Genomic DNA, 41,890 nt, shown 5'->3' with positions numbered 1-41,890 from the left:
CCGCCCCGGAACCGCCCGACTCAGGAGCCGGTCCGGAAGCAGCTTGGGGATCGGCGGAAACCGGCTCTGCCGCCCCGGAACCGCCCGACTCAGGAGCCGGTCCGGAAGCAGCTTCGGGATCAGTCGCGACCGGCTCCGCTGTATTGGAGGCAGAATGGGGAGGTTCGTCCGCGACCTGTGGGCCCGGGGTTTCGGTTTGTTCGCGGGGCGGAAAGGGAACGGGGAGTGCCGAGGAGTCAGCTCCCTTGAGAGCCTGAGGCGCAGCAGGGCCGGCATCCTCAGGCTCAGCCTGCGCCTTCTCCGGTGCGGGAGCAGCAGGAGTCTTCGGATCCGCGGGAGCGGGGGCAGAGGCGCTTGCGGCATCCTCGCCAGTGGCCGGTGCGGAAAACAGGAGCTCTGGAGTCACGACAACAGCGTCTACGGGAGGCGGTGCAAAGTGCACGAGACCAAGGCCTCTGCGTGCACGCTGACCGCGAAGACCCGGAGCCGGACCGGACCGTCCGTCCTCGCGCATCAGCCGGCCGTACTCCTCAGCGATCGCCTGATAGAGGCGATACTCAAGCAGGGACAGGCCAGCGTCGGACGGGAACGAAACGTCCCGCCACTCCGCTGAGCCTTCCTCCTTGAACTCCATGACCCCACGCTACAAGCCGCCACCGACAGTATTCGCAGCGCCCTTCGGGAAGCCGATAGCCGGCCGCCGTCCCGCACAAGGGCACCCCTAGACGGTTGATCGAGACAGGTTGGAAGGCAGGACAACGCACGACGGCGGTCGGCCGCCGTCGCGAACCCGCTTAGAGGTTGAAGTCGCCGAACCCGCCTTAGAGCTCGAAGTCGCCGAACCCGCCGTCCCGAACCCGCCTTAGAGCTCGAAGTCGCCGAACCCGCCGTCGGCGTCGCCGAAGAAACCTCCGAAGCCGCCCTGGTCGCCGAAGCCTTCGCCCGCAGATGCGATCCCATCGCCGACTCCCTCGGCGGCGCCGGCAATTCCCTCACCGATTCCGCTGAATCCCTCGAGCAGCGGTCCCGCGATGGCCGAGCCTACGAAACCGGCCGCGACACCGGCCAGGAGGCCCGCTCCCAGTCCGCCGGCCGCGCCGGCAGCACCCGCGGCGAGCCGGCCGCCGCCTTGCCCGCCGCGTCCGAGGATGCGCTCCATGAAGCCGGGGCGGGAGACCTCGGCGCGGGTCGCGGTGCGGGCCAGGACCTCGGGGCGGTCCGAGTTGGCGTGCTCCGAGGGTGGCAGCTGGCTGTTGAGCTCGTCTCGGAGCATCGCGCGCTGCTGCGGGGTCAGCCTACTGAAGGCCTCGGCGTGCGCGCGTTCCATGTCCTGCGGTGGCGCGGTGTGCAGCATGTACTTGTACTTCGCGATCGCCGCCTGGTCGGCGTCCTGGCCCTGGCCCTGCGGCGGGCGGCCGCCAGGCTGGTTCGGAGCGGAGGGATATTGGCGGCCGCCGTAACCCTGGTCCTGGCCGGAGCTGGATTGGCCGTACCCTTGGTTCTGGCCGTAGCCGTGCTGGCCGTACCCTTGGTTCTGGCCGTAGCCCTGTGTTCCGCCGGACGGGTGCTGCTGCCCGGTGCGCCGGGACAGCTGTTCCTTCGCGTACTGCATGGCCATGGTCTTGCCCTTGCGGACCAGCTTGTCGAACATTCCCACGTGCGGCTCCTTTGGTTGGTGTGGTCGGACCGTTGTGCGATCAGGCCCCGTCTACTTAACCTCCCGCGTCCGGCATGAGTTCCGCGGCCCGCACCGGCCCCCTGGAATCGGACGCGCTCCCACCGCGGGACGGCGGGGGAGGCTAGCCTGAATGCATGGCTTTTTCTGCGACGCACTCCACGACCCGCATCGTGCTGGCGGAACGGCCCGAGGGCACTCCGACCGCATCGACGTTCCGCACCGAGACAGCCGAGCTCCCGGCCCCGGCCGACGGCCAGCTGCTGGTGCGCAACCGCTACATCTCGCTGGATCCGTACATGCGGGGGCGGATGAGCGCAGCCAAGTCCTACGCCAAACCGACGCCGCTCGGCGAAGTCCTCCCCGCCGAGACCGTGGCCGAGGTGGTGGAGAGCGGGCACCCGGACTTTGCCGCCGGCCAGCTGGTGGCGACCTACGGCGGCTGGCAAAGCGCCGCCGTCGTGCCCGGGAAGATGGCCCGCCGCATTGCGGATAACGGCCTGCCGGAGTCCACCGCGCTGGGCGTCCTTGGCATGCCGGGCTTCACCGCCTACGCGGGCATGGCGGAGATCGGCAGGATCCAGGCGGGCGAGACGCTCGTGGTCGCGGCGGCCGCGGGGCCGGTCGGTTCGGCCGTCGGCCAGCTGGCCAAGGCGGCCGGGGCCCGGGCCGTGGGCGTCGCCGGCGGCGCCGAGAAGTGTGCCTACCTGGTGGATGAACTCGGTTTCGACGCGGCCGTGGACCACCGGTCCGCCGACTTCGCCGACCGGCTGAAGTCCGCCTGCCGTGACGGTATCGACGTGTACTGGGAGAACGTCGGCGGCAAGGTCCTCGAGGCGGTGCTGCCGCTGCTGAACCTGTACGGGCGGATGCCGGTCTGCGGGATGGTTGCGCAGTACAACGCCACCGGTGTCCCGGAGGTGCCGGACCGGCTGCCCGGTTTCATGCGCGCCGTCCTGAACCAGAGCCTGACCGTGCGCGGCTTCATCCAGACCGAGTTCCGCGCCAAGCACTGGGACGGTTTCCAGCAGGACATGGCCCGGCTGGTCGCCGAGGGGCGGATGAAGTACCGCGAGGATGTCGTCGAGGGCCTCGAGAATGCCCCGGAGGCGTTCATCGGGCTGCTCGAGGGGCGCAACTTCGGCAAGCTGCTGATCAAGGTCTGACGGGCGCGCCGCTCGTCAGTCCGGCGAGCTTGTCCGGGTTCCGCACGATGTAGACGCCGGTGACCAGCCCGTCGCGGACCTCGACGAGCGCGGCCAGGTCCAGCCGCGCTCCGCTGAAGACCAGCAGGCCGGGCAGGTTGTTGAGAGTGGAGAATTCCACCCGCATGTCCGGCAGGCTCTTTGATGCCACGCCGGCAAGGAACCGCGCCACCCGGTCCGCCCCGTACACGGGCCTGCGCGCCGTGGTGACTTTGCCGCCGCCGTCGGCCAGCAGCACCGCGCCCGGGGCGAGCAGGTCCATCAGGGACTGCAGGTCGCCGCCCAGCGTTGCCGCCATGAACCGGTCCGCGACCTGGCGCTGGCGGGCGGCATCGACGTCGAACCGCGGCTGCCGCTCCCGGACGTGCTCCTTGGCCCGGTGCGCCAACTGGCGGACCGCGGCCACGGACTTGCCGGTGGCGTCGGCGATGTCGGTGTAGGGGAAGTCGAAGACCTCGCGCAGCACGAAGACGGCGCGCTCATCCGGCGTGAGCGACTCGAGCACCACCAGCATCGCTACCGAGAGCGCCTCGCCCAGCACGGCGTCCTCGGCCACATCGGGCCCCGTGAGGATCGGCTCGGGCAGCCAGGGACCGATGTAGTCCTCGCGCCGCCGGCGGGCGGAACGGAGCGAGTTCAGCGCGGTCCGGGTCGCGACCTTGGCGAGGTATGCGCGCGGGTTGTGCACGCCGTCGTCCGCTACTTCCGCCCACTTCAGGTAGCTGTCCTGGACCACGTCCTCGGCATCCGTTGCCGTGCCGGTGATCTCGTAGGCGATGGCGAAGAGCAGCGGGCGGTGCTCTTCGAAGGCCTCGGCGGAGCCCATTCAGCGTGCCCCCGCCAGTTCCCGGTCCGCCGCCGGGCGGGGACCCTTGGGCCAGGCGTACGAGCCGCCGCGGGCCTCCTTGCGGATCCACGCCAGTGTCATCCGGCACACCTGTTCCTTCACCATGGCCCCCATTCTGCCGCGCAGCGCCAGCCGCCGCGGCCGGTCGTCCGCATGCACCAGCTGGATCAGCCCCGCCGAGCGGCCCAGGCTGATGCACCTCACGATAAACCCGCCGGAAAATGACCTGGGAGCGCGGTCCAGCATCCGGTCCGCGATGGCGTCCGCCGCGTGCGCACCGAGCGGCATGGCCGCGGCGCAGGACATGCGCAGGTGGGCGCCGGCCGAATCGGGAAGCCGGACCGCGTCCCCGGCACCGAAGATATCGGGATACCCGGGCACCGAGAGCGCCGCGTCCACCAGCAACCGGCCGTGTTCCTCGGTGGGCAGGCCGCTGTCCCGCGCCAGTTCCGGCACGGCGAAGCCGGCGGTCCATACGGTCAGGTCCGCGTGTGACGGGTTCGCCGGGGCGTTGTCCGCGGACGACGGCGGCAGGTGCGTTCCGTCGGGGCGTTCCGCCTCGGTGTGGTCCGCCAGCGCCACGCCTAGGTCCGCCAGTTTCCTCCTCAGCTCGCGCCGTCCGGCCGCGGACAGATCGGCCCCGATGGTGCCGCGCGATACCAGCCGGACCCGCAGCCGCGGATGCCGCTCCGCGATTTCCGCCGCGGCCTCGATACCGGTCAAGCCGCCGCCGACCACGTCCACTGCCGCGCCCGGCGCCAGGCCGGCCAGCCGGGTCCGCAGCAGCGCCGCCGATTCCTCGTCCGCCAGGCCGCCGGCACCCGCGGCAGAGGGGCTGGAACTGCCCGCCGCGTAAAGCAGCGAGTCGTACCCCAGGGGCTCCCGGCCATCCGTGAAGTGGACCAGCCGCGCCTGCGGATCGATCCGCGCGGCCCGCCCGACGACGACGGCGACGTCCGGGTGCAGCAGCGGCTCCAGCGGCACCGAGGCGGATTCCCTGGTCCCGGCGGCGACCTCGTGCAGCCGGATCCGTTCGACGAAGTCCGGCCGCGGATTGACCACCGTGACGCCGGCGCGCCCGGCCAGCTCCTTGTTTGCCGCGAGCCGGTTGGCCGCCAGCACTCCCGCATACCCGGCTCCGATGATGACTACCCGCTGTACAGCCACAGTAGACTCCCTTGTTCGCTTCACTTGTTCGCTTCACACCGACATACCCAAGACACCGGCCGCGCGGGTTTTGTGACATGATCGGCCGAATGGAGCCTTTGAGCAGCCGCGTCATCCTGCGTCCCACCGATCCAGGCAAGAGCCAGGTCTTCTACCGGGACACCCTCGGCCTGGCCGTCTACCGCGAGTTCGGCGACCCGAAGGACCCGGGACTGGTCTTCTTCCTGGGCAACGGGATGCTCGAAGTGTCCGGCCGGCGGGACGCCGAAGGACCGGGCCGGATGGAGCTGTGGATCCAGGTCCGGGACGTGCGCGCCGAGCACCGCCGGCTGGAGGAAGCGGGAGTGCAGATTCTCCGCGCGCCGCAGCAGGAGCCGTGGGGCCTGGTCGAAATGTGGATCGCCGATCCGGACGGCGTGCGCATCGTCCTCGTCGAGGTCCCCGCCGACCACCCGCTCCGCCGCGACCAGCGGGATCCCGCCGCGATGCAGGGCTAGATGCAGGGCTAGGGGGAATCGGGCCCCGGCCGGCGCGGGGGCAGGCGCCGTGGTGCCTGCCGCCTCGGCCTGCCCGCCGCGAAGAACGTCGTCTTGGCGATCAGCGCGAGCACGCCCAGGTCCAGCAACATCTGCACCGTCACGAAGGCCCGCGCCGTTTCGTTCACGGGGGTGATGTCGCCGAACCCCACCGTGGCGAAGGTGGAGGCCGTGAAGTAAAGCGCGTCCAGCCGTCCGAGCGGCTCGGTGAACGCGGCCGGATCGGTCGCGGCCAGCGAGAGGTAGAGCAGCGCGAACAGGCAGATAAAGAGCACCACGAGTTCGATGACGAATTCCGCCGCCCGCAGCCGCGGTGTGCCGGCCGAGAGGATCCTGAGCACGGCGAATGCCATCGCGGCGCCGAAAACCACGACGACGACGCCCAGCTGCAGCCACGGGCCGAGGTCGCCGCCCCTGCGGAAGTCGCCGATCGGCAGGATGAAGTATGCCGCCAGCACGATGACCAGGACGGCCATTGTGCGTCCCGCCGATGCGGCCGCGTGCCGGACCATCGATCGGTTCATGGCCGAATCATAGCCCTCCGGCTGCGCATGGGCATGATCAGCGGGGGATGATCCTGAACAGGAACCGCGTCCGCACCATGACCCACAGCAGCGCCAGGACGGCGGCGTAGGCCAGCGTGTTGAGCCAGATCCTGCCCTCGTTCAGCACCTGGATGTTGTCGATGACGAGCACCAGGAACACATGCATGATGAAGACGTAGAGCGTCGCCTGGCCGAGGGGAATGAGCAGCCAGCCCAGGGCCCGATTGAGCAGGGCCCAGTAGGCGCTGAGCAGGGCGTACCCGGCGATAACTACCACCAGGACGTTGAGCAGCCTGCCCGGGCCAAGGAAGGTCCGGTTGAAGAAGCGGTCATAGATGTCCTGGTAGAGCGCGTCCGGCAGTAGCGCGAGCCGGACGTCGAAGGCGTTGGCCAGGTAGGGGTTGCACCAGGAGAAGAGGGCGAACAGCGCGGCCAGCAGGACGCAGGCGCCGAGCACGATACGGTGCCGGGAGAACCAGGCGACGATCGCGCGGCGGTGGTAGCCGGTGACCATGCCGACGACGAACAGCAGTTGCCACACCAGCAAGGGGAAGGAGTCCTCGAACTGCGACGGCAACAGGCGGATCCTGGCGGTCGAGCCGAGCACGTAGAGTCCGGCGCTGAGCAGGAGTACCAGCCAGGCCTTCTTGCGGGCCAGGGCCGCGAGAATCAGCGGGCTGGCCAGCAGCAGGATCACGTACAGGCCCATGATGTTGAACTGCCACGGGCCGAACTGCAGGCTGAGGATCTGCGGGACCACGCTGCCGGGCACCGGATACTGGAGAATGCCGTCCATGCCGGCATAGAGGTCGTAGGTGCGCCCGGCGGCCGCGCGCCCCGCGGCACCGGTGCCCTGGTCCGAGAAGGTGGTGACGGCGTCGGACTCCACCGCCGGCAGCCAGCTCAGCGCGAAGACCGCGACCACCACGGCCAGCGCGGTCAGGTAAAGCTTTCCGGCGCGCCGCGCCGTGGCGTCCACGACGTCGCCCAGGCCCTCGGCGACGCGCGGGCCGTAGACCATACCGAGCACGGTGCCGGAGAGCAGCACGAACAGTTCGGCCCCGGATACCACGCCGATGGCTTCCTGGCTCAGCAGCTGGAAGAGGGAGACCAGGCCGAGGTGGTTGACGACGACGAAGACAATGGCCACCCCGCGCAGCAGGTCCACCCGCAGGTCGCGCCTCGTCTCCTCCGCGTAGGCCCAGGACCGTGCCGCGCCCCGGCGGGTCGGGAGGAACCACAGGATGGCCGCCGCGGCGAGCGTTGCGGCGACCGCGCCCCACGCCGGGATGCCGCTGAGGGCGGTTCCTTCGCCCGCGGTCCCGGTCGCGGCGGCCCGCTCGGTGACCGGTCCCGTGACCAAGGCCGAGTCGGCGAGGCCGGCCCGGAAGGCGGCCGCCTGCGTGCCGTCGAAGCTGACCCTCCAGTCGACGGTGGTCTCGCCCAGTGCCCGCTGCGTCGTCGTCTCCGTCCAGATGACGGCGCCGATCTCCCGGTGGTCCGTCGAAGCGGCTTGGAAAACCTGCTTCCACCAGGCGCTCTTGATCGCCGCAGCCCCCGCACCTCCGGCGCCCGGGCTGAAGAACGCGGCGGTGCGGACCATGACCGGCTTGCCGGCCTCTTCCGCATACCGTTCGTAGAAGTCCTCGGAATCCAGCAGTCCGGCGAAGGCGCCGGCCTGCGGAACGGTGTTGGCCGCCGGTCCGCCGCGCGTCTCGTCGTGGAAGGCCGAGAGCCCCACCCAGTCCACCGCGGCGTCGCCCGGATAATACGGGGCGTACGCGTCGTCCGCCTGGTTCCATTCGCCGTCGGAATTCGTATCCAGCAGGCTGAACTCGTCGCTGCCGGGCTGCGGTGCGTGCTTGCTCTTGCCGTACGGGTAGTCCTGCGCCGCGTAGGGGGACCAGACCATGACGGCACCCGGAAGACGCTCGTGGACGGCCTCGGACACCGCCCGGAACGCCGCCGTGTAGGCGGCAGGATGCTGGCCCCAGGCCATCCAGCTGGCGTTCATGTCCGGAGCGAACCGGACGAAGAGCTTCCCCTCGAACCCCTCGCTGAGCGATTGCAGGCCCTCCGCCAGCTTGGCAGCCTCGGCCGCGTCGATCTGCGCCAGGGGAACTGTGGGGTGGATCGAGAGCACGGCGTGCGATCCCTCCGCCGCGGCCTGGTGCAGGAAGCCCTCGAGGTAGCGCCGCTCCGCATCCTGGAGCGGCCACGGCATCTCGTGGTCGTAGACCGCCGCGGACGCTCCCAGCCGTTCGGCGTAGGCCTGCGCGCTGTCGGAACCCCAGTCCAGCTCGGCGCCGAAGAGCGGGGCGTCGCCGGGCTCGGCCGTCGTCCCGTCCTGTCCCGCCGTGGTGCCGGGGACGGCGGCTTTTGCCGCGGTGCTGACCGGCAGTATCGCGGCTCCGATTGCCGCAAGGGCGACGGCAAGCGCCGCAACGTAGAACCAGCGCCTGATCAGGACAAAAGGTGAAGTTCGAGGGGGATCCGCTGCCACGGCAATACCCTACAGCCGGGGATGGACTGCGGGAGGTGCCGGCCCTAAGAACCAGGACATAAACGAGAAGATAAGGCCCTGGTCCCGGAAGCGCGTTGGGGGGCCTTCCGGGGCCAGGGCCTTGAAAGTCCGGCCGGACACTTCGGCTGTTGGGGGGAACCGCAGTCAACGAACCGGACCAGGAAATTACTCTACATCATCAACGGTAAGCTTGCTTCCCGGAAGTGAAACTTTTCACTCTAGTTTTGCCCGTTCTTCACGTGGGGAACCGCGGTGACCCGGACGGCGGGGCGGCGTAGACTGCGCGCAGGGACCGGGGAATGACGACGCCGGGCGCCTCACTGCCGTCGGAGCGGCGGGGGTGGCTGCCCGGGGACAAGAGGCACGAGGTGATGTTCGAGGTTGCCGCCGAGGCGTACAACTCCTTCATGGGCAGGTATTCGGAGCCCTTGGCCGCGCGTTTCATTGATGCGGCCGGCGTGCGCCCGGGGCAGGAGGCCCTGGATGTCGGCTGCGGTCCCGGAGCCCTGACCGCGCTGTTGGCGGCCAGGCTGGGGCCCTCGGCGGTAAAGGCGCTCGACCCGTCGTCGTCCTTCGTCGACGCCCTCCGGGCGAGGCTGCCCGGCGTCGAGGTGACCGCCGGGGTCGCCGAGCAGCTGCCCTACCCGGACAATTCCTTCGACTGTGCCTTGGCCCAGCTGGTGGTGCATTTCATGAACGATCCGGTGGCCGGCCTCGCCGAGATGGCGCGGGTGACCCGGCCCGGGGGCGCCGTTGCCGCGTGCGTGTGGGACCACGCCGGAGGCAGCGGGCCGCTTTCCCTCTTCTGGCGGGTAGTCAGCGAGGTGGATCCGGCCGCTCCGGGCGAGGCAGGCCGGCCCGGTTCCCGTGAGGGCCACCTGGCCGAGCTGTTTGGCCAAGCGGGCCTGCAGGACATCGAGGAGAGCAAACTGACCGTCCGCGTCGGGTTCGCCGGCTTCTCCGAGTGGTGGGAGCCCTACACCCTCGGGGTTGGCCCCTCCGGCGCCTACTTGGGCGGGCTGGATGCGGCGAAGCGCGCGCAAATCCGGGACCGGTGCGCCCGGCTGATGCCGGAGGGTCCGTTCGAGGTCGACGCGTCGGCCTGGTGCGTCCGCGGGCGCGCTTGAAGAACGGCCAGGAAGGGCGGTCTCTTCCTGGCCTAACGCGGCCGCTCAGCGGGAGCCGCGCCCCGGAGGGCCTGCGGGAGCGAAGTACACCGACCCGAACATGAAGAGGCCGCGCTGGGGGAGCCGGAAGCCGCCGAGCCGTGCCTGCTCCTGGAGGGGCCCGAGGGGACCCAGGTCCACGCCCCGGAGCGTGGCAGAGCCGGCGTCGATGAACCAGACGCGGCGCGGGATCGCCTTGAAGCGCTGGCTGTTGGGTGAACTGCCGGTCAGCGCGATGCCGCCGGAGTCCAGGACGAGGCCGGCCACGGGGCCCATCCCCTTCAGCACGGCCGTGGTCCGCAGGAGCGGCGCGGGCATCAGGCCGGCGACGGCGGAGAGGATGCGGGTGGCGGGGGTAGCGGACAGGTGCAGGGTCCAGCTGAGGCCGACGGTGCCGCCGACCGCGAGCTTCAGCGACTGTTCGCCCGTCCACTGCAGTTCGATGTCCTCCATGGATGCCGCCGTGAGGGCGCTGCCGAAGTAGCGCGGGCAGGACATCCCCGGCGGCACCGTGGAGTACATGGTCCACGCGCCGGCCGGGGTGCGGACCCAGACGGAGGTGTAGCCGGGGCCGAGTGATGTGACGGGGAAACGCCGCATCGCCAGGAGGTAGCCGGAGGCAAAGGGCAGGCCCATGACGCCGTAGCCTCGGAATCGTTCCTGCCGCCCGGCAGGCACCGCGCCGTCGTGTTCGACGGCGGCGGCGAGCGTGCGCGGACTCTTCATGGGGCCATTGTCCGCCGTCCGGATCCAGGCGGCACCGGATCCGGACTGGAAAACCGGGCGGTTGGCGGAGCGCCGGCATGCGGTGCACGGGAAGTCAACGGCTGGGCACTCAGAGACAAGACGACGGCGGGGTTCGCGGGGGACAGTGGACATCGAACGCATCTAGCGCATCGACCGCCCGTAGCGGCCGACGACGAAGAAGACGAGGAAAGGGGACTCCATGCAGACCGAACAGGACACCCGGCTGGCCGCCTACGCCGAGCTGCTGGCGGCGATCGAACCGGCCGGGGGCGGCCGGGACATCAAGGACCCGGCGACGGGTGAGGTCGTCGGGCGCGCCCCCGAGCACTCAGCCCAGGACCTGGAAGCCGCGGTGGCGGCGGCCCGGGCAGCGCAGCCCGCGTGGGGCCGGCTGAGCCACGCCGAGCGCACCGAGTACCTCAACCGGGCGGCCGACGCCATCGAACATTCCGCCGAGGCGCTCGCCGAGCTGCTGTCCCGGGAACAGGGCAAGCCCCTGAACGGCCCGAACGCGCGCTTCGAGGTCGGGGCCTGCGCGGCCTGGCTGCGGGCCACCGCGTCCTTCGAGCTGGAGCCGGAGGTGCTGGTCGACGACGAGGGCGGCCGCGCCGAGCTGCACTACCGCCCGCTGGGCGTGGTCGGCGCAATCGGCCCGTGGAACTGGCCGATGATGATCTCCGTCTGGCAGCTCGCGCCGTCGCTGCGGATGGGCAACACCGTGGTGATGAAGCCCTCGGAGTACACGCCGCTGAGCGTGCTCGCGCTGGCGAAGGTGATCAACCAGGTGCTGCCGGCCGACGTACTGCACGTGGTTTCCGGCGGCCGCGACGTCGGCGAGGGGCTGGCCTCGCACCCGGACATCGACAAGGTCATGTTCACCGGCTCCACCGCGACGGGCAAGGCCATCATCCGCTCCTCGGCCGACACGGTGAAGCGGCTGACCCTCGAACTCGGCGGCAACGACGCCGGAATCGTGCTGCCGGACGCCGACCCGAAGGCGATTGCCGAGGGCCTGTTCTGGGGTGCGTTCATCAACACCGGCCAGACCTGCGCCGCGCTCAAGCGGCTCTACGTCCATGAGGACCTCTACGACCAGGTCTGCGAGGCGCTGGTGGACGTGGCCAAGCAGATGCCGATGGGCGTGGGCCTGGACGAGCAGAACGTGCTGGGCCCGCTGCAGAACAAGGCGCAGTACGACATCGTCGCGGACCTGGTCCAGGCCGCCAAGGACTCCGGCGCCCGCGTGCTGACCGGCGGCGATCCGGAGGCAGGCCAGCCGGGCTACTTCTACCCGACGACGCTGGTGGCGGACATCGACAATGACAACCCGCTGGTCGCCCGGGAGCAGTTCGGCCCGGCCCTGCCGATCGTCAAGTACTCCAGCCTGGATGAGGTCGTGGAGATGGCCAACGGCCTCGAGGTCGGCCTCGGCGCCTCGGTCTGGTCCTCCGATCCGGCCAAGGCCCGCGAAGTGGCGGCCCGCATCGAGGCCGGCACGGTGTGGATCAACAAGCACGGCGCCATCGACCCGCGGGTGCCGTTCGGCGGTGCCAAGGGCTCCGGCTACGGCCTGGAGTTCGGCGCCGAGGGCCTGAAGCACCTCGGCCAGCCGCAGGTCATCAGCTACTGACGCCCCTCCCCGGGAAAAGCGGGACAAACAGCAGGAAAAACAGGAAGGAGGACGACGGCGGGACGCGAGGTTCCGCCGTGGTCCTCCTTCCGCCTGTCAGCAGGGCAGCCGGGCGGGCAGCCTGGCCGGCGCGGTCGTGATCCGGCCCGTGGCTCCGCCATACGCCCGGCAGACTTTGATTCCCCTGGCCGCTAGCCCGTCCTTCATCCTGTCCAGGGCCTGAGGATTGAACCCGTTCCATTGCATGTGCATGATGATCGTGCTGCCCTTGCGGCCGTTGGCCACTACATAGTCCACTACCTCGGTCCGCGACTTGCCGAGGAAATCCCGTGGGTTGACGGTCCACAGCCAGGGCTGCATCTTCGCCCGCTGGTAGCCGCAGAGCACCGTCTTATTGATTCCCCCGAAGGGCGGCCGGCCGAAATTGGTTGCGACGCCCGGGGCGCGCAGTTCCGCGGCGACTCCGGCGCAGCTTAGCTTTCGCAGGTCGCGGTGGTGGATGCTGTGGTTGATGACGTACTGGCCATAGCTCCGAGCCAGCAGCACGATGTCCTCGTCCTCCTCTTCGCGGAAGCGCGTAATGCAGTCGCCGGTGGGTGCGAGGACCAGGCCCAGGTTTTCCTCCTCGGCATATTCCAGCACCGACTCGTAGGCGGACAGGCTACGCGGGCAGTCGTCGAAGGTCAGCACCGCGCGGTCCGTGTAGTTGGGCCCCCGATGGCTGTTGTATGCGGCGGCGGCGCTGGCCGGCGGCGATAGGGGATACCCGCCCATGAACAGGGCGAGGATGGCCAGCAGGGTCGCGGTGCGACGGCGGTTTTTCATGATGCGCCAGCTTCCACCGGCGGCGCCTGACGCCCCCTCGCGTCCCCCAGCGGCCCGCCGGATCAGCCAATTATGCGGCGGCTGCCTGCGCCGGTCAACGAATCCGGCGCGGAAATTCCGCGGCCGCCGGGCCGGAGGCTACGCGGAAGCGCGGCGCTTCGAGTAGAGCCGCTCGGGACGGCCGACCTCCCCGTACCGCAGCTGCACTTCGGCCCGGCCCTCCTCGCAGAGATACTCCAGGTAGCGCCGCGCGCTGACCCGGGAGATGCCCGCCCGCGCCGCCGCCTCCGTGGCGGAGAGCGCGGAGTCGGCCTCCTGCAGCCGCTGCTGGACGAGGCTGAGGGTTTCCGCGCTGAAGCCCTTGGGCAGCGGCCGTTCGCCGTGGCCCACGCCGAAGACCCGGTTGACGTCCTCCTGTTCGGCCGTGCCGGCGGAGGACAGCGGCCGGTACGCCTGCCGGTAGTGCTCCAGCCGCTCGCGCAGGTCCTGGCTGGAGAACGGTTTCATCAGGTAGTGCACGATGCCGCCGCGCAGGGCCCGGCGGACGGTGTCCATCTCGCGCGCGGCGCTGATGACCAGGACGTCAAGTTCCGGGTCGATCCGGCGCAGCTGCTGCAGCAGGTCCAGTCCGTTGATGTCCGGCAGATGGATGTCCAGCAGCACCAGGTCCGGCTGCAGCGCACGGACCGCCTCGAGGGCCTGGGCCCCTGTGTGGGCTACCCCGGCGACGCTGAAACCGGCGGCCTGCTTAACGAATCCAGCGTGGACTTTGGCGACCATGAAGTCGTCATCGACTATCAGGACTGTGATCATGCGGGCTGGCTCTGCTTTCCCAGAACGGCGGTGAATTCGGCGCCGGGGGCGTTGCGTACGCCCACGCCTCCGCCGCGCCTTGAACATACTAGCCGGGTGAGGGCCAGGCCAAAGCCGCGGCCGCCGCCGTCGTCGGAATCCTTGGTGCTGTAGCCCTGCCGGAAGATGTCCTCCACGCTGTCCGCCGCGACGCCCGGCCCGGAGTCCCGGACGGTGACCGTGACCCGGTGCGCTTCGTCCCGCAGGTGGACGTGGACCGAGGCGTCCGGCCGGCCGCTGACGGCGTCGATCGCGTTGTCCACCAGGTTGCCGACGACGGTGGTCAGGTCCCGCGAGAGGGTCTCGTCCACGCGGCCCAGGGCGGAGCCGTCGTCCAGTTCCAGGGCGACCACGCGCTCCGCCGCGGAGCTGGCCTTGGCGATCAGCAGGGCGGCGACCGCCGGGTCTTCGATGCGGGAGGTGACGTCGTCGTAGAGGCGCGTCCGGCTCAGGCTGACGCCGTCGACGAAGCGGGTGACCTCGTCATATTCGCCGAGCTGGATCAGCCCGGAGATGGTGTGCAGCTGGTTGGCGAACTCGTGGGTCTGGGCGCGCAGCGTGTCCGTGGTGGTGCGGGTGGCGCCCAGTTCCTTTTCCAGCGAGGACAGCTCGGTGCGGTCGCGCAGGGTGGTGACGGAGCCGATCAGCTTGCCGCGCGAGCGCAGCGGCATCCGGTTGCAGACGACCACGCGCTCGCCGACCAGCACCAGCCTGTCCGGGCCGGTCTGGTCCGCGGTGAGGACGTCGCGCAGGCGGGAGGGGACGGCCAGCTCGTCGAGGGTCTTCCCGGCGCAGTCGTGGGGCAGTTCGAGCAGCTGGCGGGCGCTGTCGTTGGCCAGCGTGATGCGGGCATGGCGGTCCAGGGCGAGGACGCCCTCCTTCACGTCGTGCAGGATGGCCTCGCGGTGCTCAACGAGGCCGGCAATCTCCTCGGGCTCGAGGCCGAGGGTCTGCCGCTTGACGCGGCGGGCGAGCAGCAGGGAGCCGGCGGCGCCAAGGGCGACGGAGACGCCGAGGTAGGTCAGCAGATTGGGCAGGGCGTCGCCGAGCCGTTCCCAGACCGAGGGGTAGTTCCGGCCGACGGCGGCGATCCCGACCATCCGTCCGCCGTCGTCGAGCACGGGGACGTGGGCCACCAGGGTCCGGTGACCGGAAAGCTCCACAGGCCCGGTCCAGGCGCGGCCGGAGAGGACGAGGCTTTCTCCCAGCGGCAGCCGGCTGCCGAGCTGGTCCGGATCGGAGGAAGTGATGACGGTGCGGTCCGGATGCGCCAGGAACACGCTGCTGGAGCCGGACATCGTGCGGACGGACTCGGCGACGGCCGGCAGCGCCGCTCCGAGCCGGGGCTGCGCGACCGGAAGCAGGGCCCTGACGGCGGGCATGGCTGCCAGGGACTCGGCCGCGGACAGGGCACGCCGGCCCTCGACCCGTTCGAAGGTCTGGGCGGACTGCGCCAGGGACAGGGCGACGACGCCGGCCAGCACCGCGGCGACGATCAGCAGCTGCAGGACCAGGTACTGCCCGGCCAGCGTCAGGCCGCGGCGCCGCCGCTTCGCCCGGCCGCCGGAATGCTGGTCCACTTCCGATCCCTCCAACCCAGGCCTGGGCCTGCCGCTGTTTCCCTCAGTTACCGCGTGAACTATATCCTCAGGGCGGCACGGAAGCGGCATGTGAGCGTGAACACAATGAACTCAATTTTCTTTGAGACCGCAAATGTGCCGCGGCTCACACGCCGTTTTACGGTGGGTGGGCTCGATCACTTTTTCAGATGAGGATTTTCCATGCGTAAGAACAACGTCTTCCGCCTCGCCGCCGTTGCCGCCGGCGTGGCCCTGGCCATGACCGGCTGCGGAGTCACCGGCTCCGGCAGCAGCGGCGCCGCCGGCACGTCGGCCGCCGCCGAGGGTCCCGTCAGCGACCTGCGGATCATGGTCCCGAACACGCCCGGCGGCGGCTACGACACCACGGCCCGCGTCGCCGCCAAGGTGATGGAGGAGACCGACATCGCCTCCAACATCGAGGTCTTCAACCTGGCCGGCGCCGGCGGAACCGTGGGCCTGGCCCGCACCGTGAACGAAAAGGGCAACGGCGACCTGGCCATGCTGATGGGGCTGGGCGTGGTGGGCGCCAGCTACACCAACGACTCCGAGGCCAAGCTGACCGAGACCACCCCGCTGGCCCGCCTGATCCAGGAGCCCGGCGCCATCATGGTCTCGAAGGACTCGCCCTACAAGACCATCGATGACCTGGTGAAGGCCTGGAAGGAAAACCCGGGCAAGGTCAGCGTCGGCGGCGGCTCTTCGCCGGGCGGCCCGGACCACCTGCTGCCCATGCAGCTGGCCCAGGCCGTGGGTATCGACCCGAAGGACGTGAACTTCGTGTCCTACGACGGCGGCGGGGACTTGCTTCCGGCCATCCTCGGCAACAAGCTCGGCTTCGCCGCCTCCGGCGCGGGCGAGTACATCGACCAGATCAAGAGCGGCGAGATCCGTGTCCTGGCCACCAGCGGCGAGGAGCGGCTCGAGGGCGTCGACGCGCCGACGCTGAAGGAATCCAAGATCGACCTCGTGTTCACCAACTGGCGCGGCATCGTCGCCCCGCCGGAGGCCAGCGAGGAAGACAAGCAGAAGTGGATCGCGGCCCTCGAGAAGATGCACGGCACCCCCGAGTGGAAGAAGGCCCTCGAGGACAACGGATGGTCGGACGCTTTCGCCACCGGCGAGGAGTTCTCCGCCTTCCTGAAGGAACAGGACCAGCGCGTCGCCGACGTCCTGTCCGAGCTGGGGCTTGCGTGAACAAGCTGGCTTCACGGCTGAAAGGCCGCGCCGAGCTGGGCCTCGCGGCCCTGCTCGGGGCGGTCGGCGTGATCGTCATCCTCGACGCGGCCTCGCTCACCGTGCCCTATTCGCAGGCCGACCCGGTCGGGCCCAAGACCATGCCGTTCATCATCGGCGGCCTGCTGCTGGTGTGCGCGGTGCTGCTCGCCATCAACGTGCTGCGCGGCGGCCAGGGCGAGGCAGAGGGCGGCGAGGATGTGGACCTGAGCCACCCGAGCGACTGGCGGACCGTGCTGCCGCTGGTCGGCGCGTTCGTGCTCAACATCCTGCTGATCGACACCGTCGGCTGGGTGATCTCCGGGGCCCTGCTGTTCTGGGGGAGCGCCTGGGCCCTCGGCAGCCGCCGCTACGTGCGGGACGCGATCATCGCCGTCGTTCTGTCGCTGGGTACGTTCTACGGTTTCTACCTCGGCCTGGGCATCAACCTCCCGGCCGGACTGCTGCAAGGAGTGCTCTAAATGGAGACCTTCGACCTGCTGATGCAGGGATTCTCTACCGCGGCGACCCCGATGAACCTGCTCTATGCCTTCATCGGCGTCCTGCTCGGCACCGCGGTCGGCGTGCTGCCGGGCATCGGCCCCGCAATGGCCGTTGCCCTGCTGCTACCGGTCACTTACGCACTGGAACCGACCAGCGCATTCATCATGTTCGCCGGCATCTACTACGGCGGCATGTTCGGCGGGTCGACCACGTCCATCCTGCTCAACACCCCCGGTGAATCCGCCACCGTCATCACAGCGATCGAGGGCCACAAGATGGCCAAGGCCGGCCGGGCTGCACAGGCCCTGGCCACGGCGGCGATCGGCTCCTTCGTTGCCGGCACTATCGGAACCGCGCTGCTCGTGGCGTTCACGCCGATGGTGGTGGACTTCGCGGTCAGCCTTGGCTCGCCGAGCTACCTGGCCATCATGGTGCTGGCACTACTGGCCGTGACCGCCGTGCTGGGCGCCTCCAAGCTGCGCGGCTTTGCCTCGCTGGGCCTCGGCCTGGCTATCGGCCTGGTCGGGGCCGACAAGATCACCGGGCAGCAGCGCCTGGTCTTCGGGCAGCCGCTGCTGGTGGACGGGCTGGACATCGTCGTCGTCGCCGTTGCGATCTTCGCGGTGGGCGAGGCACTCTGGATCGCCGCCCACCTGCGGCGCAAGCCGCTCTCGACTATTCCCGTGGGCCGGCCCTGGATGGGCAAGCAGGACTGGAAGCGGTCCTGGAAGCCGTGGCTGCGCGGCACCGCGTATGGCTACCCGTTCGGCGCCCTGCCTGCCGGCGGCGCGGAAGTCCCGACTTTCCTCTCCTACGTGACGGAGAAGAAGCTTTCCAAGCACCCGGAGGAATTCGGCCACGGCGCCATTGAAGGCGTCGCCGGTCCCGAGGCGGCCAACAACGCGTCCGCGGCGGGTACCTTGACGCCAATGCTCGCACTGGGCCTGCCGACCAACGCCACCGCCGCGGTCATGCTGGCCGCGTTCACCCAGTACGGCATCCAGCCCGGGCCGCTCCTGTTCGACAGCGAGCCGGAGCTGGTGTGGGCGCTGATTGCCAGCCTGTTCATCGGCAACACGCTGCTGCTGCTGATCAACCTGCCGCTGGCGCCGGTCTGGGCAAAGCTGCTGCAGATCCCGCGGCCGTACCTGTACGCCGGCATCTTGTTCTTCGCCACCTTGGGCGCCTATGCGGTGAACCTGCAGGCGTTCGACCTGGTACTCCTGCTGGTGCTCGGTGCGCTTGGCTTCGCGATGCGCCGGTTCGGCCTGCCCGTGCTGCCGCTGATCCTCGGCGTCATCCTGGGCCCGCGCGTGGAGGAGGAGTTGCGCCAGTCCCTGCAGCTCAGCGCGGGAGACCCGGCCGGGCTGTTCAGCGAGCCGATCGCGGTGGGGACCTACATCCTCGTGGCCCTGGTGCTGCTGCTGCCGCTGGCCATCTCCGCGTTCAAGCGGTTCCGTCCCCAGCCCCAGGGCGTCCCGGCCGGCGCCGAATCCCGTGATGAGGTTTCCGCCGCGGAAGCCCGCCAGGGCGCTACCGTGGCCAGTGGCCCGCGTGAGACGATCGCCGGGGAATACCAGCAGCAACACGATCACAAGGAGAAACCATGACAGTTTTGGTCGGCTACATCCCCACGCCCGAGGGCGCTGCCGCGCTGGACCGCGCCATCGCCGAAGCCCGGAGCCGCTCCGCCAAGCTGGTCGTCGTGAACGCCAGCCGGGGCGACGTCTTCGTGGATGACAGGTTCGTGCAGTCGGACGGGGTCGAGGCGTTGCGCAAGCGTTTGGACGGCGAGGACGTGGCCTACGAACTGTTCCAGCCGATCGGCGGCCACGACAGCGCCGACGAGGTGCTGGACGCGGCCGAGCAGCACGGCGCCGAGCTGATCGTGATCGGGCTGCGCCGCCGCACCCCGGTGGGCAAGCTGATCATGGGCAGCACGGCCCAGCGGATCCTGCTGCAGGCCGAGTGCGCGGTGCTGGCGGTCAAGGCCGCCAAGTAGCACCCACCCGCAGGCACAACAAGCAGGCACAACAAGCAGGCACAACCCGCAGGCACAAAGGGAGGACGACGGCGAAACCGAGGTTCCGCCGTCGTCCTCCTTTTGCGTTGCTAATTCTTTGGTTTCTAGCCTGCGGCCGGACTACCGGTCGCGGTCGCGGTCCAAGGTGCCATCGCGCAGGCGGTCGTCCGCGCCGTCGGCCTCGATCCGCTCCTTGCGGACCTCGTCGCTGACCGTCTCCTGGTCCGTAACGGTGTCCTTTTCGAGGCGGACCCGCTCCACGGGCACCGTCTCCTTGTCGACGACCGGCCGCTCCTCGTGCAGGGTCACCTCGTGCTCATCCTCGCGAAGGTCGGGGCCGGACATGGCGTCGCCGACGTTCCCGTCCGTGATGGGTTCGCGCTCGACGCGGACCTCTTCGCGGGTCACCGGCACGGTGCGGGTGACGTTCTCCGTGACGACGTACTTGCGGAGCCGGGCCCGGCCGGTTTCGTGGCGCTCGGTACCGACGTGCAGCTGCTCCTCCGAACGCGTCATGGCGTCGTCCGTGCCGCGGCCGGCCACATCGCGGTCGGCCAAGCGATCGCGGTCGGCCAGGCCGTGGCCCGTCGTTTCACGGTCCGCCACGCCGCGGGTGCCGGCGTCCGCGGTTCCGGCCAGGGTGTCCGTCGCGGAGGTGTCGCGGGTGCCGTTGCCGTTGGTGCCGCGGGTGCCGTTGCCGTTGGCGATGCTGTAGTGCCGGTAGAGGTGGTCCTCTTCCTCGGGGCTGAGGTGGCCGTCCGGGTCGATGCGCGGGGCGTCCTTGACCTCATCCTTGGTGTACGGGACGCGGATGTCGCCGTCGTCGTACGTTGCCTCGGTCAGCGGAACGAAGGTTTCGGACATGCCGAACAGGCCGGTCTTGACGGTCACCCAGCTCGGGTCCTCGGTGCGGTCATCCAGGTAGAACTGGCCGACGGAGCCGATCTTGTTTCCTGAGTTGTCGAGGACGTTGGTGTTACCGCCAGCGAGAATGTCGATGTTTTCCCTAGTGATCATTACATCTCCTATCTTTCCCGGACACGGCGGAGCAGTCCGGGGCGGGACGATGTGCCCGTCCTGCCCATGCATGTGTTGGACTGGTCCTGGCGCGGCACCGCATCTGGCGGTCGGTTCCCGGGAGGATTTCTCCTTCCGGCAACCGTCGGGGCTTTCCCTGTGCCGCGCATCGCGATGCGCGAGGCTTCGCGAATTCCGCTTACATATTTACCTAAGCATGCTTAGTAATCGCGTGCAAGGCCGATGGCCGGATTCGGTTGCACCCGGATTTCCAGCCGGCCGGGGCAGGGGCCGGCAGCTGCCATGGTCCCGCGGGCGGGGCTGCAGTAGCATCGGCTCCAGTTGCCGGAGGAAACGAAGGGGTTTTCATGGAGACGGACGCTGTATCCGCACTAGCAGGGCGGGCCGCCGAGTTGCTGTCCGCCTGCCGCTCGACGTCCACGGATCCTGCCGACCGCTCGGCGGCCGCGACGGACCGCTCCGGGTTCGTGCCCGCGTCGCTGCCGGACGGTGTGGTGTACGCCGAGTCGGTCGACGACGTGGTGCAGGCCGTGCGGCTCGCGGCGTCGCACGGGGTTCCGCTGGTGCCGCGCGGCGCCGGAACCGGACTGGCCGCCGCCTCCTCGGCCGGCGCCGGCGAGGTGGTGCTGGACCTCTCCCGGATGAACCGGATCTTGGACCTTGACCCGGTGGAGCAGATCGCCGTCGTCGAACCCGGCGTGCTGAACGCGGAGCTCAATGCCGCTGCGGCCGGGCACGGACTGTTCTACGCGCCGGATCCGGCGAGCACCGCGATCTGCTCGATCGGCGGGAACATCGCCACGAACGCCGGCGGCATGCGCTGCGCGAAGTACGGCGTGACGCGCGAATCCGTGCTGGGACTGCGCGTGGTGCTGGCGGACGGGCGCGAGCTGCGGACCGGGCGGCGCACCATCAAAGGCGTCACCGGCTACGACCTGACGGCGCTGATGATCGGTTCGGAGGGGGCGCTCGGCGTGGTGGTGGAGGCGACGCTGCGGCTGCGTCCGGCACCTGTAACGACGGCGACCGCGGCCGCGTTCTTTCCCGACGTTGCGGCTGCCGCCGCCGCGGCCTCGGCCGTCATCGCCGCGCGGATCCAGCCGTCGCTGCTGGAACTGGTGGACGGGCCGACGCTCGAGGCCATCGACCTGGCGCTCGGGACGGACTACCGGCGGCGCGGCGGGGCCTTCCTGCTCGGGCAGACCGACGGGTTCGGCGCCCAGGCGGAGATGGATGTGCTGGCCGGCGCCGTCGAACCCTTTGCCACCGAGGTGCTCCGGGCCGACGACCCGGTGGCAGCCGAGGCCCTGCTGGCCGCCCGGCGCGAGGCAATTCCCTCGCTCGAAAAGCTCGGCCGCGTTTCCATCGGGGACATCGGCGTGCCGCGCGGCCGGCTGGCCGAGGCCGTGACCGGCCTGCAGGAAATCTCGGAGCGGACGGGCGTGCGGATCTTCACGATCGCGCACGCCGCCGACGGGAACCTGCATCCGATGATCGTGGTGCGGCCGGGCGAATCCGTCACGGAAGGCCCGGCCAAGACCGCACTCGGCGAGATGTTCCACCTGGCCAAGCGGCTGGGCGGAACGCTCACGGGCGAACACGGCGTCGGGCTCCTCAAGCGGGACTGGCTTCGCGATGAGCTCGGCGACGTCTCGCTCGACGTGCAGCACGCCATCCGCCGGGCCCTCGACCCGCAGGCGATCCTGAACCCGGGCAAGGCCATCTGAGCCGTAGCCCGGGCGCGTTCCGTGTGTGCCGAGCGTGGTGCAGCCGAACGACAGCGAACCGCCCGCCCGTCTGGATGACGGGCGGGCGGTCCTGATGCTTGGTGCGGGTTTATCAGCGCGTGGTGACGCTGATGGTTGCCGTTCCTCCGGCGGAGGAGGTCAGCGTGATTGTGTTGCTCACGGCGGCGTTGGAGTTCCGGGCCCGAATGGTCCAGGCTCCGTCAGCGCCGACGGTCGCGGTGCCGATCGTGGCACCGCTGGCATTCCTGGCCGTCACGGTGTTGCTGGTCGTGATGCTCGCGCCGCCGTTGATCCGCCATTCCCGGTCCTTGGCGCGGTACTGTGCCGTACCGGTCAGCTGGTCATTCGGCGTGAGGGTAACGGAGGCGTTGGTGCCGAAGTTGGCCGCCGCGCTGTCGCCCGCTGCGCTGGTGGCGACGAGGTTCAGCGTGTAGGCGGTCCCGTTGGTGAGGCCGCTGAGCGTGGCGCCGCGGGCCGCGGCGTCGGTCTCGACTGTGACGGGGTCGCCGGTGGCCGGGGTCGCGCTGAGGCGGTAACCGGTGATCGGGGTGTTGCCCGCGGTCGCGGGCTGCCATTCGACGTTGGCCGATCCGTTACCGGGAACCACGCGAACCACGGTGGGTGCCGTCGGAGCTGTCAGCTCCGGGGAACCGAGGGTGTACTGGACCGCGGGTGCCGCGGTTTCGCCGGCTGCGCTGATGGCGGTTACGACGAAGCCGTACTCGGTGCCCGGGGTCAGGCCGTCCAACGTCGCGGAAGTCGCGCCGCTTCCGGCATTGACGGTGGCGGCCACCGTGCCATCGGCAGCGTTGGCATCGACGCGGTAACCCGTAACGGCAGAGCCGCTGGCGGCGGCAGCGGTCCAGGAAACATCCACGGAACCGGCCAGCGAGCCGTCCTGGACGCTCACGCCGCCCGCCTCAGCCGGCGCCGAAGGCTCCGAGGGAGCCGCGTCACTGACCATGACCGTGCCGGCCGATGACGGAGTGCTGGACTGGCCGTTCAGCGCGACGACTTCGATCGGGTATGCCTGTCCGTCCACCAGTCCGCGCAGCGTCGCGGTGGTGGCTTCGGAACCGACTGTCGTACTGACTTCCTGGTTCAGGACGGTGTCCTTGGCGATGAGCTTGTAGCCGGTGATGGTCGGGGCATCGGCCGGGACGGTTGCCGCTTCCCACGTGGCGGTGATGCTGCCGCTGCCGTTGGCGCTGGCGAAGACGTTTCCGGGCTGGTTCGGGGCCTGGCCGGAGGGTCCGGCGGGGCAGCCGCCGAAGCCGGGACCGTCGATTTCCTTGAACTCGGAGATGGTCAGGCCGAGCTGCATTTCCACGCCGCCCGTGGCGTCGGCCTGCCAGCTGGCTACTGACGGGTCTCCGGCCATGGCGGCGTCGCGTTCCGCCGCAGAGAAGAAGCCGTAGGTGACCGTGAAGGTGCCGTCCGCAGCGCTGCCGTCGACGGCGTAGGTGGTGGGTGCATCGTCAGCAGGCCAGCCGATGGCGCGCTCGCCGATCGCCAGGTCGCGCATTCCCGGGTTGACGATCTCGACCTGCATCCGGGCCGGGTCCACATCCGCACCGTACGTGCCCTTGATAACAACCTGGCCTTCCACGTCCCCGGCCGCTTCGGTGGCGGGCATCTCGACCGATTCCACCGAGGTGATGACCGCGCTGCCGGCGAGTGCGCCGTCGCTGCTGCCATCGGCGAACTGCACGTTGACCTCATCGCCGCCCTGGATATTGGGCGTGACGATGTCCCAGCACGATCCGCCGGGATGGTTCACTTCCAGGAAGCCGGTGGAATCAACCACGCCCCTGGCCAGGCCGATGACGCTGCCCCCGCGGCTGACCGAGATGGTGGCCGTCTGTCCGGCCTGGGCGGCATAGCCCTCGATGGCGACCATGTCCCGCTTGGCGAAGATTTCGATATTGCCGGGTCCGGTGGGCGGATTGGCCGCCATGACAGCGGTCGTGCCGCCGGCGAGGAGGCCCGTGGCGGTGAGGGCAACCATCGCGGTGCGTGCCCTGCGCTGGTTGCGCTGGACGCGCTGGCTCCGGGCTTTCGCCTCCCTGCGCGGCTGCTGGTCTGGTGATTGGGTGTGCATGGTTTGTCCTTTGAGACGGAAGGCTGACTCGAAGGTCTGCCTGGATGGATGCCCCGGGCCGGCAGCGCCGGACCTGAACTGCTGACTGTCCTCCAACGCCGGATCCGATGGATGAGCGGTTCCGGCTTGGCTTGAGGTTGGCCGCTTCGTATTGAAAATTTCTTGGCTTCCCGGTCCCCGTCCTCGCGAAGGCGGGTGCCGCCGTCGTTGTTTACGACCGCATGAACGGTTTGACCACGGTGCCCCGGATGTCGTCCACTGGCACCGTGCCGAAGTCCCTGGAGTCGATCGAGCGCTCGCGGTTGTCGCCCATCAGGAAGACTTCCCCGGGCGGCACGGCAGTGGGGATGAAGTGCGTGCCGTCGATGGTGCTGTGGTCCACGTACGGCTCCGGCGGGGCGACGCCGTCCACCAGGAGGATGGCGTCGTCGATCTCGACGGTCTCCCCGCCGACGGCCACCACCCGCTTGATGATGGGGGTGCCGTCGATGGGAGAGTCGAGCACCACCAGGTCGCCGCGGTGGACGCCGAACCAGGCCGGCGCTGGTTTGAGCACGAACGCGATGCTGCCCGGCGGCAGCGTCGGGGCCATGCTGTCCGAGTCCACCGTCACCGGCTCCGCCACCCAAATGCGCGCACCCAGCAGCAGGGCAAGGACGACGGCGCCGCCCGCCAGTGCGTTGAGCTTGCGTTTCCGGGGACGGCCCGAGGGCCTCCTCGGATCGGCAGCGGCGCGGTGCGCCGGGCTGCGCCGCGCTGGGCGCAGCCCGGTTCTGGCGCTCACGGCGGGCTCAGTCCGGGGCGTCGTCGAACTCGGCCGGCGCGGCATTGATCGGATCCCACGGATCGTCATCGTCCTCGCCCAGGCCGACCCGGAACTGGAACATCATGGAGTGGTCCTCGTGCGGCAGGTTGTGGCAGTGGACCATGTAGCGGCCCTGGTGCGGGCCGAACCGCATGACCACGTCCACCTTCTCGCCCTCGCCGATGTAGACCACGTCCTTTGGCCCGCGTTCCCAGGCAAAGGGGGCCTTGCCGTTGCGGCTGAGCACCCGGAAATCCACCAGGTGGATATGGACGGGGTGGAACCAGCCGCCGGACTTGTTCTCGATGGTCCAGAGCTCCACGGAATTCAGCTTCGGGTCGGCGTGCGCCAGCTTGAAGTTGCTGGCGATCACTTCCTCCCAGGTGACGCCGTTGATCGTCCACGGTTCGACCAAGCCGTTCTTCTCAACCCGGAAGTAGCGCTTCTCCTCGGCGTCGTCCTTGGTCAGGTGCATGGGTTCGCTGTCCGCCAGCGTGGTCGGGATGCGGTTCCACTTGGGATCGTCCTTCATTCCCACCGGTGCCGCAACGACGTCGAACGCCATCACCTTCCCGGTGAAGTCGTAGTCCCTGTTGTTGGTGGCCGACAGGTTCTTCAGTTCCACCCGGGTGCCGGGCTTGTACTTGCTGAAGTCGATCAGTACCTCGTAGCGCTCGGCCATGCCGTGGCGGTAGTTGGCCACGGACTGGGTGGCTGGCATCAGTCCGCCGTCCGTGCCCACCAGGTGCAGCGGCTGTCCCGAACTGAGCGCGAACTTGTACGAGCGGGAGATGGACGCGTTCAGCACCCGGAAGCGGTAGACACGCGGCTGGACCTTCATGACCGGCCATGGCACGCCGTTGACCAGGATCACGTCGCCCCAGAGGCCGGAGTGGTCCCGGTCGTCATAGGCGAGCGAGCCGTCCGCGGCGAACATCGCGTCGTTGACCACCAGCGGGACGTCGAACTCGCCCTGCGGCAGCAGTTCCCGCTCCACCGGGTCATGGATGATATACATCCCGGCGAGGCCGGAGTACACGTTCTGAGCCGTGAAGTGGACGCCGTGGTCGTGGTACCAGATGGTCCGGGCCGGCTGGAAGTTCGGGTACTGGTAGGTCTTTGCGAACCCGGGCAGCGTGACGTCGTTGGCGTAGCCGTCGTACTGCGGCAGCGTCGCCGAACCGTGCAGGTGCGTCGACGTGGCCAGCAGGTGCTTGGTCCACTGCGGGTGGTTCTTGGGCAGCCGGTTGCGCATGTGGACGACCGCCTTGGTGCCCTGCTCCAGCTCGATGGTCGGGCCGGGGAAGGTTCCGTTGTAGCCGAGGATCCCGGTCTTCCTGGTCGGCAGGATCTGGGCGGAGGCCTGCCGCATGGCCAGGGTGTAGTTGTTCACCGTGGCCCCGTCGGAGTCCGTGGTCACGGAGTCCGGCGCCAGCGTCGGCGGGCGCCGGAACGCCGCCTGGAAAGGCTTGGGCATGTCCCGCGAGCTGAGCTGGCTGGCCGCCTTGGCCGACACGGTGGATATAGGTACGGTCACCAGCCCCGCCCCGACTACTCCCAGGCCTCCCCATTGCAGGAGTTTGCGTCGTGAAACTGACATGTCGAGTCACCTCCCAATGATGACGTGTTGCAGGTCGACATGACGGAGGCACCCCAACGTTGCATCCGTCGTCGTTGGCCGGACTCTTTAGCCGGCCGAATGGTGGTCGGTGCCGAGCGAGAGCCGGCTGCCGGATGAGTCCTCCAGCACCAGGGCAATCGCCTTGTTCGGCAGCTCGAACACCATCGTGGTGCTGACGGTTTCCCCCTGGGCCAGCGTCATGGATGAGGACGAGGTCCAGAGCGGATGGGGCTTCCCCGAGCCCAATCCGTCAACAAAGAAACCGGCAGGATCAAGGGGCAGGCCGGCCTCGTCCAAGGCCGTGAACTGCACCTGGATGCGTACACGGTGCGCACCCTCCTGCGGCTCCTTACTGAGGGCTGCCACCGGAGCAGGCGGCTGCCACCCATCGCTTTCGAGCGGAACGAGGCCGGTAATGCTGGCCGATCCGCCCGGTACATCAACGGAGGCGCCCATCGGAGCGCTGGACTTCACCTCCGCGTTGAGGAACAGGTACCCGAAGGCGATCCCAAGCAGGCACACCAGGGCCAGCGGGATCACTATCAGCCGGCGGCGCCGCGGAGACTGCTGCGCCTGTGCCGGTACCGGTGCCTCTTGTTCAAGCTGTGCTGCTGACATGGCGCTTATGGTTCGCCCGGGAACTTGAGAAAAACTTTGGGAGAACGTGCGGAAGGGCCCCGACGGGTTGGGGGGAGCGTCGGGACCCTCTGTGGACCGCGTAGGATCCGGTAAAACCTTCGCCCGCGCCCCTTGGAAAAATCTTCATGCAGGTCAGGCGCAGATTGAGGGAGAGGCGGACCCCAAGGTTTGAGGGTGCGGGTTCCGCCCCAGAGTGGGCTGGCGGCAGGTCGGAACCGCGCCCACCATTAAGCCACCGGTGTAGTTGAGGGGTGCCGGAACAAGTTGGGGGTAGGGGCAAAGATGAAATCGGAAACCAGTTCTGCCACGTGCATCTCCATCCGCCTGATCGGCGGCCTGAGGGTGGAGCGGGCCGGCCGGGTCATGACCGCAGCCACGCTCGGCAGCCCAAAGGCCCGGCAGGTCCTCGAGATCCTGGCCCTCCAGCCGGGCATCAGCGTCTCCCGGGAACGGATGATCGAGCTGCTGTGGGGCGGCAACCCGCCGGCCACAGCCCGGGCCACGCTGGAAAGCTATGTCAGCGTCATCCGCCGGCACATCCAGCCCGGCCAGGCCAAGACCGGCCCGCTGCGAACCGAGCACGGCTGCTACTTCCTGGAGCCGAAGCTGGTCAGCGTGGACCTCGACCGGTTCGAGCGGCTGGTCGGCCGCGTCGACGGCACCAAGCCGGCCGAAGCCTACGAGCGGCTGCTCAAGGTCCTGGACATGGCCACCGCGCCGCTGCTTTCCGACGAACTGACCGTCGAATGGGCGGAGGAAGCCCGCCGCCGGCACGAAGCACTGGTGGTGGACTGCCGCATCCGGGCAGCGCAGGCAGCGGTTGCGGTGGGCAATAACGACGACGCCGTGCACTGGGCGCAGCGGGCCGTCGCCTCGGAACCGCTGAACGAGCGCGCATGGACGGCCCTGGTGGCGGGCCTCGAGCAGAGCGGCCGCTACACCGAAGCCCTCCAGGCCTACGACCGCTACCGCACCAGCCTCCGCCGCGACCTTGGCTGCAGCCCGGGCGACGAACTCCAGGCCGCGCATTCGAGGCTCCTGCGGCAGACCTCCAGCGGGGAAGCCGACCTGGCCGAGCTGCTCTCGGCGCTGCTGTGCCTGAACGAACACGTCAAGCAGCGCGCCGGCGGGAGGCCCGCCGGCCCCCGGATTCCCGGCCTCGACGTGGCGGACCACATCACCGCCGGCAGCGTCATCGGCAGTTTCCTGGACAAGGCCCTCGCCGCCGCCTGAAATCCTCTGCACGCCCGGACGAGGGCGGCCGGAAACCCGCCCACGTCCGGAAACGCCTAGATGCTGCCGGCGGAAACGCCCGGCTTCACGGCGTGCTGGCTGCGGAACTGCGTTCCCGCGTAGAAGAAGGCCGACCCGTCTGGCCGGGTCGCGAAGATGTCCATCTTGGAATCGGCATTGAAATCGCCGGGGCCGAGGATGCGGTCGAACCCGTTCCAGCCGCCGGATCCGATCTTCCGTTCACCGGAGAACCAGCCCCCGGATGCGGACTTCAGTCCGGTGCGCAACCAGAGCGAACCGTCGGACTTGCGGAGCGCTACGTCGCCGGTTGCGTCTCCGTCGTAGTCACCGACCGGTACGACGGCGGTGTAGGCGTTCCAGCCGGTCCCCGCCACCGTGCGGGGGCCGTGCGAGGTCCCGGTGCCCGGGCCCGCGTAGAGGTAGAGCGTTCCGTCCCGGGTGACCGTCAGCAGGTCATTATTGCCGTCCCCGTTGACGTCGCCGGGGGCCTCGAGGTGGAGGAACTGCCCCCAGCCGGAGCTTCCGATCTTGACCCGCCGCTCGTAGCCCTCATTGCCGCCGCCGATGCTGCCGGTGCCGGCGTAGAACCACAGGGAACCGTCGGGCTGGCGCGCTATCAGGTCATTGGACCCGTCGCCGTCGTAATCCCCTGCACCGAGGAGCTTGTCATAGATCTGCCAGCCCGTTCCGATCCGCACGCGCTCGCCGTAGCCCCCGTTGCCGTCCCCGGCGGCGAACCAGAAGGTGCCGTCCGGCCGGGTGGCCAGCAGGTCCGCCTTGCCGTCGCCGTTGAAGTCGCCCGGGGCTGCCATCAGGGCGTGCTCGTCCCACACCGGATCGCCGCTGTTGGTTCCCGGCAGGTAGCCCTCGGACTCGCTGAAGGCGGTGCCGGCATAGAAGCGCAGGCTTCGGTCGGGGTAGACGGCGAGCAGATCGTTCCTGCCGTCTCCGTTGTTGTCGCCGGCGCCGAGGATGGTGTCGAAAGCCTGCCAGCCGCTGGCCCCGATCAGTTGTGCGTCGTCGAAGAGCCCGCCGCCGTCCGGATCGCTGCCGGTGCTCCGCAGCAGCCAGAGGGTTCCGTCGGGCTTGCGGCCGACGAGGTCGCCCTTGCCGTCGCCGCTGAAATCACCCGCGGCAGTGAGTCGGTCGAACACCTGCCAGCCGGTGGCGACCAGGACGCGCGGGGCGAGGCCGCCGCTGCCGTCGCCGGCGTAAAGATAGACCGTGCCGTCCGGCTGCCGCGCGATCACGTCGTTGTGGCCGTCGCCGTCGAGGTCTCCCGGCCCGAGCAAGGCGTCGAAGCCGTCCCAGCCGCTGTCCGCGAGCCGGACGGCCGGAGCGTACTGTGCCCCGGCGGCGCCGGGGTAGAGCCAGAGCGAACCATCGGTCCGGCGGGCCAGCAGGTCCGGATAGTCGTCCCCGTCGAAGGTGCCGGCCGCCGCGAGGTGGTCATAGGCGTTCCAGCCGGAACCGATCTGCCGCGGCTCGGCGTAGCTTCCCTTGCCGGTGCCGGCGTGGAACCAGAGATTGCCTGCGCTATCCCGGGAGAGCAGGTCGCTGCTGGAATCCAGGTCCAGGTCCAGCGGCGCGGCGGCGATAAAGGAGTTGTCCGGCTCGGGCGACGGCGTGGGATCGGGGGAGGGCGTCGGAGCAGGGCTGGGCGTGGGGTCCGGAACGGGTTCCGGCTCGGGCAAGACAACGGCCTGCACGGCGGCGGCCGCGTCGATGAGCCCGGCGCCGCACCCCTCCGCGCAGGTGCCGGGCAGCGGGCGCGCTGAACTCTTCAGCTGCTCCTCCACCTGCTGCGGGGTCAGTCCCTCGTTGACGGACATCATCAGTGCGGCCAGGCCCGCCACATGCGGCGCCGCCATGGAGGTGCCCACGGAGTAGGCGTACGTCTCGTCGGCCGGCACCGTGCTGCCGGTGTTGTAGGTGGAGGCGATGCCGCCGCTGACCTCGATCTCCATGGAGCCGCCGGGTGCCGCCACATCCACGGCGCCGCCGTAGTTGGAGTACGGGGCCCGGTTTCCCTGCCGGTCGCTCGCCGCGACGGTGATGACGTCCCGGCAGTTCGCCGGGCTGCTGTTGCCGGCCGACTGGTTCTCGTTCCCGGCAGCCACGACGATCGCCGCCCCGCGGCCCACGCCGCCGCTAATGGCGCCCTGCATGGTGGCCGAACAGGATCCCGGTCCGCCCACGCTGAGGTTCACGACGTCGGCAGGGTTGCTGTTCGCCGGCAGTCCCGGAACGGCACCGCCGGTTGCCCAGGTGATGCCGTCGGAGATGTCCGACATGTAGCCGCCGCAGGAGCCGAGCGCCCGGACCGGGAGGACCTTGGCGCCCGGGGCGACGCCGCTGACGCCCTGGCCGTTGTTGGCGACCGCCGCAACCGTGCCGGCAACGTGCGTGCCGTGCCAGGAGGACAGCGCCGAGGACGTCGTGGTGAAGCCGCACTCGGCGTCGTCGTACCAGTCGCCCTCGTCCTGGGGATTGGCATCACGGCCGTTGCCGTCGCGGGCGCGCGCCGGATCCGAAATCATGTCGTACCCGGGCAGGACATTCGGCATCAGGTCGCTGTGCGCGGTGATTCCGGTATCCACCACGGCCACCACCGATCCGTCCCCGATGGTGGTGTCCCAGGCGCCGGCAGCGCGAATGCCGGCGAGCTCCTCGTGAAGGTCCCACTGCAGGTCGTAGAACGTGTCGTTAAAAGCGGCCAGCGGCCGCATCAGCACATCCGGCTCCGCGTACTCCACATCCCGCCGCGCCTGCAGCTGGCCGACCAACCGCTCCGCTTCGCCGGCACTGAGTTCCTCGTCGGTCTTGAGCACCTGGGCGCCGCTTGCGGTAGTACGCACCTCTTTAACGGACACGCCGAGCTCCTTGGCCGCCTGGCCGTAGGCCCTGGCCCGGCCGCCGCTCCTGATCTCCGCCGTCTCCCGGAACTTCACCACGAACCGGCTATGGCCCTGCCCCTGCTCCGCGGCAGCCGGCGCCCCGCCATTGTTGGACGGCCCCGGCGGCTCCTCCGCGGCAGCGGCGGGCGGGGCCAGCGCCGAGCCTACGACGACGGCGATGCCAAGGGTCGCCAGGGAAAGTTTCCGAAGCGGGCGGGGCAGCATGCGACCTCCAAGTGGGCTCGGCGGGGAAAGAAATGCGGACCGGCCCTGCCCCGGAAGGCAGGCCGGACGCCGCCAGTGTAGGACGGCCACGGAAGGTGAAAAAAGGTTTAACCACGAACCCGCCCGCAATCCGTCCCCGGGGCAGCGCATAGGGCCGGCTGCTCTTGACACGAGTCCGGCCACTGGGTGCGGGGGAGTTCTCCCCATGGCCGCCGGTCCTGGCCCGCACTACTATGCGATTGAGCCAATCGGCTTCTCGCATTCTTATGGGGTAAAGGAATAACCAACCATGTCTCAGTCCCTCTCCACGGGCACGCCGGGGGCCGGCAGGCCCCTGCCCGCTCCGGCGCGCCTTGTCGCCGGGGCGCTGGCCGCCGTCCTCGCGGCCGTCCTCCTGCTGGCCGGAGCCATGCCGGCCAGCGCCGCCACCTACACCATCAAGGGCAAGGTGACCGGCAAGGCTTCCCCTTCCGGCACTCCGGCCGCACTCGGCGATGTCTGGGTAGGCGCCTACACCACGGACTGGCAAAGCGATAACGTCGGCGGCAGCTGGAGCGCACCGGACGGAACCTATAGCTTCACCGTCCCCGCCGGCTCCTACAACCTCTGGATCAGCTGCAGCAGCTCGTGTGAAAACACGTACGCGGACGAATGGCACCAGAACCACACACATCCCACGTCCGCCGACCCGGTGACCGTGTCGGATGCCGTCCCGACGCTGACCCTCAATCCCCAGCTCGAGGCCTACGGAAAAATGGCCGGCAGGGTGACCGACCAGGCCGGCCAGCCGCTGGCCGGCATCTCGATCAATGCCAACCCCGAGGAAGGCGGACAGGGCTCCTACACCACCACGGATGCCAACGGCGCCTATACCCTGGCCAAGATTCCGCCGGGCAGCACGAGCATCACCGCGTCCGACGAATCCGGCCGGCAGCTCTACAAGCAGATGTCCTGGGACGGCACCAAGGCCGTCATCGGCGGCGGGGCAATCATTGTGCCGGCTGGCGCGAACTGGACCAACGCCGACTTCACCATGGTTCCCGAGTCCGTCTTCGAAGCAACGTTGACTGACGATGCAGGCGCGCCGCTTGCCGACGTGGGCTACACGCCGCTGGTCTACAACGAGTCCACGGCTGCCTGGGATGGCCCCCAGATGGGGCCGCTAATGAGCGACGTCGACGGCAAGGTCTATTGGCGCTTGACCCCCGGCAAGAAGTACAAGTTCTGCTTCTCGGACACCCACTACGGTTCGTACATCACCCCGCGTGAATTCCGCTACAAGGCGGAGTGCTACGACAATTCGGCCTCGGCGGACACCGCCAAGGTCATCACCGCGGTGGACGGGCAGCGGGTCAAGGCCGCGGTGCAGATGGCGGTCGAGGGGCGGTCGCTTGAAGCCAGCGAACCCTTCGCCTACGGTTCGGCCCAGGTCGGCCAGACGCTTTCCGTCGACCCGGGGATCTGGGGACCGGCCCCCGTCACGCTGGCCTACCAGTGGGTCCGGGCCAAGGGCTCTACGACGACGGACATTCCCGGAGCCACCGGGAGCGACTACACCGTGACCTCCGCCGACAACGGCTACGACCTGATTGCCGAAGTCACAGGAAGCAAGGACGGCTACGTCTCGTATACGAGCTCGGCACACGCCGGCACTGCCGGGGCGGAAGCCATCACCGCCTCGAAACCGCTCACCCTCACCGGCAAGGCAGCCGTCGGACAGCGCCTGACTGCCGACTTCGGCACCTTGACGCCCGCCCCGGAGTACGGCGAGAGCTACGAATGGTACGTCAACGGCGTTCGCGACGACCGCAGCTACGGCAAGACGTTCGACATCGCACCGGCGGACTTCGGCAAGAAGATCACGGTTCGCGTCAGCGCCTACGACTGGCCGCTCGGCCCCTACACCGGGCAGGCGACCAGCGCCGCCGTCGTCGCCGGGACGCTGACCGCGCCGACGCCGACGATCACGGGCACGGCGAAGGTCGGCTCTAAGCTCACGGCAGCCCCCGGCAGCTGGGGTCCGGCGCCGGTGACGCTGAAGTACCAGTGGTACCGCAGCGGGGAAGCCATCACCGGCGCCACAGCCTCGACCTACACCCTCACCTCGGCCGATCTCGCCAAGACGATGACCGTCCGGGTCACCGGTTCCAAGACCGGCTATGCGACGGCGGCCAAAACCTCCGCGGCCACGTCGGCGGTTGTTGCCGGGACGCTGACCGCGCCGACGCCGACGATCACGGGGACCAAGAAGGTCGGCTACACGCTGACGGCCAACCCGGGCACGTGGGGTCCGGCGCCGGTGACGCTGAAGTACCAGTGGTACCGCGGGACCACGGCGATCAGCGGGGCCACGTACCAGACGTACAAGCTCGCCGCCGCCGACAAGGGGCAGGCGATCAAGGTCCGGGTCACGGGCAGCAAGGCCGGCTACACCAGCGTGTCCAGGTACTCGGCCGCGACCACTGCGGTTGTTGCCGGGACGCTGACCGCGCCGACGCCGACGATCACGGGGACCAAGAAGGTCGGCTACACGCTGACGGCCAACCCGGGCACCTGGGGTCCGGCGCCGGTGACGCTGAAGTACCAGTGGTACCGCGGGACCACGGCGATCAGCGGCGCCACGTACCAGACCTATAAGCTCGCCGCCGCCGACAAGGGGCAGGCGATCAAGGTCCGGGTCACGGGCAGCAAGGCCGGCTACACCAGCGTGTCGAAGTACTCCGCGGCAACGTCGGCCATCTACTGACGATCACCTGCTGACGATCACCGCTGCGAGCGCCCGGCCGGTCTTCCGGCCGGGCGCTCGCGTCCAGGCCGGGCTGCCGAGTTCAGCTGGATCTATTAGCTTTCGTATCCAGAGGACGGCGGTCCGTCCGGCCTATCGGGCAGTCCCGTCCTGCGCCGGTTGGTTCTGGGCCGGCTCGTTCTGCACTGTCTTGTTCTGCGCAGGCTCGTTTCCGAGGGCACGAAGCACGCGGTGCACGGATCCACCCAGGTTGTGCTCCCTGCCGAGCCGCTCGACCCGGTCGAGCTGTTCCGCGCCGAGGGGCCGGATGGCGGCGTCGAAGTCGCCCAGGCCGAGGTCCCGGACCACCTGCACTACTTTGGGCGCCGCGGCGAGGTAGTCCCCGGCGGCCGTCAGCTTCGTGCGGATCGTGGCCGACATCGCCGCGTCCGGATCCGAGCTTGCCGCGATGATTCCGTCCAGATCCACGAATTCCTGGAGGAGCTTGGCCGCGGTCTTCTCGCCGATTCCGGAGACGCCGGGCAGCCCGTCCGAAGCGTCGCCGCGCAGGGCGGCGTAGTCGGCGTACTGCACCGGCAGCACGCCGTACTTGCCGACGACCGTCGCATCAGTCACCGTCTCAAGCTTGCTCATGCCGCGGGCCGTGTAGATGACGCGCACATCGCGTGCATCGTCGACGAGCTGGAAGAGGTCCCGGTCGCCGGTGACGATGTCGACCGGCATGGCCGCCTGGGATGCCAGGCTGCCAATGACGTCGTCGGCCTCGTGCTCCGCGGCCCCGCTCACCGTGATGTCCAGAGCGTCCAGCACTTCGCGCAGGAGCGGCAGCTGCGCGACCAGGCCGGGCGGGGTCTCCTCCACATCGACTCCGCCAGGGACGGCCTTCGCGACCCGGTGCGCCTTATAGGTAGGGAGCAGGTCGACGCGCCACCCCGGGCGCCAGTCGTCGTCCCAGCAGGCGACCAATCGGGCCGGCCGGAAGTCGGTGACGAGCCGGGCAATAATGTCGAGGAGGCCGCGGACGGCGTTCACCGGGGTCCCGTCCGGTGCCTTGAGGCTGTCCGGCACGCCGTGGAAAGCGCGGAAGTAGAGCGACGCAGTGTCGAGGAGCATCAGTCGATCGGTCACGTACGCGATCTTCTCACGCACGGCCGGCGCGCGGGACTACCGGCTCCTTCCGGCACCGCTTGGAGCATCACCTAAGGCCGGCCGGCCGGACGCCAGCGTTCGCGGTAGGCGGGGTGGCCGACATAGGGCAGGGCCATGATCTGGAGCAGCGTCAGCAGGCCCGCGTCCTCGCAGCGGTGCCCGGCCAGCTGCCGGACATGCCGGATCAGCCGCCGCTTGGCCTCGCACTCGGCGAGCGCCCGGTCAAGCACCGGAACGGAGGCGGCCTCGGCCCAGGACCTGACATTGGCTTCGTCTTCGGCGATCCGCGCGAGCAGGAACTCCACGATCTCCTCCACCCTCCCACCGTACGCCGGTGACCTGAATACGTTCGGGGAGCACCGTCGTCGTGCCCGCGTGGCGGCACGGAACCAGGCAGGGAAGGGCAGGAAAGGTAGGTGGGGCAGCCGCGCCTACTCGTACGGGTTGGCCGACGCGCCGTGGCGTCCGGACTCGTAACCCTCCTGCCACGCACTCCGCACCGAGGAGACCAACTCGGCCAGCAATGCGTAGGAGGGATGGTCGGGGCCGAGGAAAATCATCTCTTCCTCGGCCCTGACCAGGACGTCCAGGATGTGCCTGCTCATGGTCAGTAGTGTCTCCCCGGCAGCCCGGATATTCCACCCGGTTGTTCCACTTTGGCCAGCTTTAGCCGCGGCTTAACCTGCGGTGCAACCCGCGACGCCGGTGCCTCCCGCCACGGTTATCCCACAGGAACATGTGCCCACTGGGTGGGATAATAGGAGGAGCCAAGCTCGCGGCCGGAAGCGTGCCCACCCATGTGGGCGCGAGGCTGTCCGCGCGCCCACCGGATCCCTGTTCCGTCGGCTCCGCCGTCCGTCTGCGGGGTGGGACGACCATCGAGCGCGAGTTACCTTCTGGTGCCCGCCGATGTCGAGAGTGGCTTCGTTTACACGAAGAGGAACGCAATGCGTTTTGCCGAAGGCCAGACAATTGTCCATCCCCACCACGGTCCCGCAACCGTTCGGGCCATCAAAACCAGGCCCCTCAGGGACATTCAATGCAGCTACGTCCTGCTCGAGGTGCACGACACCAATCTCACCGTCGGGGTGCCGGTGGACAGCGCGGATGTGGTCGGCCTGCGTCCGGTCCTCGACGCGGACGGGCTGGAGAAGCTGTTCGAGGTGCTCCGCGGACCGTCACGGCCGGAGGACAACCAGTGGTCGCGCCGGTTCAAGGACAACCAGGAGCGGCTGCGGACCGGCGACATCTACATCGTGGCCGGCCTCGTGCGCGACCTAAGCCGCCGGCTGGAGGCCAAGGGCACCATGTCGCATGCCGAGAAGGAGATGCTGCGGTATGCCCGGAAGCCGCTCGTGACGGAGATCGGCCTCGCCACGGGCATTGCGGACGAGGAGGCGGAGCGGGTCCTCGACGGCGTGATGGCCAGCCATTTGGCGGCAGTTTAGGCTCCGTCCAGGAATCGGATCAGCGGCGGCCGGCTCTCAACGAGAAATCGGCCGCCGCTGACATGGTTCCTGCGCTATTGCATGATGCCGCGGAGGTCCATGTTCAACGTGCCGCGGATGCGGGCTGCTCCTGGAAGGCCGGCACGACCTGCTCGATGAAGAGCTCGAGGGAGCGCTTCTTCTCCTCGTGGGTCAGGGTGTTGTCGGACCAGAGGCTGAACTCGGTTACGCCGAGGGCTTCGTAGTGGCGCAGGCGCTCGATGATTTCCTCGGGCGTTCCGATTATCGCGGTCTTGTGGAGGGACTCCGGCGTGAATTCGGGCCGCCCGGCAAACTTCCCGACCGGGCTGGGCTCGAGGAAGCCGTTCTTCGGGGTGGTCTTGTTTCCGAACCAGGCATCGAACGTGCGGTAGAACTTCTGGATGCCCTCGGCAGGGCGGCGCCATCCCTCGGGTTCGTCGGCGGGGTGGACATGCGTGTGGCGGAGCACCATGAGGTCCGGACGCGGGACATCAATTCCGCCTTCTTCGCCATGCTGGAGAACCTGCCCCTGGTCCAGCTCACGGCTATCGCAACCGTGCTCCTGGTGGCCCTGTTCTTCATCTCCGGGGCGGATGCCAACACCTTCGTCCTGAGCATGCTCTCCTCCAAGGGAACGCTGGATCCCGGCAAGCCCGTGCTCGTCATGTGGGGCGGCCTCACCGGCGCCTGCGCGGTCCTGCTGCTGGTGGTCGGCGGCCTGACGGCATTACAGCAGGCGGCGATGCTGTCCGCCCTGCCCTTCACCCTGATCGTCGCGCTGCTGGGGGCCTCGCTGATCATCGAGCTCCGGCGGGACCACGAGTTCACCGCTTTCCGGCACGCCCGCCTGAAGGACCTGCCGGTCAAGCGCGGCCCGTCTGTCAAGGGCAGCGACGACTAGCAAAGGCAGCACCGCTGGCAAAGGCAGCGTGGCTCGCAGCACGCCGGACAATACGAAGCCGGGCCGGCCGGGAAGAGCAAGGTCTTCCCGGCCGGCCCGGCTATTGCGCCCGCCGGACGCCGCTAGTCAGCGACTCCGGCTCGGTCCGGATTAGGCGGCAGAGGCCAGGCTGTCCGCTGACACCCGCAGTTCCCCGCCGTCGGCCGTGACGGTGACCCGTCCGCCGTCGTGCAGTTCCCCGTTGACCAGCAGGTCCGCAATCCGGTCGTCGAGCTCGCGCTGGATGACCCGGCGCAGCGGTCGGGCGCCGTACTCCGGCTCGTAGCCGTGCTCGGCGATCCAGTCCACCGCCGCCTCGTCGACGCTCAGGCCGTAGCCCTGCACAGCGAGGCGTGCCTCGGAGCGGGCCAACTGCAGGCGCACGATGCCGCGCAACTGCTCCCTGTCCAGCTTGCGGAAGAGCACGATCTCGTCGATCCGGTTCAGGAACTCGGGCCGCATGGTCTCGCGCAACCGGCCCATGACGCGGGCGCGCAGTTCCTTCTCGGATCCGAAGCCGTCACCGCCGTTGGCTGTGAAGCCGAGGGCTCCGCCCTTGCTGGCGAGGAATTCCGAACCCAGGTTGGAGGTCATGATGACCACGGTGTTGCGGAAGTCCACGGTCCGGCCCTGGCTGTCGGTCAGGCGGCCGTCGTCGAGCACCTGCAGCAGCAGGTTGAACACGTCCGGGTGCGCCTTCTCGACCTCGTCCAGCAGCACCACGGAGTACGGCCGGCGCCGCACGCGCTCGGTGAGCTGGCCGGCCTCGTCGTAGCCGACGTAGCCCGGAGGGGCACCAACCAGGCGCGAGACGGTGTGCCGTTCGCCGAACTCGCTCATGTCGAACCGGACCATCGCGTCCTCGTCGCCGAACAGCGACTCCGCCAGCGCCTTGGCCAGCTCGGTCTTGCCGACGCCGGTGGGGCCGAGGAAGAGGAAGCTGCCGACCGGCCGGCCCTCGTCGCCCATGCCGGTGCGGTTGCGCCGCACGGACTTGGCAATGGCGGTCACCGCATCGTCCTGTCCGATGACCCGCCCGTGCAGGTCCTCCTCGAGCCGGGCAAGCCGACCGCGTTCGCTTTCCGTCAGCCGCGCCGCGGGAATGCCTGTGGCCCGTGCGATGATTTCCGCGATCTCCGCCTCGCCGACCACCCGGGAACCGGAGGGTACGACGCCGTCACGCGCGCCGCCGTCGTCGGTCCCGCCGGCGTCCGCATTGACCTGGGCGCCGGCACTTCCGCTCACACCGCTTCCGCTCCCGCCGCTCGCGCTCTCGTCCGAGGCGGCGGTGTCGGCGGCGGCCAGCTGCTGCTTCAGCGCCTCGATGCCGTCGCGCAGCCCGGACGCCTCCTCGTAGCGCTCCTCGGCGACCGCGGCGTTCTTGGCCTCCTCCAGCTTGGCCACCTGCGCCCGCAGCTCCGCGATATCCACACGCGGGCCGCGCCGCAGGCTCAACCGCGCGCCGGCCTGGTCGATCAGGTCGACCGCCTTATCCGGCAGTTGCCGGTCCATGATGTAACGCGCGGAAAGTTCGACGGCGGCGCGGAGGGCGTCATCCGTGTAGGTCACCTGGTGGTGTTCTTCGTAGCGCTCCTTCAATCCCTGCAGGATCTGCACGGCGTCCTCGATGGACGGTTCGCCAACCGTGACCGGCTGGAAACGGCGCTCCAGGGCCGCGTCCTTCTCGATCTTGCGGTACTCGGCCAGCGTGGTGGCGCCGACCAGGTGCAGCTCGCCGCGGGCGAGCCGCGGCTTGAGGATGTTACCCGCATCCATGCCGCCGCCCTCTCCGGAGCCTCCGGCGCCCACAACCGTGTGCAGCTCGTCGACGAAGACGATGATGCCGTCCTTGTGCGCGCTGATCTCATCCATGGTCTTGGTGAGCCGCTCCTCGAAATCGCCGCGGTAGCGGGTTCCGGCGAGCATGCCGGGCAGGTCGAGCGAGATGACGCGCTTGCCCTGCAGCTGCTGCGGCACGTCGCCGGCGGCGATGGCCTGGGCCAGGCCTTCCACGATGGCGGTCTTGCCGACGCCGGCTTCACCAATCAGCACCGGGTTGTTCTTGGTGCGGCGGGCGAGGATCTCGATGGTCTGCTCGATTTCCTCGGCGCGGCCGATCACCGGGTCCAGGCTGCCTTCCCGGGCGCGGGCGGTCAGATCGATGCCGAACTGGTCCAGAGTAGGCGTGGTGCCCTCGCCTGACGGCGCCGTGGAGGCGTCGCGGCGCGTGTCGGGCTCCGACGGTGAAGCTTCCTGGCCGGCCCCCTGCAGCGACTGAGGCGTCACGCCCGCCGCAGCCAGGACCTGGCCTGCGGGAGACTCCTGGTTCAGTACGAACGCGAAGAACAGGTGTTCGGGATCGATGTAAGTGGAGCCGAATGCACGTGCAACCTGGTGCGCGTCCAGCAGCGCGCGCTGGGTCGACTGGGTCAACGACGGCGGGGTATCGACCTTCTCGGACGAGGCGCCGGGCAGGCGCTGCTCGGCTGCCTGCGCAATGGCCTGAGGATTGGCACCGGCGCGGCGGATCTGCTCCGCCAGCGGCTCCTGCTCCGCCATCACGCGGAGGACGTGGAGCGCGTCGACTTCCGTATGGCCGTGCTCGACGGCGAATTGAGCGGCACGGCCGATCAGCTCATGGGAACGACGGCTCAGCAGCCGCGTCATGTCGATCGGCCGGCTGGCGCGCGCGGTCCGCTGGCCCTGCAGATAGCGGGCCAGGAACTCGTCGAAGGAGCCGTTGCCGGAGCCTGCGGGTCCGAAAAAGATAGGCATATATCCTCCTGTTTGGCTTGAGTGCCTTCGACTCAAGTTAACGCGTTGTGCCAGAGATTATTCCGCATCCGCTCAAACTTGAGCAAGTTACACTCAAGTCAACGCTCGGTCAGCGGCTTTATTCCCGGCATGAGTTTGCGACCGCGGGTTCCTTCCTGCCGGGGGCCTGAAAGGACGGCATCGGGCAGCGGTACGAACGTGAAACGGCGGCGCCAGCGCGACGCGCATGGAGCGCCTGCCCCATTGCCTGAATCGAGCTTTCCGCGGCTACGCCGACCGGCCTTTGTCGACAGGCCTTTGCCGACCGGGGCGAACTCCCGCACATCGCTGCTGAGCTCCGCGGTCTGCGCCAGGGCCAGTCCAGCGAACGAATGCCTGCGAACTCGCGGGCGATACATCCGGGCTAGGAGGTCTGTCCGCGCATGCTGGCGCCGGAGACTTAGTGCCCCGGAGGCGGCAGACTTGCCGCCTCCGGACCGCCGGGCACCGGCGCGAGGGTTTTAGCGCCGGACACCTCCCGCGCTTCAGAAGGGTGGTGGGGTGGTGTCGTTGTAGGGGTCTGGTGGCGGGGGCGGGGGTGGTTGGAGGCCGTGGCTGATCCAGGAGCCGTCGGGGTAGCTGGTGTAGGTTTGGCCGGTCCTGGTTTGGTGGCGGATGACGCCGTGGGGCTCCTGGGTGGTGTGCCAGTCGTCGTTGTGTTTGGCCAGATGATCCGGTTTGCAGCGCAGGGCGAGGTTATCGAGTTCGGTTTTGCCGCCGTGTTCCCAGGCCAGGGTGTGGTCGAGTTCGCAGTGCTTCCAGTGGGTGCGGCAGCCCAGCCCGCGGCAGGTCCCGTCGCGTAGCCGGATTTCGCGTTTGAGCCATTCGGGCGGGTGGCGCATCTCGCGGGCCACGATCACGGCTTTGTCGTGTTCGTCGGTGATGACCGGCAGCCAGGACTTCGCCAGCCCGGCGATCCGGCGGGCCATGTCGGGCGGGATCGGCCCGTACCCGGCCAGTTCGCCGGGTTCGTCGCCGCCGGCGGCGGTGGCCAGCGGGATCGTCACCGCGACGAACGCCTTCACGTTCCCGCCGCCCCACGTTTCGTGGATGCCCCGGCCCGCTGCTCCGGCAGCCTCGTCGGCCTGCGGGTCGAAAAGCCCGCCCTGCCCCACAGCAGCCGAGGCGATATCAGCGGGACCGCCGGTACCGGCGGCGACGCCGAACGCGGCGCCCTGTCCGGCATCGTCCTCGGTCGCATCGGCGGTAAGGCCGAACGCGGCGCCCTGTCCGTTGAAAGGCCCGAAAGCCGTGCCGCCGCCGGTGCCTAAGGCGGTGCCGTTCTCGCCCAGCCCGAAAGCCTCGCCCGGCCCGCCTGCGTGCGCGGCGGCAGCGGCGGCGCTTGGGGGTTGGAGGCAGAGGTCGGCGAGGACGTCGGCGCGCAG

The 41,890-nt window shown here is 69.2% G+C and carries 34 protein-coding genes; 13 read left to right on the top strand and 21 right to left on the bottom strand.

Going from position 1 to position 41,890, the window contains the following annotated elements; all coding sequences use genetic code 11:
* Nucleotides 1-862: 862 nt before the first annotated feature.
* A complete protein-coding gene (locus tag AHIS1636_RS19390) occupies nt 863-1,651 on the bottom strand; it encodes a polyadenylate binding domain-containing protein (protein WP_264797505.1) in 789 nt (262 codons plus the stop codon).
* 161 nt (nt 1,652-1,812) lie between these two features.
* On the opposite strand from AHIS1636_RS19390, the gene curA reads away from it, so the two are divergent.
* On the top strand, nt 1,813-2,841 hold the full coding sequence (gene curA / locus AHIS1636_RS19385) for an NADPH-dependent curcumin/dihydrocurcumin reductase (RefSeq protein ID WP_264797501.1): 1,029 nt from the start codon (nt 1,813-1,815) through the stop codon (nt 2,839-2,841).
* Here the strand turns inward: curA and AHIS1636_RS19380 are convergent.
* A complete protein-coding gene (locus AHIS1636_RS19380; RefSeq protein WP_264797500.1) occupies nt 2,831-3,706 on the bottom strand; it encodes an RNA polymerase sigma-70 factor in 876 nt (291 codons plus the stop codon). The genes curA and AHIS1636_RS19380 overlap by 11 nt on opposite strands.
* Complete coding sequence (locus tag AHIS1636_RS19375; RefSeq protein ID WP_264797499.1) at nt 3,707-4,894, bottom strand: NAD(P)/FAD-dependent oxidoreductase; 1,188 nt, start codon at nt 4,892-4,894, stop codon at nt 3,707-3,709.
* Between the two features lie 89 nt (nt 4,895-4,983).
* On the opposite strand from AHIS1636_RS19375, the gene AHIS1636_RS19370 reads away from it, so the two are divergent.
* Nucleotides 4,984-5,391 (top strand): VOC family protein, encoded by a 408-nt coding sequence (locus tag AHIS1636_RS19370; protein ID WP_264797498.1) that lies wholly within the window; start codon nt 4,984-4,986, stop codon nt 5,389-5,391.
* Nucleotides 5,392-5,399: 8 nt separating this feature from the next.
* Here AHIS1636_RS19370 and AHIS1636_RS19365 read toward each other — a convergent pair whose 3' ends face one another.
* Together AHIS1636_RS19365 and opgC are read right to left on the bottom strand one after the other, a co-directional pair.
* Nucleotides 5,400-5,954, bottom strand: a complete 555-nt coding sequence (locus tag AHIS1636_RS19365) for a potassium channel family protein (RefSeq protein ID WP_264797497.1) — start codon at nt 5,952-5,954, stop codon at nt 5,400-5,402.
* Nucleotides 5,955-5,991: 37 nt separating this feature from the next.
* Complete coding sequence (gene opgC, locus AHIS1636_RS19360; RefSeq protein WP_264797496.1) at nt 5,992-8,478, bottom strand: OpgC domain-containing protein; 2,487 nt, start codon at nt 8,476-8,478, stop codon at nt 5,992-5,994.
* A 320-nt stretch (nt 8,479-8,798) separates the two neighbouring features.
* Between opgC and AHIS1636_RS19355 the strand changes: the two genes are divergently transcribed.
* Nucleotides 8,799-9,626, top strand: a complete 828-nt coding sequence (locus AHIS1636_RS19355) for a class I SAM-dependent methyltransferase (protein WP_309298642.1) — start codon at nt 8,799-8,801, stop codon at nt 9,624-9,626.
* A gap of 45 nt (nt 9,627-9,671) precedes the next feature.
* Here the strand turns inward: AHIS1636_RS19355 and AHIS1636_RS19350 are convergent, their stop codons facing one another.
* On the bottom strand, nt 9,672-10,391 hold the full coding sequence (locus AHIS1636_RS19350; RefSeq protein WP_264797495.1) for a hypothetical protein: 720 nt from the start codon (nt 10,389-10,391) through the stop codon (nt 9,672-9,674).
* A 220-nt stretch (nt 10,392-10,611) separates the two neighbouring features.
* Here AHIS1636_RS19350 and AHIS1636_RS19345 point away from each other — a divergent pair, with 220 nt between their 5' ends.
* The gene (locus tag AHIS1636_RS19345; protein WP_264797494.1) at nt 10,612-12,042 is read left to right on the top strand and encodes an aldehyde dehydrogenase family protein; all 1,431 of its coding nucleotides are present in this window, start codon (nt 10,612-10,614) and stop codon (nt 12,040-12,042) included.
* A 96-nt stretch (nt 12,043-12,138) separates the two neighbouring features.
* Here AHIS1636_RS19345 and AHIS1636_RS19340 read toward each other — a convergent pair whose 3' ends face one another.
* From AHIS1636_RS19340 to AHIS1636_RS19330, 3 genes are all read right to left on the bottom strand, one after another.
* The gene (locus tag AHIS1636_RS19340; RefSeq protein WP_264797493.1) at nt 12,139-12,867 is read right to left on the bottom strand and encodes a polysaccharide deacetylase family protein; all 729 of its coding nucleotides are present in this window, start codon (nt 12,865-12,867) and stop codon (nt 12,139-12,141) included.
* 138 nt (nt 12,868-13,005) lie between these two features.
* The gene (locus AHIS1636_RS19335; protein WP_264797492.1) at nt 13,006-13,680 is read right to left on the bottom strand and encodes a response regulator; all 675 of its coding nucleotides are present in this window, start codon (nt 13,678-13,680) and stop codon (nt 13,006-13,008) included.
* Nucleotides 13,677-15,254 carry a sensor histidine kinase gene (locus AHIS1636_RS19330; RefSeq protein ID WP_264797502.1) on the bottom strand — a complete coding sequence of 526 codons (1,578 nt, stop codon included), beginning with the start codon at nt 15,252-15,254 and terminating at the stop codon, nt 13,677-13,679. Before AHIS1636_RS19330 ends, AHIS1636_RS19335 begins: the two co-directional genes overlap by 4 nt.
* Before the next feature lie 246 nt (nt 15,255-15,500).
* Here AHIS1636_RS19330 and AHIS1636_RS19325 point away from each other — a divergent pair, with 246 nt between their 5' ends.
* From AHIS1636_RS19325 to AHIS1636_RS19310, 4 genes are read left to right on the top strand one after another with little or no spacing between them, the layout of a single operon-like run.
* Complete coding sequence (locus AHIS1636_RS19325; protein ID WP_264797491.1) at nt 15,501-16,514, top strand: Bug family tripartite tricarboxylate transporter substrate binding protein; 1,014 nt, start codon at nt 15,501-15,503, stop codon at nt 16,512-16,514.
* Nucleotides 16,511-17,014 (top strand): tripartite tricarboxylate transporter TctB family protein, encoded by a 504-nt coding sequence (locus AHIS1636_RS19320; protein ID WP_264797490.1) that lies wholly within the window; start codon nt 16,511-16,513, stop codon nt 17,012-17,014. Before AHIS1636_RS19325 ends, AHIS1636_RS19320 begins: the two co-directional genes overlap by 4 nt.
* The gene (locus AHIS1636_RS19315; RefSeq protein WP_264797489.1) at nt 17,015-18,646 is read left to right on the top strand and encodes a tripartite tricarboxylate transporter permease; all 1,632 of its coding nucleotides are present in this window, start codon (nt 17,015-17,017) and stop codon (nt 18,644-18,646) included. It begins immediately after the preceding gene.
* Nucleotides 18,643-19,038 (top strand): universal stress protein, encoded by a 396-nt coding sequence (locus AHIS1636_RS19310; RefSeq protein ID WP_264797488.1) that lies wholly within the window; start codon nt 18,643-18,645, stop codon nt 19,036-19,038. The genes AHIS1636_RS19315 and AHIS1636_RS19310 overlap by 4 nt, the downstream gene beginning before the upstream one ends.
* A gap of 141 nt (nt 19,039-19,179) precedes the next feature.
* On the opposite strand, the gene AHIS1636_RS19305 is transcribed toward AHIS1636_RS19310, so the two are convergent.
* Nucleotides 19,180-20,076: a DUF2382 domain-containing protein gene (locus tag AHIS1636_RS19305; RefSeq protein WP_264797487.1), complete on the bottom strand. Its 897-nt coding sequence runs from the start codon at nt 20,074-20,076 to the stop codon at nt 19,180-19,182.
* 368 nt (nt 20,077-20,444) lie between these two features.
* Here AHIS1636_RS19305 and AHIS1636_RS19300 point away from each other — a divergent pair, with 368 nt between their 5' ends.
* A complete protein-coding gene (locus AHIS1636_RS19300) occupies nt 20,445-21,824 on the top strand; it encodes an FAD-binding oxidoreductase (RefSeq protein ID WP_264797486.1) in 1,380 nt (459 codons plus the stop codon).
* A gap of 112 nt (nt 21,825-21,936) precedes the next feature.
* On the opposite strand, the gene AHIS1636_RS19295 is transcribed toward AHIS1636_RS19300, so the two are convergent.
* The 4 genes from AHIS1636_RS19295 to AHIS1636_RS19280 all read right to left on the bottom strand — a co-directional run bounded on the left by AHIS1636_RS19295 (nt 21,937) and on the right by AHIS1636_RS19280 (nt 26,990).
* On the bottom strand, nt 21,937-23,946 hold the full coding sequence (locus tag AHIS1636_RS19295; RefSeq protein ID WP_264797485.1) for a fibronectin type III domain-containing protein: 2,010 nt from the start codon (nt 23,944-23,946) through the stop codon (nt 21,937-21,939).
* A gap of 211 nt (nt 23,947-24,157) precedes the next feature.
* Nucleotides 24,158-24,730 (bottom strand): signal peptidase I, encoded by a 573-nt coding sequence (lepB, locus tag AHIS1636_RS19290; protein WP_264797484.1) that lies wholly within the window; start codon nt 24,728-24,730, stop codon nt 24,158-24,160.
* 7 nt (nt 24,731-24,737) lie between these two features.
* Nucleotides 24,738-26,351 (bottom strand): multicopper oxidase family protein, encoded by a 1,614-nt coding sequence (locus tag AHIS1636_RS19285; protein ID WP_264797483.1) that lies wholly within the window; start codon nt 26,349-26,351, stop codon nt 24,738-24,740.
* 87 nt (nt 26,352-26,438) lie between these two features.
* Nucleotides 26,439-26,990, bottom strand: coding sequence for a hypothetical protein (locus tag AHIS1636_RS19280; protein WP_264797482.1), 552 nt, complete (start codon nt 26,988-26,990; stop codon nt 26,439-26,441).
* 303 nt (nt 26,991-27,293) lie between these two features.
* Between AHIS1636_RS19280 and AHIS1636_RS19275 the strand changes: the two genes are divergently transcribed.
* A complete protein-coding gene (locus AHIS1636_RS19275) occupies nt 27,294-28,244 on the top strand; it encodes an AfsR/SARP family transcriptional regulator (protein WP_264797481.1) in 951 nt (316 codons plus the stop codon).
* A 56-nt stretch (nt 28,245-28,300) separates the two neighbouring features.
* Here the strand turns inward: AHIS1636_RS19275 and AHIS1636_RS19270 are convergent, their stop codons facing one another.
* Nucleotides 28,301-31,387 carry a S8 family serine peptidase gene (locus tag AHIS1636_RS19270; RefSeq protein WP_264797480.1) on the bottom strand — a complete coding sequence of 1,029 codons (3,087 nt, stop codon included), beginning with the start codon at nt 31,385-31,387 and terminating at the stop codon, nt 28,301-28,303.
* Nucleotides 31,388-31,676: 289 nt separating this feature from the next.
* Here AHIS1636_RS19270 and AHIS1636_RS19265 point away from each other — a divergent pair, with 289 nt between their 5' ends.
* A complete protein-coding gene (locus AHIS1636_RS19265) occupies nt 31,677-34,133 on the top strand; it encodes a carboxypeptidase regulatory-like domain-containing protein (protein ID WP_264797479.1) in 2,457 nt (818 codons plus the stop codon).
* Nucleotides 34,134-34,265: 132 nt separating this feature from the next.
* On the opposite strand, the gene AHIS1636_RS19260 is transcribed toward AHIS1636_RS19265, so the two are convergent.
* The 3 genes from AHIS1636_RS19260 to AHIS1636_RS19250 form a co-directional block, all read right to left on the bottom strand.
* A complete protein-coding gene (locus AHIS1636_RS19260; RefSeq protein WP_264797478.1) occupies nt 34,266-35,261 on the bottom strand; it encodes a 5'-3' exonuclease in 996 nt (331 codons plus the stop codon).
* Between the two features lie 71 nt (nt 35,262-35,332).
* Nucleotides 35,333-35,599 carry a DUF6221 family protein gene (locus tag AHIS1636_RS19255; protein ID WP_264797477.1) on the bottom strand — a complete coding sequence of 89 codons (267 nt, stop codon included), beginning with the start codon at nt 35,597-35,599 and terminating at the stop codon, nt 35,333-35,335.
* Between the two features lie 114 nt (nt 35,600-35,713).
* Nucleotides 35,714-35,887, bottom strand: a complete 174-nt coding sequence (locus AHIS1636_RS19250) for a hypothetical protein (RefSeq protein WP_264797476.1) — start codon at nt 35,885-35,887, stop codon at nt 35,714-35,716.
* Nucleotides 35,888-36,229: 342 nt separating this feature from the next.
* On the opposite strand from AHIS1636_RS19250, the gene AHIS1636_RS19245 reads away from it, so the two are divergent.
* Nucleotides 36,230-36,730 carry a CarD family transcriptional regulator gene (locus tag AHIS1636_RS19245; RefSeq protein WP_264797475.1) on the top strand — a complete coding sequence of 167 codons (501 nt, stop codon included), beginning with the start codon at nt 36,230-36,232 and terminating at the stop codon, nt 36,728-36,730.
* A 103-nt stretch (nt 36,731-36,833) separates the two neighbouring features.
* Here AHIS1636_RS19245 and AHIS1636_RS19240 read toward each other — a convergent pair whose 3' ends face one another.
* Nucleotides 36,834-37,223 (bottom strand): LLM class flavin-dependent oxidoreductase, encoded by a 390-nt coding sequence (locus AHIS1636_RS19240; RefSeq protein ID WP_264797474.1) that lies wholly within the window; start codon nt 37,221-37,223, stop codon nt 36,834-36,836.
* On the opposite strand from AHIS1636_RS19240, the gene AHIS1636_RS19235 reads away from it, so the two are divergent.
* On the top strand, nt 37,209-37,652 hold the full coding sequence (locus AHIS1636_RS19235) for a BCCT family transporter (protein ID WP_264797473.1): 444 nt from the start codon (nt 37,209-37,211) through the stop codon (nt 37,650-37,652). The genes AHIS1636_RS19240 and AHIS1636_RS19235 overlap by 15 nt on opposite strands.
* A 150-nt stretch (nt 37,653-37,802) precedes the next feature.
* Here the strand turns inward: AHIS1636_RS19235 and AHIS1636_RS19230 are convergent, their stop codons facing one another.
* Nucleotides 37,803-40,466: an ATP-dependent Clp protease ATP-binding subunit gene (locus AHIS1636_RS19230; RefSeq protein ID WP_264797472.1), complete on the bottom strand. Its 2,664-nt coding sequence runs from the start codon at nt 40,464-40,466 to the stop codon at nt 37,803-37,805.
* A 524-nt stretch (nt 40,467-40,990) separates the two neighbouring features.
* A partial coding sequence (locus AHIS1636_RS19225; RefSeq protein WP_264797471.1) for an HNH endonuclease signature motif containing protein occupies nt 40,991-41,890 on the bottom strand: 900 nt, incomplete at its 5' end.

The sequence above is a fragment of the Arthrobacter mangrovi genome (assembly GCF_026011795.1).
In the GTDB taxonomy this organism is placed as follows: Bacteria; Actinomycetota; Actinomycetes; order Actinomycetales; family Micrococcaceae; genus Crystallibacter; species Crystallibacter mangrovi.
This window is presented reverse-complemented; position numbering and strand designations above follow the sequence as displayed.

What these genes read in the sequence shown, in the direction of transcription:
- AHIS1636_RS19390 (WP_264797505.1), bottom strand. Translation starts at nt 1,651, where the DNA reads ATGTTCGACAAGCTGGTCCGCAAGGGCAAGACCATGGCCATGCAGTAC.
- curA (WP_264797501.1), top strand. Translation starts at nt 1,813, where the DNA reads ATGGCTTTTTCTGCGACGCACTCCACGACCCGCATCGTGCTGGCGGAA.
- AHIS1636_RS19380 (WP_264797500.1), bottom strand. Translation starts at nt 3,706, where the DNA reads ATGGGCTCCGCCGAGGCCTTCGAAGAGCACCGCCCGCTGCTCTTCGCC.
- AHIS1636_RS19370 (WP_264797498.1), top strand. Translation starts at nt 4,984, where the DNA reads ATGGAGCCTTTGAGCAGCCGCGTCATCCTGCGTCCCACCGATCCAGGC.
- AHIS1636_RS19365 (WP_264797497.1), bottom strand. Translation starts at nt 5,954, where the DNA reads ATGAACCGATCGATGGTCCGGCACGCGGCCGCATCGGCGGGACGCACA.
- AHIS1636_RS19355 (WP_309298642.1), top strand. Translation starts at nt 8,799, where the DNA reads ATGACGACGCCGGGCGCCTCACTGCCGTCGGAGCGGCGGGGGTGGCTG.
- AHIS1636_RS19350 (WP_264797495.1), bottom strand. Translation starts at nt 10,391, where the DNA reads ATGAAGAGTCCGCGCACGCTCGCCGCCGCCGTCGAACACGACGGCGCG.
- AHIS1636_RS19345 (WP_264797494.1), top strand. Translation starts at nt 10,612, where the DNA reads ATGCAGACCGAACAGGACACCCGGCTGGCCGCCTACGCCGAGCTGCTG.
- AHIS1636_RS19340 (WP_264797493.1), bottom strand. Translation starts at nt 12,867, where the DNA reads ATGAAAAACCGCCGTCGCACCGCGACCCTGCTGGCCATCCTCGCCCTG.
- AHIS1636_RS19335 (WP_264797492.1), bottom strand. Translation starts at nt 13,680, where the DNA reads ATGATCACAGTCCTGATAGTCGATGACGACTTCATGGTCGCCAAAGTC.
- AHIS1636_RS19325 (WP_264797491.1), top strand. Translation starts at nt 15,501, where the DNA reads ATGCGTAAGAACAACGTCTTCCGCCTCGCCGCCGTTGCCGCCGGCGTG.
- AHIS1636_RS19315 (WP_264797489.1), top strand. Translation starts at nt 17,015, where the DNA reads ATGGAGACCTTCGACCTGCTGATGCAGGGATTCTCTACCGCGGCGACC.
- AHIS1636_RS19310 (WP_264797488.1), top strand. Translation starts at nt 18,643, where the DNA reads ATGACAGTTTTGGTCGGCTACATCCCCACGCCCGAGGGCGCTGCCGCG.
- AHIS1636_RS19305 (WP_264797487.1), bottom strand. Translation starts at nt 20,076, where the DNA reads ATGATCACTAGGGAAAACATCGACATTCTCGCTGGCGGTAACACCAAC.
- AHIS1636_RS19300 (WP_264797486.1), top strand. Translation starts at nt 20,445, where the DNA reads ATGGAGACGGACGCTGTATCCGCACTAGCAGGGCGGGCCGCCGAGTTG.
- AHIS1636_RS19295 (WP_264797485.1), bottom strand. Translation starts at nt 23,946, where the DNA reads ATGCACACCCAATCACCAGACCAGCAGCCGCGCAGGGAGGCGAAAGCC.
- AHIS1636_RS19285 (WP_264797483.1), bottom strand. Translation starts at nt 26,351, where the DNA reads ATGTCAGTTTCACGACGCAAACTCCTGCAATGGGGAGGCCTGGGAGTA.
- AHIS1636_RS19280 (WP_264797482.1), bottom strand. Translation starts at nt 26,990, where the DNA reads ATGTCAGCAGCACAGCTTGAACAAGAGGCACCGGTACCGGCACAGGCG.
- AHIS1636_RS19275 (WP_264797481.1), top strand. Translation starts at nt 27,294, where the DNA reads ATGAAATCGGAAACCAGTTCTGCCACGTGCATCTCCATCCGCCTGATC.
- AHIS1636_RS19270 (WP_264797480.1), bottom strand. Translation starts at nt 31,387, where the DNA reads ATGCTGCCCCGCCCGCTTCGGAAACTTTCCCTGGCGACCCTTGGCATC.
- AHIS1636_RS19265 (WP_264797479.1), top strand. Translation starts at nt 31,677, where the DNA reads ATGTCTCAGTCCCTCTCCACGGGCACGCCGGGGGCCGGCAGGCCCCTG.
- AHIS1636_RS19250 (WP_264797476.1), bottom strand. Translation starts at nt 35,887, where the DNA reads ATGAGCAGGCACATCCTGGACGTCCTGGTCAGGGCCGAGGAAGAGATG.
- AHIS1636_RS19245 (WP_264797475.1), top strand. Translation starts at nt 36,230, where the DNA reads ATGCGTTTTGCCGAAGGCCAGACAATTGTCCATCCCCACCACGGTCCC.
- AHIS1636_RS19240 (WP_264797474.1), bottom strand. Translation starts at nt 37,223, where the DNA reads ATGGTGCTCCGCCACACGCATGTCCACCCCGCCGACGAACCCGAGGGA.
- AHIS1636_RS19230 (WP_264797472.1), bottom strand. Translation starts at nt 40,466, where the DNA reads ATGCCTATCTTTTTCGGACCCGCAGGCTCCGGCAACGGCTCCTTCGAC.